Origin of the sequence: Acetobacter lovaniensis (assembly GCF_014207635.1) — a bacterium.
GTDB lineage: Bacteria > Pseudomonadota > Alphaproteobacteria > Acetobacterales > Acetobacteraceae > Acetobacter > Acetobacter lovaniensis.
Genome location: NZ_JACHIE010000007.1, coordinates 111,994 through 169,664, shown reverse-complemented (window position 1 = coordinate 169,664; position 57,671 = coordinate 111,994). Strand labels below are relative to the sequence as shown.

Sequence of the window (57,671 nt, the reverse complement as noted above, 5' to 3'; positions counted from 1 at the left end):
TGATGCCACCTTGCATGACACTCAGGCAGACCGCCATAAGGCCGCACAGAATGGCAAAGGGATTAAGCAGATAAGCCAGAAAGGACCCATCCTGAAAATACTGCCCGGTCCAGTTAAAGTGGTAGCCTACACCTTGCAGAATATTGCCAAAAGCTGCGCCATAGACAAACATGGGCAGAAAGCCGGAAATCAGAAAAACCCAATCCCAGCTTGCACGCCACAGGCGGGCTTCCACCTTGGAACGGTATTCAAAGGCCACGGGTCGCAGGATCATGCTGAACAGCAGCAGGATCATGACCACATAGAACACCGAAAAGGACGTGGCATACAGCGTGGGGAACGCCGCAAAAATGGCGCCGCCACCCAGAATGAACCAGACCTGATTACCATCCCAGTGCGGACCAATGATGTTGAGCGCGGTGCGGCGCTCCCCATCCGTGCGCCCCACAAAGCGCAGCAGGGTGCCTACCCCCATGTCCATGCCCACCATCAGGCCAAGCCCGATCAGCAGCACACATAAAAGGCCAGCCCATATAAGCTTGAGAACAACGTAAACATCCATGATGCAGGACCTTCCTTAATGCGCCACAACGGACAGGTGTGCGGGATCTGCATCTTCATGCGGACCATGCGCCTCTGGCCCCAGCCGGGCGAACTTGAACATCAGGTAAAGCTCAACCGCGATAAATATGCTGTAAAGCACAGTAAATCCGGCCAGCGAGAACAGCATGTAGGACACGCTATGTGTGGACGCGGACATAAAGGTTGGCAGACGGTCAAACACGGTCCAGGGCTGCCGACCGGCCTCAGCCGTAATCCAGCCGAACTCGGTTGCCAGAACTGGCAGGGGAATGGACCACATGCACAGTTTGAGGAACAGCGGGTTACGCTCAAGCTGGTTTTTCAGGCTCAGGTAAGACGCCATGGCAAACAGCACGAAAAAGAACACGCCCAGGAACACCATCAGGCGGAATGACCAGAAGGTTACAAAAACATTGGGCAGAATATCGGGCTTTGTCTGCTCAATAACGCTCTGGAGCTGTTCGGGCGCAATGGCGGTTACGTCCTGACCCGGTGCATGACGGGAAGCAAGCAGACCATACCCCATGTCATCCTGATGGGCGCGGAACTCCTCCAGATCAGCCGCCTGGTGGTTTTCTTCATACCGACGCAGAGCACTTACGGCTGTAATACCAGACGCAATGCGCGGAGCAGCAGCATCTTCCAGTTCGATCATGCCTGTAATGGGCATGCTGAAGCTGTGTGTGATCAGGGGTGTGAGCACAAAAGGCACACCGATCTCAAACGAACTTTCCTGCTTTGCATCATTGGGCAGGGCCGCGATGATCCAGGGCTCATAGGGAGGCTTGCTGGTATGCCACAGCCCTTCCATAGCCGCGATCTTGGTGGGCTGGTGTTCGTAATCCAGACGCCCCAGCACATCCCCCAGCGTAATGACGGCAACGGTGGAAAAAATACCGAACAGAGCCGCCATACGGAAAGACCGCGCTGCAAAATCCCGGTGCTGCTTGCGCAACAGGTAGAACGCACTGATCCCCATGACAAACAGGGATGCCGCCACATAACCCGCAACCGACGTATGCACGAACTTGGCCTGTGCGTCGGGGTTGAAGACAACACCAACAAAGCTGTCAAATGTCATCCGCAGGGTTTCGGGGTCGAAATGCGCGCCGTTGGGCATGTTCATGCTGGCATTGGCGACCAGAATCCACAATGCGGACAGGTTGGAACCCAGCGCCACCAGATAGGTAACGGCCAGATGCCCAGGCTTGCTCAGCCGGTCCCAGCCAAAAAACATCAGCCCGATAAACGTGGATTCCATAAAGAAGGCCATCAGCCCTTCAATGGCCAGCGGCGTTCCGAACATGTCGCCAAAAAAGCGGGAATACATGGACCAGTTGGTGCCGAACTCAAACTCCATGGTCAGGCCGGTTGCCACGCCCAGAGCAAAGTTGATGCCAAACAGCTTACCCCAGAACAGGGTCATATCCTTGTACACCTGCTTGCCGGTTACGACGTACACCGTCTCCATGGCAGCCAGCATAAAGGTCAGTCCCAATGTCAGAGGGACAAACATGAAGTGATAAAGGGCCGTTAACGCAAACTGAAAACGCGAAAGGTCAACGACCGTAGGATTAATTAAGTCCATTTTTTTAACCTTATTACTGAATAAAAGCGTTTTTCACTTTCAGCTCTTCATGTCGCTCCCTCCTCCGGGGCGAAAACACGCGTCCTCCACCCTGATAACCCTGTGCATGAACGGAAGCACCGCCTGCCGGTGGGTCATGCATACAATGGTTGTGCGCTCACACCGCTGTACCAGCGCGGCCATGAGGGCCTGCTCCAGAGGAGCATCCAGCCCTTCGGTTGGCTCGTCCAGAACAAGCCATGGTGTGCCGCGTAACAGGGCCTGAGCCACCGCTACCCTGCGCGCTTGCCCACCGGAAAGGCGCAGGCCATCATTACCAACCCAGGTTTGCAAACCCTGTGGTAAAGACTGAATAAACTGTGTAAGTTGTGCTGTTTCCAGCACATCTGCAAGCTCCTGCTCCGTGGCATGTGGGGCGGCCAGCAGGAGGTTGTCCCTGAGTGTACCTGCAAACAGGTGGAAGTCCTGTGCGGCCACACTTACAAAAGCTGCCATATCTTCTGCACACAGTGTGCTCACATCCACCCCGCCAAAGCTGATACTGCCACTATCAGGCACGTAAAAGCCAAAGAGCAGGTTGATCAGGCTACTTTTGCCAATACCGGAAGGTCCGATCAGCCCCACATGCTCACCCTGACGGATGATCAGGTTAGCATTCTGCAAAACAGGGCTTACAGTTTTCGGGTATGCAAAACTCAGGTCACGCACCACCAGATCATATGGTGCGTGCGGGAGGTCTGCCCCCTGCACCACGGGGCGTGGCGCGCTGGGGGGGCAGGCAGCATCCAGCCGCATGGTGGCAAGCTTTGCCTGCGCTGCGGCCTGACGCGCCAGAGGCAAAGGGGCCGCCACATCAAAAGCAGCCAGAACCCCCAGCACCAGCATGGGAACTTCCGCAACACTCAGTTGCCCCGCCCGGCAGGCATTCACAGCCAGAACCAGAACCCCCAGCGCCGTAGCAAAGGTGATAAGGGTTATCAGCCCCCGCGCGGCACTTTCCAGCACATCCAGCTTCCAGCACGCCTTATCCATTCCGGCCTGCTGCACCTGCCACAGTCTGGCCCGGCCACTGGCGGCATCCAAAAGCAGGTATTCCCCCATATTCTGGAGTGTTTGCGCCAGTTCCGCCTGAATGTGGCTCTGCTGTTCGGCCTCTACCCGCACCAGCCGGTCCATTGCAGGGCCAGCCAGCAAGGGGACCAGAACACCGCCAAGCAACAGCCCTGCGGCCAGAAGCGCTGCCGCAGGGAGCGTAAAGCAGGCGAATACGCCTACAAACACAACACCACACAGCAACGCCCGCAAAAAGGGCAGTGCGACATCCGTGTAATATGCCGCCACTTTGTCCGTATCAGAGACAAAGCGCCCCAGCAGGTCACCGCCCTGCTGGTCCACCAACCCGGCAGGGGCAAGCGGGGCAAGGCGTGCGTAAACCCATGCGCGCAAATGCCCGCCCAGACGGAGAGCACCATCATGCGCCACAACCCGCTCCAGATAGCGGGCCAGAATGCGGACCATGGCAAAAAACCGCACACCGGTTGCTGGCAGCACAATATTGAAGGCCCGCGCCACGGCTTGCCCACCCAGCCCTGCAACCGCTGCCCCCGCCAGCAGCCAGCCTGACAGAAACAGCAGCCCAAAACTGGCCAGAGCCGCAGCACAGGCAAACCCTACACCCAGAGCCAGACGCCAGCGCAGCCCTACCGAAAGACGGAAAAAACCTTGCGCGCCACCGGCCAAAGAGTCTTGCGGCATGGTCATGCAACAGTCTCCTTCTGCACGGGAAGACTCTCTACCGTGCCGCCAGCCACATGCAGCAGCACATCTGCCCGGTCAGCCAGCGCCTGCCGGTGCGTTGCAACCACTACAATGCGCCCGGCTACACACCGGCGCAGGGCATTGGCCACATGCAATGCACTCACCACGTCCAGCCCTGCTGTGGGCTCGTCCAGCACCAGAACATCCGGGTTTTGCAGCAAGGCCCGCGCCAGAGCCAGACGGCGGACCTGACCACCGGACAGGCGGCTGCCCCGTTCGCCTATATGCGTCTCAAACCCATCGGGCAGGGCTTCTATAAATCCCAGCGCATCCGCCAGCTCTGCTGCCTGCCGCAACTGCTGCATATCCGCACCCGTCACACCCAGACGCAGGTTATCAGCCACAGTGCCAAAAATCATAAGCGGATGCTGCGGGACCCAGGCCATGCGCACACCATCAAGCGCCATGGGCCGTCCGGATGTATCATACGCTTCCAGACGTCCGGCAACAGGCTGCAAAAAACCTAACAGGGTATTGAGCAGCGTGGTTTTGCCCGCACCACTCGCCCCCGTTAAAACAGTCAGGCGGTTACGTGCAAAATGGCAGGTGACATGCTGCAAAACAGTTGTGCCATCGGGGGTATGCACCTCAAGCCCGGTGCATGCCAGAGCGCCAACACTCCCAACCGGCTGCGGTGTCTGCATACCGTAACGCCCTGCCTGCGCTGGCAGGGCAAACAGTTTACCCATATGCTCCATGGCCGCCCGGGCGTTCTGGCGCGCGTGGTAACTGGCAGAAAATGTCCGCAAAGGCATAAAATATTCTGGAGCCAGCAAGAGAACCAGAAAAGCAGACCGAAAATCCGCAGTACCAGCCAGCAGGCGTGTGCCAAAAACAACGGCGACCAGAGCAATGGACAGGCTGGAGAAAAACTCCAGTGAGGCCGATGTCAGGAACGCCACCTTCATGACAGACAAAGTGGTGCGTCCATGCGCCTCCGCCAGTCTGGTAATCCGGTCCAGACTGTCCTGCGTGCGGCCAAACAGACGCAGGGTTTTCAACCCTCGCAGCGCGTCCAGAAAACTCCCCCCGAGCAGGGACAGTTCCCGCCACCGCCGGTCCATGATGGTTTGCGCGCCATAGCCCACAAACACCATAAAAACCGGCACAAGCGGACCAGTGCAGGCAAGCACGACAAAGCTCCACCCATCCACCCCCGCCACCACCGCCAGAATAAGGAGTGGCAACACCACCATCATGGCGGCAGAAGGCACATACCGGGCAAAATAGGGGACCAGCGCGCGCGCGCCCTCTGTAAACGTGGTCACGATCTCCCCTGCGGGCACACCAGCGCACACCACGGGACCCGCCGCAAGCAGGTGCGTCAGCAGCCGCCCCCGAACATGGCCCGCCACCCGCAGACCCGCCTGCGTTCCCATAATATCAGACGCAAAACGTGCCCCCACCTGCCCCACAAGGCAGGCCAGGATCAGCCCGAACACAGAAATTTCCGTCCCCAGACCACGACCATGGAAGGCCAGATCATCCACAAGATGGGCCAGCAGGATAAACTGGCACACCAGCAGAACAGCCGACACACCGCCACACACAACAGAACCAAGCAACCAGCCACGCACCTGACGGGCCAGTCCCTTTGTCATATCTGCGCCGTCTGATCGGGCGGGTGTGGCGTCCATGGCTCAATACTTACATAATTTTATTAACAATTCCGTTAGTTACATTTATCTGTAACTTTAGTCAAGAGCGATGCGGAGTTGAGAATTTTCTCAACTGCAAGAAAGAGCTACTCTCTCCCCAACCCAGAAAGATATTTTGAACAATTCCCACGATAGCATTTAAATCTGGTTAATATCTTCCATACAGACAAATAAATATGGATATTCATTTATCTTAAATGCACGTTTTGTTTTTCTGTTGTAAACAGATCACTATTTTATCGGTTTTTATACGATTGTGTAGTCCATTCGCCTTCCAAAATTTTCACACAACCGCACAAAAACCAAAATAGTTACATTATTCTATAAATTATCATATGCCTAAAATAATGATCAGCCGCGTCAGATTTTGCCAAAAACACTGCGACTCATGGCACCTCAACCACAACACGGCCTTTTATTTTGCCATCCAGCAGGTCCGTGGCCGCAGCTACGGCGCCTGACAAAGGGATAACCCGAGTCATTTCCGCCAGCAGGTCCCTGTTCACCAAGAGCGCCAGACGATCCCACATGTCCTGCCGGACCTCCTTGGGACACATCACACTATCTATGCCCACCAGCGTTACGCCGCGCAGGATAAAGGGGGCAACAGTCGCAGGGAACGCCATTCCCCCCGCCAGACCGCAGGCCGTTACCACGCCCTGCGGCTTCATGGATGCGCAGACAGAAGCCAGAACCTGCCCGCCCACCACATCCACCGCCCCCGCCCAGCGGGCTTTTTCCAATGGGCGGGAGGGCATTTCAAAATGCGAACGCGCAAGCACCTCGGAAGCCCCAAGCCTTTGCAGGTAGGGTTGTTCTTCCAGACGGCCGGTTACCGCCACAACCTCATACCCCAGTCGGGCCAGAAGCATGACCGCCACACTGCCAACCCCACCCGTAGCACCAGTGACCAGAACCGGGCCGGAAGCGGGTTCCACACCTTCACGCACCAGTGCCTGTACGCACAGCATGGCCGTAAAACCCGCCGTGCCCAGCGCCAGAACCTGCCGGGCGTCCAAACCCTGCGGCAAAGGCAGCAACCATGCTCCGGGAACGCTGGCTTTTTGCGCAAGGCCGCCCCAGTGCTTTTCGCCCACACCCCAGCCATTCAGCATAACCTGCTGCCCGACTGTAAAATCGGGACTGGAAGAGCGCTCGACCACGCCAGCAAAATCAATCCCCGGCACCATTGGCCATGCCCGCACCACAGGACCACGCCCGGTAATGGCCAGCGCATCCTTGTAATTCAGGCCCGACCAGTGAACACGGACTGTCACCTCCTCGTCCGGCAAGGCATTTTCGGGCAGTTTCCGCAGGGTGGCCGTCTGACCTGCCTGTTCAAGATAAAGCGCATCAAACATCAATTTTTATCCGGCCGAAGAGAACAACATGGCACACTAACTCTTCACCAACGCACGCAAAGCCTCTGGGTCCCGTGCTGACAGAATTTTGAAGTCTTTCGCATGTCATGCGTGACATAAAAAATACAATCCGGAATCACGCTGGCCAGCGACACACTTTTTGTCCATACTGCGGCATTCTAACCGTATAGCGGACGTTCTCTTGCTTCTGTTTATAATGGGTCTGCTGACCCTTGTTCTGCTTATCGTGATCAGTATCCTGATCGCGCTTTCCGAAATCTCCTTTGCTGCCGCCCGGGAAGTCAGGCTCCGCAGCCGCGCAGAAGCAGGAGACCCACGTGCCCAGGCTTTTCTGGCACTCCGCCGCAACAGCGGACAGGTTATAACCGTTATCCAGATCTGCCTGAACGGCGTGGGGATTATGGGCGGTATTGTCAGTTCCGAAATGCTGTCTCCCCCGCTGGCTGATTTTTTCACCCAATGGAAGCTCTCCAACTGGTGGGCACAAAATCTGGCCTCCACCCTAAGCTTTATTTTTGTCACCGGCATGTTCGTACTGTTTGCCGACCTGTTGCCCAAACGGGTCGCCATGAACAACCCGGACAAGGTGGCCCTTGCCGTAGGCTGGTTCCCACGGCTGGCGCTACGGATTCTCTACCCGGTTGTCTGGGTTTTTTCCAAAATTTCCGATGTGGTGCTCAAAGCGCTCAAAATCCCGGCAGCCTCGGCGGTGGAACCCGTAACACCTGAGGACCTGCATGCCATTCTGGCTGCGGGCACCGCCTCTGGCGCCCTGCTCCAGCAGGAACACCAGATGATCGAGAACGTGCTGGGACTTCAGGACCGTTCCGTTACATCCGCCATGACACCACGGGACGAGATCATTTTTCTCGATATTCAGGACACACCAGAGCACAACCACGAAAAAGTGCGCATGGAACCCTATTCACGCTACCCGCTATGCAATGGCGGACTGGATAAGGTGATAGGCTCCATCCGTGCGGAAGACGTTCTGGCCTCGGTCGTGGACCCCTCCACCGCTCCATCGGGCCGCCCGCACTCCAACCCCATCGCCCGTATGCGACGGGACGTATCCTCCGTGCCCGAAACACTGAACCTGTGGGATACACTGGCCCAGTTTGACACATCTGGCGTAGGTTTTGCACTGGTGGTCAACGAATACGGGCTGGTTGTAGGACTGATCACCTTCAAGGACATCATGGGCGTGCTCATGGACGGACTGGCCAGCCCGTTTGAGGAACAGGCCATTGTCCAGCGTGACGCCAATTCCTGGCTGGTGGATGGCGCGGCCCCCATTGGGGAAGTCATGCGTGAGCTGGATATTGCAAACCTGCCCGACCATGAACAGTTTGATACAATCAGCGGCTTTATCATGCACCGCCTGCGCCGTATGGCCCGCAAGACCGACAGGGTCGATGCAGCGGGATTCCGGTTTGAAGTGGTGGACGTGGAAGGCTTCCGCATCAACCAGTTGCTGGTCACGCGGCTTAACACACCCCTCTAGGCTTGCACGTCAGATTAAGGTGAACAAGGGTTGCTCGGGGCTGGCGGCCCTGCTCCCCGCATTTTCTATTATTCCTATACTAGAAAAAAAATGACATACTTCTCTCACACTAACATCGTCCAATATAATCTGGAGTAAGTGAGATGAAGTTTATAGCACTTCCCATTGTTTTTTTGCCCGTTCTTTTACTGGCTGGCTGTGCGGAAACTCCAATGGGGCCAACCGCGCAGGTCCTCCCCGGTCCGGGCAAGGAGTATGGACAATTCCTGCAGGAACAGAATTTCTGCCGCTCTCAGGCTGCCGCCGCCGTGCAGGGGCAGGCCGAACGCCAGAATCATAAAGCCATTTACGGCGGTCTGGCCGCAACTGCTCTGGGTGCTGGACTTGGGGCCGCCGCAGGCGGTGGCGCCGGTGCGGGCATTGGGGCCGCCGCAGGGGCCATGGGTGGCGGTCTGGGCGGAAGTCTCTATTCCAACAGCCAGCAGGGCGGCATTCAAACGCAGTATAACAATGCCTATGTGGCCTGCATGATTGCCTACAAAAACGTCCTGCCCGCTCCCCAGCCCGCTTACGGCTACGTCCGCTAGAGCGCCTGGCCTCTGCAGGGGAACACACCCAGTATAGACCGTGCGTTGGTAAACCGCTTACCCCATACGCACGGTGTTACTGAAAGACCGTCCCTTAGCAGGCGGGTTAAAAAATACTTTCATACCTGCGCATAAAAAAAGGGCCATTCAAAAGAATGGCCCTTTTCCATACTGAATATCTGGCTCACGCCAGAGGCAGAAACTTTAGAACGCAGCCTGCACACGTGCAGCGAAGGAGTTGCCATCGCGCCCTGCATTGTTCCACGTCAAAGCGCTCATGCCACCATCCGTAGCCGTGCGGGAAACAATGAAGTGGTTGAAGTCAAGCATGAAACGGAAGTGACGGTTGGGGTACCAGTTGATACCACCGGACCAGACGGTTTGACGGCCACCACGAATATCAGCCGAAACATCGCTGAAATCGGTTACGCTGTAACGGCCCGTAATTTCGAGCGCGCCCCAGTAACCGTGTGAGGGATCAAATTCGTGTTCAACACCCGGTGCGCTGAATGCGCCTTCCTTGATGTTATATTCACGACCTTTTCCAAACAGTGTATAATTGGCAGAACCATAATAACCCTGAAGGTGAACGGTTTTCTGCGACATCGCTTCCGTCACACCCGTAATCGGCTGATTGCTGCGGTTGACGCCAATATTATAGTATTCGCCCTTGAGCACCATTTTCTTCCAGCGGAAGCCCAGTTCCGGACCGGCAGACCAGACAGATGATGCGTTGTTGATTGTCGCGCCAATCAGGTTGGTGCTGGTCAGGTTAACTTCAGGCGACTGGCTGGGGCCATAAGACTTGCTGCACGAAGCGGAACCCGATTTGCAGACTTCTGCCACCTTGAAAGCGCTAATGGCGGAAATACCAACATGCACATCAATATCTTTGGACATGTAGGGACGACCCGCAGCACGGAAAGTGCCGCCCGTCTGGCTGTTAACAATCCCGTTGTAACCATAATTATTGGTGTTGGCGCTTGCATTGCCGCTGCGCTGGCCAAAGCTCTGCCCCGTAAAGTAAGCAGCAATCCACCAGCGTTTTTCGTAATGCAGGCCACCAAAGCTGAAGCGCGCATCCCCCGCCGCAATCTTACGCACGGCATCGGTAATAGCGGGACGTTCCATCATTTCGAAGTCGTTCGAGCTTTCGGAATCTTCTTCCGTCACGCGCGGCTGGAAGTAACCCACTGTCAGGATCGTGTTGTGCAGCCCCGTGTAGTTCAGGTTTGCTTCATACAGGGTCTGGTCAGAAGTCGCACCGTCTGCACCGCCAGCACCAAAGTCTGGCGTTACGTTAGCAACCCAGTCTTTGTAACGGAAGGTGAAGGGGATACGGACACGGCGGGCGTTTTCGGTAAAGCTGTTGAAATCGCCATTTGTTTCCCCACTACGCGGACCAGCGCCAAGGAAGCCACCAAAGTCTTCATGGAATGCCAGACCAACCGAGAAGCCATACGCACCATCTTCAGATGAAACCGTAAAGCGACCTTTAGGGAAGCCGACAATCATGCCGCCAATGCGTACTTCTTCATCAGAAGCCGTGGCAGCCTTGAAGTCTTTCCAGGACATGGTGTCACCACGGTCAGACGGGGGAGTGCCCACGCCAGACAGGGGCGCAACCTTTTTCATGGGTTCCTGCTCGCCGAACTGCACGTTCGGGTCATAGCCCCCATCGGCAACATGCGTGGTGTGGCGGCCGTGACCAGCTGCCTGACCCATGCGGCCTTTGGTTGTGGTTGCATCGCTTTTAGCCAGCTGATGCTTGAGGATGACAATCTGCTGCTGCATATCCCGACGCATCTGGGACATTTCCGCACGCAGCAAACGGATTTCGGAATCCTCAGTGGAAGCCGCCTCGGCCACAGGAGCGATTCCAGCCAACATAAAAGACGTTAGAGCAACAGAGGAAAAAAGCGAGTTACAGCGCATTGTGGCCATTCCATGATAAGAACGATGAGGAGTGAATAACCCGCCACAACGTCTTTGTGCGTGATGCTTCGGTGATGGTTTCGTTACAGAATTATGAAAAAAAGCGGCCCGTTTCGGGGCCGCTTTCCAATAAGCTCAAATACGCCGTGAAAATTATAGACGGCTGATTATTTACCGCTTTTCCATGCGGACATAATGCTGTCCTTAACGGTCTTGGGCAGCGGGACGTAATCCAGCTTGGTCGCAATGCTATCACCGTTATTGAAGCTCCAGCCAAAGAACTTCTGCACGGCCTGATCACGCCCGGCGTTACGGGCAGGCACGGGAACCAGCACGTAAGTTGCAGACATGATCGGCCACGCTTCCTGGCCATCCGTGTCCAGCAGGTTCACGGCAAAGTGGGAAGCGTGGCTCCAATCTGCTGCCTGTGCTGCATGGGAGAAGCTGGTCATGCCCGCTGCAACGCTGGCCCCTGCATGGTTGCGCAGGCGAACAGTGGTCAGATGGTTACGGCTTGCATAGGCGTATTCCACATAACCAATGCCACCTTCGGTGTTCTGCACGGTTGCGGCAACGCCGTCATTCCCACGCGCACCCAGACCACCGGGCCAGCTGATGGATGTGCTGGCACCGTAGTTTTCCTTCCATGAGGAGGAAGAACCGGCAAGGTAGGACGTGAACACAAAGGTCGTGCCCGAACCATCCGCACGATGAACAGGTGCAATGGCCACTTCTGGCAGCTTGACACCGGGATTCAGCGCAACGATCTTGGGATCGTTCCAGGAGGTAATGGCGCCTGCATAAATTGCGGCCAGCACATCACCACTCAGCGTGATCGTATCAGGCTTGATCCCGCCGGGGATGTTCACAACCGGAACAATGCCACCCATGACCGTGGGGAACTGGAAGAGGTGGTTGGTTTCAAGCTTCTGGGCATCCATCGGTGCATCGGATGCGCCAAAATCAACCGTGCCAGCCACGATCTGGTTCTGGCCTGCGCTGGAACCCACGCTCTGGTAGTTAACGGTCACGCCAGTAGCGGACTTTGCAACTGCGCCCCATGCTTCATAAATCGGAGCGGCAAAGCTGGAACCTGCACCGGTCACGCTCTCGGCCCGAGATGCAGCTGGAAGTGCCGTAAGGAAGGTGGTCATGACGGCCAGACACATTCCAGACCTGACTGAAAAACGCATGTTGGTTTTTTCCCTGAGCCAATTGCAAAAGTTTACGGCTACAAAAACGTGCCGTGCCATGCCGGGTTAACGTAAATCAGAACAGAATGGTGTTATGCTTTCAGGACAATTGAATGACGGTTTTATGACACTGCGGGCCTAGCTAAGCAGCGGCAGCCATATCCGGCAGGCTGTTCCTTCACCCACCGTGCTTTCCACAACAAAACGCCCGTCATGACGGGCCAGAATCTGCTGCACAATGGCCAGACCCAGCCCGCTGCCCTGCACACTGGCGGCCGTTTTGGCCACGCGGTAGAACCGTTCGGTCAGGCGGTTAAGATGCCGCGCGGGAATACCCGGCCCCGTATCCGTAACGCTCAGCACCAGCCCCGGTTCGGCAGGCCAGCCAGAATTTCTGGCAGCCCGCGTGCAGGAAACCGTAATATCCAACGGATCTCCATTGCGTTTACCCCGATCAAACAGGCCGTATTTGAGCGCATTTTCCACAAGGTTCATCAGCACCTGCAAAAGCTGGGCCTCATCTCCCTGCACGCAGAGTTCCTGCGCGTCATCCACCTGCACCTGAAAACGGACAGGCTTACCCGCAATCAACCCCGCTGCCTCATCCGACAAACGTCTGAGCAGTTCGGCAATGCCTATTGTTTCTCTGGGTCTATGGTGTTCCTGCATCTGCACGCGTGACAGATAAAGCAGCCCGTCAAGCAGACGCTGCATGCGCCTGGCCTGCTCGGACATAATACCCAGAAACTCTTTTTGAATGACCGGATCATCCGCCGCAGGACCTTGCAAGGTTTCTATGAACCCCAGCAGGGAAGCCAGCGGCGTGCGCAGTTCATGGCTGGCAAAGGCCACAAAATCCGTATGCTGCCGCTCGGCCAGAACGGCCTCGGTCTCATCATGCAAGGCAACAAAGACCAGCGTTATTCTGGATGAAAACGCACCACCGCCCTTGCGATAACCTTCAGGCAGAAAGGCATCTGGCACGGTTTTTTTCTGCAACCATGCCCGCACAACGCGGTAATGGGGAATATCCAGCACGATCAGCGCTTCCGCCGGTTGCTGGTCTTCCTTTTTTTGCGCCAGAAGCCTGTCCACCGAGCTTTGAAAAGCCGGGTGGCGGATAATGCTGCCAAGGCTGTTTGTAAACTGCCGCCTGGCCTCGGCCGAAATCACAAAGGGCAGGCGTGTGTCATTCAGCACCAATGTTGCCGCAGGCAGGCAGGCCATAACCTCGTCCAGCGTTACTGCGGAAGCGGCATCGCGCCCGATCCGGGTTTTCTGCCGTTCCGTATTCCCCGACAAGGGTTCAAAGCGGCCAGAGCGGGCAATAGACAGCGACAGAGCCGCCAACGCACCGCCCCCTGCCATACCGCAGAGTGCCGCCAGCCAAGCATGCATGATCAGCCGCCCCTTTTTGCGGTTGTTGCTTAGTCCGGGTCCTGCACTTTATCCAGCGCATAGCCACGGGCCCGCACGGTACGGATCAGGTCCACCCCGCCCCCTTCGTTCAGGGTTTGCCGCAGGCGACGGATATGTACATCCACGGTGCGCAGCTCTACAAAAGAACTGCGCTCCCATGCGTGTTTAAGCAGTTCCTCACGCGAGAAAACCTGTGCCGGGTGCAGCATAAGGAACTCTAAAAGCCGGTATTCCGTTGGCCCCAGAGACAGCAGGCGACCATCACGCTCAACCTTGTGGCTCACCCGGTCCATGACCAGCGTATCAAACCGCAGGGTTTTATCCGCCGGGGGAGCCCGGCGCAGAATGGCTTTGACCCGGGCAAACAGCGCATCCATGCTAAAGGGCTTGACCAGATAATCATCCGCCCCTGTGTCGAGCCCACGAATAGTGTCTGCTTCCTCGCCACGGGCACTGAACATGATAATGGGCAAGGCCGCCGTTCTGGCCTGCTCGCGCAAGCGACGGCAAACTTCCAGCCCGGAAATACCCGGCAGCATCCAGTCCAGCAGGATCAGGTCCGGCCGACGTTGCCGAACATACTCCAGGGCCGCCTCTCCGTCCGCCGCGTGGCGAACCATGTAACCCTGTTTTTCCAGATTGTAGCTAACAAGCCGGGCGAGTGCCGGATCATCCTCAACAACCAGAAGATCTGCCTTATGCATACCAGAATGCCTTTTAAAAACCTGCACCTAGGATATGACGCGCAGATGACAAAAAACAACCGCCCGTCTGCCCCAAACCCCGCGCAGGCCGCATGATGCCCCGCCGCACCCCCATAAAAGCCGCCATTCACACGGGAAAAACCACTTTATGAATGTTTTATGACCCACCCCAAAAAGCAGCAGACCCCCAACAAAAAAGCCCCGGCGCAAAGGCCGGGGCTTTAAAGAGCCTGTCATAAAGCCGTCATAAATCAGTCTTCAAACGGGTCACGCACCAGAATGGTGTCATCCCGGTCCGGGCTGGTGGACAGCAGGGTTACAGGTGCCCCCACCAGTTCTTCCACACGGCGAACATACTTGATAGCCTGCGCGGGCAGGTCTGCCCAGCGGCGGGCACCCTGTGTGGTTTCTTTCCAGCCTTCAATCGTCTCATACACCGGGCGCACACGCTGCTGTGCGGCTGAACCGGACGGGAAGCGCTCTATCTTCTGGCCATCCAGCTCGTAACCGACGCAGATGTTGATCTCGTCCAGACCATCCAGCACGTCCAGCTTGGTCAGGGCCAGCCCGTTGATGCCACCAACCCGCACAGCGTGACGGACCAGAACCGCATCAAACCAGCCGCAGCGGCGCGGACGCCCCGTAACCGTGCCAAATTCATGCCCGCGCTCACCAAGGCGGCGGCCAATGCCATCATGCAGTTCGGTCGGGAACGGCCCCTCACCCACGCGGGTGCAGTATGCCTTGGCAATACCCAGCACAAACCCGGCAGCCGATGGCCCCATGCCAGCCCCCGTGCCCGCATTGGAGGCAACAGTGTTGGAGCTGGTCACAAACGGGTATGTCCCGTGGTCCACGTCCAGCATAACAGCCTGCGCACCTTCAAACAGGATACGACGGCCATTGCGGCGGGCATCGTCCAGAATGTCCCATGTTGCAGCCATGTATGGCAGCACCTTGGGAGCAACATCGCTCAGGAAGGCAAGCAGTTCTTCCTTGGAGAAAGTCTGCGCACCAAGGCCTGCCAGCAGGGTGTTATGGTGCAGGAGCAGTTCGTCCAGCTTCCAGTCCAGCGTTTCAGGCTCTGCCAGATCGCACAGGCGGATGGCACGGCGGGCCACCTTGTCTTCATACGCGGGGCCAATGCCACGGCCTGTGGTGCCGATCTTACGGTCGCCACGGGCGGCCTCACGCGCGCGGTCAAGTGCTCCATGCACGGGCAGGATCAGGGGCACGTTTTCAGCAATTTTCAGGGTTTCGGGCGTAACCTTCAGCCCCTGTTCGCCAATGCGGGCAATTTCGGCCAGCAGAGCCTGCGGGTCCACCACAACGCCATTGCCGATAATGCCCAGCTTACCGCTCACAACACCTGAAGGCAGGAGCGACAGTTTGTAAACCTGATTGCCAACCACCAGCGTATGGCCAGCATTGTGACCACCCTGAAAACGCACCACCACGTCGGCCCGGCTGGCGAGCCAGTCAACAATTTTGCCTTTGCCTTCATCGCCCCACTGGGCGCCGATCACGGTTACGTTGGACATAGACGGTCTGCTCCTGAAAAAAACTGCCTGCTGGTCAAAAAGAAAACAATCGCACCCAGGGGCAAGCCCTCAGGCCAGATCCACCCGCTGAGTGCCAGAAAGAATGATGCCACAGCCCAAATGCCGCGCCTCGGCCTCGGCCTGCGCACCGGATGCAAAGCCCCGCACCGTGGCGTATCCCTGCGAACGCAAAGCTGCCGCTTCCTGCCTGCTGGCATCTGCTGCCAGATACACGCGGGCACGGGCTGGTGTGGGAGGGATCATGCGGAACAGCACATCGGGGCGCAGGGTTAACCCACAGGCCGGTTCGTTATCATTGCAAAGATAACGCCCGCCACGCCCCAGTTCTTCCGAGCGGCCAACGGCAAACAGAGTTACGCATACGCCGGTATGGTACTTCCAGCCCCGAAACTCCACCGGATCCACGGTCATGCGCAGGGCCGGGCAGATTTCGCGCACAGCTGCGACCGTATCAATCAGCCGGTCCAGAACAATGCGGGCCTTGGGGGGCAGGGTCAGTTCTGCCAGTTGCGCCACAGTATGTTCGGCAGCCCCGGTAGCATCCAGCAGGGCAATAAGCGTGGCCGCCAATGCACCCCCATGCTGGGCCACGGCGGCGGCATCCTTGCGGTCAAGTGCGCGCATAAGTGCCGGGCGCTGGGCGGCGGGCACACCGGCCTCCTCCAGCAGGGCGGGAATAAAGGGCGGCATGGTCAGGTCGAAGGAGACATCCTTCACACCCAGACGCATGAGCGCTTCTGCCCCGATGGACATGACCTCGGCATCGGCTTCGGGGGAATCCGGGCCGATCAGCTCTATGCCGGTCTGCATGATCTGGCGGCTGCTTTCCTCCGCCGCCACAGGGGCCACCACAACACACGGCCCGGCGTAAGAAACACGGAGCGGGCGCGGCGACCCGGCAACGCGAGTCGCGGCCATACGGGCGATCTGGGGGGTAATGTCTGGGCGCAGGACCATCATGCGCCGCGTATCCGGGTCCATGACCCGGAAGCACTGCTCCGCCAGAGCCACCCCTGCACCGGCAAGGTAGGTCTCCTCAAACTCCATAAGAGGCGGGCGGACGCTGTCGTAGCCGTGGGAGGCAAACACATCCATAAGAGTGGCCACACCCCGCGCTTCCGTTCGGGCATCGGGGGTGAGCAGATCTACAAAGCCAGCAGGCAGCAGGGCCGGGCTAAAGGGCGGGTCGTCCGTCATGCCTCGAGCTATAGCACTCCCCGCTCCGCCCGTCATGCCCGCGGGCGTGTTCTTTTGCGCCTTTTGCCCACAAAACGGGCGGACTGGTCAGCTATCGGCCATACCGGGCAGTGTTTCCCACCCTGTTCCTATAAAGGTCAGCACCCGCCGCCCCATACCATCGGCCCGCAATACGAGCAGATTCTGGTCTTCCAGCCATGCCAGCAGGCGGCGTGCACGCCCGGTGGAAACCGTGCCATACACCTTGGCAATCTGGGCATCGGACGGGCATGGTGTGCGCTCAATGGCCGCGCGGGCCAGAAACAGAAAGACCGCCTGCAAATCTTCCGGCAGGGAGGATGCGCGGCTTTCTGCCTCCTGCCACTGCGTGGAGGAGGAGGTATCTTCGCTCACCCCGCTGCGTGCTGTGGCCAGCGCACGGTTGAAGCGCCGCAGGTCCAGCGCATTGCGCCCCAGCCCGGCAATACGGCAACGCACCAGAAAGTCCTGATACAGAACAGGCACGGGCCTGAAGGACGACTCCTCATCCTCCATCATGTCACGCAGGACGGCGGTCATGCGGGCTTCGCGCTCGGCCTGGGTTTCGGCCGTATCTTCCTCCTGCTCCTGTTCGGCCTGCACACTGGCCTGTGCCTCCCCGTGGGCAGCAAGCTGCGTCAGCAGGTCGGGGGCGGAAGGAGCAGGGGCCTTGCGCTGGCGGGCGGGCAGGTCATGCACCGGCACGGGGGCCAGAATAAGCTCGTGCACCGGCGCGGTTGGCGGCTCAAAGGGGGCAAGCACCGGCCCGGCCGAGCGGCTTTCGGTTTCCACCGAGCCAATACGGACCGAAAGCGGCCTGCGACTAAGGGCCGGACCAAGGGCGACAAACGTACCACGTGCGAGGTCCCGGAACGCTTCGGCCTGCCTGCGCTCCATACCCAGCAGGTCGGCAGCACGCGCCATGTCGATATCCAGAAACGTGCGGCCCATCAGAAAATTGGAGGCTTCCGCCGCCACGTTCTTGGCCAGCTTGGCCAGACGCTGCGTTGCAATAATCCCGGCAAGGCCACGTTTGCGCCCACGGCACATCAGGTTGGTCATGGCGCCAAGGGAGGCCCGGCGGGCCTCGTCCGATACTTCGCCCGCTGCGGCTGGTGCAAACAGTTGGGCCTCGTCCACCACCACCAGCACAGGGTACCAGTGCTGGCGCGGCACCTCGAACATACCACCCAGAAAAGCGGCCGCCCAGCGCATCTGCTGGTCTGCATCCAACCCTTCCAGATTCAGCACAACGGACGCGCGGTGCATGCGCATGCGCTCCCCTGCGGCGTGCAGGGCCATTTCTGAATGATCGGCACCATCTATGACCAGATGGCCGAATTTTTCAGCCAGACTGACAAAATCGCCTTCGGGATCAATAATAGCCTGCTGCACCATACGGGCAGACTGCTCCAGCAACCGCCGCAGAAGATGCGACTTGCCCGATCCGGAGTTCCCCTGAACCAGCAGACGCGTAGCCAGAAGTTCGCCAAGGTCCATCTGTGCCGGACCGCCTCCCGGCACCTCCCCCATTGTAATCATGCTGTTCATGACTGGAGGGGATACCGCCTTGCCCCACCCTTGCGCAACCATGCCTCTGCCCCCTTTGCCGCCGCACGGCCGGTAGCAAGGCAGGCATGGAGCAGGTAGCCCCCGGTCGGGGCCTCCCAGTCCAGCATTTCACCCGCAACAAACACACCGGGCAACGCCCTGAGCATAAAGGATTCGTCACACGCTGCCTGCGTAATCCCTCCGGCGGTGGAAATGGCGCGGGCCAGCGGCTCTGGCGCGTAAAAAGTAACGGGCACGGCCTTGATCAGGGCTGCCAAGACACGCGGGTCTGCTGGCAGCACGTCTCTCGCCTCCCGCAGCAGAGCCACGGCTGCGGGGGCCAGCTTTATGGCCTTGCGCAAGCGGTTGCTCAGGCTCTCCCGCATTCGGGTGGCGCGCAGCCTGTCCAGCAGGTCCTGCTCGCTCAGGTCCGGGCGCAGGTCACACAGCACGGTTGCCTGCCCCTGCGCGGTTATGGCCTGCCGCACGGCGCGGGAGAGCGCATAAAGCGCGCCCCCTTCCATGCCTGTGCGGGTCAACACAATTTCACCCCGCACACGCCTGCCTTCAAATGTCAGGGCTACAGGTTTTAAGGGGGTACCGGCAAAACGCTCGGCAAAAAAGGTGGACCATGGGGTACAGAACCCGCAATTGGCAGGCTCCAGAGGGGCCACCTCCACCCCGCGCTGTTGCAGCAGGGGCACCCAGCCACCGGAACTGCCCAGCCGTGGCCAGCTTGCCCCACCAAGGGCCAGCACTACGGCATCGGCCGCCAGTTCAGCCGTGTGGGGCGCTCCATCTCCTGCCTGTTGCAGGTTAAACACAAGCTGTTCATGTGCCCCCCACCCCTGCCAGTCCGCACGGGTCTGGAAGGTCACGCCAGCGGCGTTCAGGCGGGCAAGCCATGCCCGCAGCAGGGGGGATGCCTTCATCCCCACGGGAAAAACCCGACCAGAGGAACCAATAAAGCTCTCCTGCCCCAGCCCTGCCATCCAGTCCCGGATGTTCTGCATGGTCCACGCGTCCAGAGCGGGACGCAGCCAGGAGTTGGCGGGACCATAGCGCTCCAGCACCGTCTCATGCGCTTCGGAATGGGCAATGTTCAGCCCACCCCGCCCAGCCATCAGAAACTTGCGGCCAAGGCTTGGCATGCGCTCCATAACCTGCACGCCAAACCCGCGCTCGGCCAGATACTCGGCTGCGGCAAGCCCGGCCGGGCCACCGCCCACAACAACACTACGCGGCTTATTGGTCATGGGCAGTCACGGCCGCCTGTCATTCCGGCAACTGGCCCGCAGCACGGACTGCCTGTGCCAGACCACGGATCTGCTCCAGCACACGCGGCAGGGTCTGGGGTGTGGCGCGCCCCTGCTCATCCAGCGTTTGCGCCAGTGTGGCCAGCAGGGCCGAGGCCACAACGGCCCCATCGGCAATGCTGGCAGCCTGCGCGGCCTGCTCGGGCGTGCGAACGCCAAAGCCAATGGCTATGGGCAGGTCTGTGGCGGCACGTATGCGAGGGATGGCGCCAGCAAGGTCATGCGCACTGGCCGAGCGGGTACCCGTAATGCCCACAATGCTCACATAATACACAAAGCCCGATGCATGCCCCAGCACATACTCCAGACGGGCATCCGGCGTGGTGGGGGCGACCAGACGAATGATGTCCAGCCCCGCAGCCTGTGCGGGAGCGGCGATAACCGCGCCTTCCTCGGGAGGGAGATCAACCAGAATAAGCCCATCCACCCCTGCGGCGGCGGCATCCTTGCAGAAACGCTCGTAACCATAGGATTCAACCGGGTTGACATACCCCATCAGAATCACCGGGGTTGCATCATCCCCTTTACGGAATTCGGCCACCATATCCAGTACGCCAACCAGCGTGGCACCGGCCTTGAGCCCGCGCAGGGCGGCGGCCTGAATAACAGGACCATCGGCCGACGGGTCGGAAAAAGGCATGCCAACCTCGATCAGGTCGGCACCAGCCGCTGGCATGGCGCGGAACAGCTCCAGAGAGGTCTCCCGGTCCGGATCATATGCCTCCAGATAGGGAATGAGCGCACCACGGCCTTGGGCAGCAAGGGCTTTAAAACGGGCAGCAATACGGCTCACAGCGTGACTCCCAGATGTTCGGCAACAGTGAAGATATCCTTGTCCCCCCGGCCGGACAGGTTCACCACCAGCAATGTGTCTCTGGACAAGGTGGGGGCAATCTTGGCCGCATAGGCAACGGCATGCGCCGATTCGAGCGCGGGAATAATCCCTTCCAGCTTTGTGCAGAGCTGGAAGGCTTCCAGCGCCTCGGTATCGGTCGCACCCACATATTCCGCGCGCCCAATATCGTTCAGCCAGGAATGTTCGGGGCCGACACCGGGGTAGTCCAGCCCGGCGCTGATGGAATGGGCCTCGTCAATCTGGCCATCCGCGTTCTGTAGCAGGTAGGTGCGGTTGCCGTGCAGCACACCGGGGCGGCCACGCTCGATGGAGGCGGCGGTTTTGCCACTATCCAGCCCGTGGCCTGCGGCTTCCACGCCAATCAGGCGCACGGACACATCATCGAGGAACGGGTAAAAAATCCCCATGGCGTTGGAGCCACCCCCAATGGCGGCCACCACCACATCGGGCAGACGGCCTTCGGCGGCCTGCATCTGCGCTTTGGTTTCCTCCCCGATCACGCTCTGGAAATCACGCACCATGGCGGGGTACGGGTGCGGGCCAGCCACGGTGCCGATCAGCATGTAGGTGTCAGCCACATTGGCCACCCAGTCCCGCATGGCTTCGTTCATGGCGTCCTTGAGCGTACCGGCTCCAGCGGTTACGGGCACAACCTCCGCCCCCAGCAGGCGCATGCGGAACACGTTTGGCTTCTGCCGCTCCACATCGGTAGCCCCCATGTAGATCACGCATTTCATGCCAAACAGGGCGCATACGGTTGCAGTAGCCACGCCGTGCTGGCCTGCCCCGGTTTCTGCCACAATGCGGGTGCGGCCCATGCGGCGGGCAAGCAGGATCTGCCCCATGACGTTATTGAGCTTGTGCGAACCGGTGTGATTGAGTTCCTCACGCTTGAGGTAGATTTTTGCCCCCCCAAACGCTTCGGTCATACGGCGGGCGAACCATAGCGGGCTGGGCCGACCGATATAATCGGTCTGGTAATATGCCAGTTCCTTATGAAAAGCGGGGTCGGCCTTTGCGGCCTCGTACGCCTCATTCAGTTCCAGAATAAGCGGCATGAGCGTTTCGGCCACAAAGCGGCCACCGTACCGGCCACCAAAATGCCCGTGCTCGTCAGGCTGCTGCCTGAAGGAATTGCTCTGCGCCGCTGCGCCGCCGTGTTCGATCGGGTTCGCCATTACTCGTTCTGCCGCTCCTTTGACCCCATGGCGCGCCCTGCCGGGGCACCTCGTGTTCTACTCTTTTCAACTGGCAAAATGGCTTACCAGATGCGCCACCGCATTGCACGGTCCCGCGTGGTCATCTTGCCACAAACCCGACAAACGCGTCATACTTGAACATGCACGTGCTCCGGCGGGCAAGCGCCGGAACCGGACAATACAGCTATACAGGCCCACAGGGCACGAACTGGGAGAATCGCATGTTTCTGGCCCACAGGCCCGGTATGCCTGCTCGCGCCGTTGAAACGGAAGACGATGCCAGAAATGCTGTCTGGCTGGATCTCCTCAACCCCACTTCCCATGAACTGGCTCTGGCGGAAAAGCTCTGTGGCCAGCCCATTCCCTCACTGGAAGACCTGAGCGCGATCGAAAGTTCATCACGCATCAGCGTACGCAATGGCGCGGCTTTTCTGTCCTCCCCCCTGCTGCGCAAGAGCGGGTCGGATTTCCAGACCATGCCGGTGGGTTTTATCCTGACCGAAAAGCGGCTTTTTACCATCCGTTTCCAGTTCTATCTGGCGTTCGAGAGCGTAGCCCAGCTTGTAGCAGGGTGCGTGACCTCCGCCATGCCCCCACCACATGCCGCACCTGAACGCCCGAGCACACCCCCACCACCAACCGAGATCCCACCCCAGCACGACACCCAGCTCCACCCGAGCGAGATACTGGTCGCCCTGATCGAAGCCATTGTGGACCGGCTGGCCGATATTCTGGAAAGCATGGGTAACCTGCTGGACACGCTCTCGCACGATATTTTTCGTGCCCGCACACAGCAGCCCCCCATCCGTAACGTGGCCGTATGGCAGCGCAACCTGCTCCAGCGTGTTGGCGAGGCGGGCAATCTGTGCTCACGCATGCGGGACACGCTGCTGGGCATGGAGCGCATTGCCCTGTTTCTGGGCGAAAGCCGCAAAACCGCATCCACCATTCCGGTCACGGGGTTTGCCCTGTGTACCCCTCGCACCGCACCGCCCACCCCACTTGCCACGGCAGCGCCGGGGGAAGAGGGCAAGACAACGGCGGCCTATGCGTTATCGGGCATTCTGCGTGCGCGCATTACATCGGTCAGCCGTGACCTGTCCTCGCTCGATGCATATGTCTCCCAGTCGCAGGACAAGGTTGAATTCCTGCTTGATGCCACCCTTGGGTTCATCAACATCGAACAGAACGGGGTGATGAAGGTGCTGACCGTTGTCAGCTTCATTGGCGTCGCCCCCACCCTGATTGCTGGTATTTACGGTATGAACTTCAAAGACATGCCGGAACTGAGCTGGTCTTTTGGCTACTGGTACTCGCTCGGGCTCATGGCGGCCACCATTGTACTGCCCCTGCTGTGGTTCTGGAAAAAAGGCTGGCTGGGCGGCATCAAGTAGCCTTGATCTCCGGCGCGCCAGCCTCATTCCTGTGTTGACGATCAAGCCCGCCGCGCGTAGTATCCGGTTCCAGACGCTGGCTGACTTCACCTGCCCAGCGGTATTCCTTCCCGTCAGGTTCCTTCTGGCTCGGCCCTGCCTTATCAGGCATGCCTGCCTCCGGTCTCCCCGACCGGCTCTGCCGCAGCATGGAACGATCCGGACCTTCCCCTTTTGAACTTTTCTTGCCAGTCAGGGCATTTATTAGATGCATCTTGCGGAACTCAAGGCCAAGTCCCCAGCCGACCTTCTGGCCTGTGCTGAAGACCTGAATATCGAAAACGCGTCCTCCCTGCGCAAGCAGGACATGATGTTCGCCATCCTCAAAACGCTGGCGGATAATGATCAGGCCATTTATGGCGAGGGCACGCTTGAGATCATGCATGACGGGTTTGGATACCTGCGTGCGCCCGAATCCAACTACCTTCCCGGTCCGGATGATATCTACATCTCCCCCACACAGGTCCGCCGTTTTGGCCTGCGCACGGGTGACACGGTTGAAGGGCAGATTCGCGCCCCGCGTGATGGCGAACGCTACTTCTCCATGCTCAAGATCAACACGATCAATTTTGAGTCCCCCGATGCCGTTCGCCACCGGATCAATTTTGATAACCTGACCCCGCTCTACCCCGAGCGCCGCCTGCAGATGGAAGTGGAAAATCAGGCCACCGCTCCCGAACCCAAGGGCGATAAAAACAACAAAAAGGGCTCCCAGAAGGACTTCACCCCACGGGTGATCGATCTGGTATCCCCCATTGGCATGGGCCAGCGCGCCCTGATCGTGGCCCCGCCGCGCACGGGCAAAACGGTCATGCTCCAGAGCATTGCCTCCTCCATCAGCGCCAACCACCCCGAAGTGTTCCTGATCGTGCTGCTCATTGACGAACGGCCCGAGGAAGTGACCGACATGGCCCGCTCCGTGCGTGGCGAAGTCATTTCCTCCACCTTCGATGAACCGGCGCATCGCCATGTGCAGGTAACGGAAATGGTGCTGGAAAAAGCCAAGCGGCTGGTCGAGCACAAGCGCGATGTGGTGATCCTGCTGGACTCCATCACCCGTCTGGCACGCGCCTACAACACGGTTGTACCCTCATCGGGCAAGGTGCTGACCGGTGGTGTGGACGCCAATGCCCTGCAGCGGCCCAAGCGCTTTTTTGGTGCGGCCCGTAATATTGAGGAAGGTGGCTCCCTGACCATTATCGCCACTGCCCTGATTGATACCGGCAGCCGCATGGACGAAGTCATCTTTGAAGAGTTCAAGGGTACGGGTAACTCCGAACTCATCCTTGACCGCAAGCTGGCCGACAAGCGCACCTTCCCCGCCATTGACATCACCAAGAGCGGCACACGTAAGGAAGAACTGCTGGTTGACCGGGCCACCCTGTCCAAAATGTGGGTTCTACGCCGGATTCTGGCTCCCATGGGCACCATGGATGCCATGGACTTCCTGCTCGACAAGCTGAAATACAGCAAAACCAACAATGACTTCTTTGAAGCCATGAACAACTAGGCCAGCCGCAGGGTCAGGCCCTGCGGATCAGGCGGGCCGCATCTGCTGAGTGTCTGTTTTTTCAGGCCGAAGCAGATGCGGCCTCTTTTTTGCGGACTGTCAGCACCACACTCCCGTCCGACTGGGGAGCGTCTGCCAGAATGATATGCCCTAACGCCCGCACGGAGCGGCTGACATTACGGTGTGGTTCCTCCCCCATAAGCCGCACCGCCAGCAGGCCACCGGGGGGCAGACCATCCAGCGCCAGCCGGGTGCGCACAAAGGTCATGGGGCATTTTTCCCCTGTAATATCCAGCACCGCCGTGTTGGCAGCCTCGTCCTGTCCCGGGATCAGGGTCTCATTCATGCGGATTTTCCTCCTTCCGAGGGAAAAAAATGACACGCCAGCATCATACAGGCAGGCATACACACCATAAAAAAACTGTATGATCGTGTAAAATTGGACAAACACCTCTGACTTCGGCTACCTGAATGACGAACGCAGAGATGATAACATGAGACAGGGTTTGTGACCTTGAAGGTACAAGCGGCAGAATCACGGATTGAGCAGCTGTGTATCGAACACGGCCTGAAAATGACCGGACAACGGCGCGTTATCGCCCGTGTTCTTTCCGAAGCAGATGACCACCCGGATGTGGAGGAACTGTACCGCCGCGCGGCTGTGCTGGACTCCCGCATTTCGGTGGCCACCGTGTATCGCACGGTGCGGCTGCTGGAGGAAAAAGGCATTCTGGAACGCCGGGACTTTGGCGGTGGACGTGCTCGGTACGAAGCAACGGAACATGGTCGGCACCATTACCACCTGATCGACGTGGATAACGGGAAAGTGATCGAGTTTGAAGACCCCGAACATGAGGCTTTCATGAAGACGGTGGCAGACAGGCTTGGATTCGAGTTTGTCTCCATGCGGCTGGAACTGTTTGGTAAAAAACGCCAGCCCGCAGCCAGCGCTTCCCCGGGCAAAACAACGCCCCGCTCACGCCGCAAGGGAGAGCAGACATGAATTCCACACAAACCACTGGCGGGCTCTCCACGCTTGATCTTGACCGCTCGCGCTTTCCCGAACTGCATGGCGGTAGCCTGAGTGTCCGCATTGCTGAAACCGATGACGAACGCGATGCGGCACAGGCCCTGCGCTACCGCGTTTTTTATGAGGAAATGGGCGCTCACCCAAGCCCGGAAACCCTGCGCCTGAAGCGTGATATTGACGAGTTTGACAGCGTTGCCGACCATCTTCTGGTCATCGACAACGCCATCGCCTCGGACGCACGCGGTGTTGTGGGGACCTACCGCCTTGTGCAGGGGGATGCCGCCCAGAAGATCGGGCGTTTCTATTCCTCCAACGAATACGACATTACTCCGCTCAAGGAGTTCCCCGGTCGCCTGCTGGAAGTCGGGCGCTCCTGCGTGGACAAGAACTACCGTGGCCGGGCGGCCATGCAGCTTTTGTGGCGCGGCATTGCCTCCTACATCTTTCTGCACCGCATAGACCTGCTCTTTGGTTGCGCCAGCCTGCCCTGCACGGACCCGGACCAGATTGCAGATGAACTGACCTATCTGTACCATAATCATCTGGCTCCCCCTGCCCTGCGCGTCCGTGCGCTGGAAAACCGCCGGGTAGAAATGCTGCGTTCAGACCCGCACACGCTGAATGTGCGCCGCTGCCTTGTGGGGCTACCGCCCCTTATCAAAGGGTATCTGCGCCTTGGCGGTTATGTTGGGGATGGCGCCGTCATTGACCCGCAGTTCAACACCACCGATGTTGCCATTCTGGTCAAAAGCGAACTGCTGGCAGACAAATATTACCGTCATTACGAACGCCGCCTGCGCGATGCGCTGGACTAGGTCGTATATGGCAGATTGCCCGTCATCCTGATCTTTCACGGATTCATCAGGCAGGCAGGCAGCCTGCCTGTGCCATGAGCACTCCCATGCCTTTAAAAAACGTGTTTTCCCGCTTTTGTCCAAAACGGGAAACTCTTTGTTTTGTTATCTTTATGCTGGGGCTTGGTGGCATATCCACACTGGCGCTGCCCCCGCTCCATATTCTGCCAGTGCTTCTCCTGAGCTTTGGTCTGCTTGGGCAAAAACTCAACACAACCCGGAACTGGCGGCACGCGGCGTGGACGGGTGCCCTGTTCGGATTTGGCTTTTATGCCGCCGGTCTGTACTGGCTGGTCAATGCCGTGCTGATCCGGGCAGATGAATTCTGGTGGTTTGTTCCATTCCCCTCCCTTGGCTGCGCGCTCATTCTGGCCCCCACAGTGGCGGTTCCGGCTGCATTATGCACCCTGCTCCCCCCCGGCCTGCGCCGCCTGAGCGCCTTTGCTGCCCTGTGGACCCTGTTTGATATGGGCCGCACCTTCATTTTCAGCGGTTTTACATGGAACGCTTTGGGGAGTTGCCTTGCCATACCCGGCCCTGTGGGCACCCTGCTGATCCAGCCAGCCGCATGGGTGGGAGAGGACGGCCTGACCCTGGCTCTGGTTCTGCTTGCCCTGCTCTGCGGGGCATCCCTGCTGGAGCAGACACCACTCACCCGCTGGGCGAACCGGCTGTCTGGCCCCCATCATGCCCCCGCCCCTCTGCCACCGGCCGTACGCAGACGTGTTTTTGCGGCCTCCATCGCTGGCATGCTACTGTGGTGCACCGCAGGCGCTGTACGGCTTTACACTGTTCACCCGACCAGCGCACCCGGTCCCATTGCCGTCATTGTGCAGGGGAATGTGCCTGAATCCGAAAAGATCGGCCGACAAAGCCCGCGTGATGTTTTTACGCGCTACCTGCATCTGACCGCTCAGGGTGTGCAGGACGCGCAGGCCCTGCAGGTGGCCCTGCGCAAGCCGGATGAGCGGTTCCGCCCCATTGTATTTCTCTGGCCTGAAACCGCTTTTCCCGGCTACGACCTGATGCAGGACAGCCCCCGTGCGCGACAGGCCATTATGGAATGGGCGGTCGGGGCCGATGCAGGCATTATTGGCGCGCTCCGCATGGATAATGGAGGGCATTATCGCAACTCCGTTATGGCGCTGGCCCCAGATGGCAGCATACAGGCCGTCTATGATAAGGCCCGGCTTGTGCCGTTTGGTGAATATCAGCCTCCTTTCATCCCTCTCCAGATTATTCCACAAGGCGGTATGGCCGCAGGGCCCGGCCCGCAGACATGGCACCTGCCCGATATTCCCGCAGTTGGGCCCCTTATATGCTACGAGGTTATTTTTTCGGGCGACGTGGTTAACGCCCACGATCGCCCCCGGTGGCTGGCGAACGTGACGAACGATGCATGGTTCGGGAACAGCGCAGGTCCACGCCAGCACCTTTCCTCCGTGCGATTGCGGGCTGTGGAGGAAGGGCTTCCTGTGGCCCGTGCCGCCAATACCGGTATTTCCACCGCTTATGATGGAATGGGCCATATGCTGGACCATCTGGAATGGGGCAAAACAGGGGTGCTGGTCGTAGCACTCCCTGCCTCACTTCCGCCAACCCTGTTTGGCAGGATGGGACAATCCATTCCACTGTCGCTCTGTGTTATGGTGCTAGTATTGGCCTGCCTGCCCCGTTGCAATCGCCAGCAAGCGACTACTCCCTCCAACATTACAACACAGTTTTGAAAAGGCAGGCCCTGTTATGGCGGCATTATTTCATGTTTTTCTCGAACGTTTCCAATTTTCCTTTATGAAACGTTAAGACTACATGTTATCCGTCATCTTGTTCCAGCCTTTATAGCCGCGGGAAAAAATCCAGTCGTGAGCAAAACCGAGCCTTTGACGGATCCAGCCTCCACGATATCCAGCCATGCCGAAACAATAGATGCCCATGTTGGCAAACGCATTCGGCTACGCAGGACATTACTGGGGTTATCACAGGAAAAGCTGGGCGAGGCACTTGGGGTTACTTTCCAGCAGATTCAGAAATATGAACGGGGCACCAACAGGGTAGGGGCTTCCCGACTATACGATATTGCAACAGCGCTGGACGTGCCGATCAGCTTCTTTTTTGATGATATGGCCAGCCCGCCAATACCCGGCATGCCCCCCACAGGACTTGCCGAAACACGCAAACCCTTTGGCTCGCCCTTACCCGCACCTGCGCCACCTACCCCCACCACACAGGCCATGGCGGAAGAACAGGACCTGCTGGCCAGAAAAGAGACACTCGATCTGGTGCGCGCCTATTACCAGATTCCGGACAAAACCCTGCGGCAGAAAATGCTGGACCTTATCCAGTCCATGGCCCGGCCCAATACTTCGGGCTGACAGCACAGATTACCAGCGGCCTGCACATACATGTACGCAGAAAAGAGTGACACCTGCGCGCCACCCTTTTCTGATTCCTATAGTGAGAAAAACCGGGGATCAGAAGCTCTGATCGTCACCACCACCCCAGTCCCCGCCAGCATCTCCGCCCCAATCGCCACCACCGGCATCAAAGCCCTGATCGGCCTGTACGCCAGCACCCGCAAAGGGGTCGGCGCCTGTATCACCGTAATTGTTCACAATGGTTTCGTTCGTGGTGGCACCCGCCGCGCCACCGTCCCCCGTGCCGCCATCATGATGGCCGCTAAACAGGCTGGTCAGCGCATTGGCCGCCAGCATGCCACCGGCAACACCCGTAGCTGTTGTCAGCGCACTCCCCAGAAAACCTGACCCGCCCGAGAATGCGGAAGGCTGCATGCCATAAGGCATGGGCTGCGGCTGATACTGCGGCGACATGGCCGGACGCCCACCCCAGCCCGGAGGCGGCGCGGACTGTGGCTGTGCGGACTGCGGCTGGGCAGATTGCCCCCCACCAAACAGGCCACCCAAAAATCCGCCAGATTTCTGCTGCCCGGCGTTGCTCTGCTGCTGTGCGGCCTGCAAGGCCTGCTCCGCCTGCTGAAGCTGGAACTGAAGCTGCTGAATCCGATTCTGTGCCTGCACCAATGCAGCTTCCTGCACCACGGCCATCTGGGTCACGCGGTAGCGGGCTTCCGGGTATTTCTGGAATTCCTGCGCAATAAACTGGTCTGCCTGTGGGTCAATCGCAGGCAGGTTGGGCTGGCTTGCCGGTACGCTGCCAAAACCGCTCTGGGCCGCCCCGCCAACACGGGCCATGAATTTTTCAATAAGGTCGCGTTCTTCGTTTGTCATTCCATACCTTCCCGCCCTGACGGGCCAATTACAGCACCAGAGCTTTGTGCCAGAACACTCTGGCCAAGATGTGGCGCGCCCACAAGCCTGTTACAAGAGAGACCCCCACAAAGGAAAGCCTGCCATAAGGCCTGCCTTCTCTTCCGGTCTGGCGCATGGGGCTGTATGGTGTGGCCACGCGTGCCCTGCGCACATTCAACCTGACCGTCATATTGCGGAGTTTCATCCATACCATGGACCCGGCGTCTCCCCGCCCCACAGAGCGGCCCCTCTCCTTTCAGGACCTTATCCTGACCCTGCACCAGTTCTGGTCAAGACAGGGGTGCGCCATTCTCCAGCCCTATGATCAGGAAATAGGCGCAGGCACACTCTCCCCCCACACAACCCTGCGGGCTCTGGGGAACAAACCCTGGAAGGCCGCCTACGTGCAGCCCTGCCGTCGCCCGTCCGATGGCCGGTACGGGGAAAACCCCAACCGTCTCCAGCATTACTACCAGTATCAGGTCCTGCTTAAACCCACCCCCGAAGAAAGCCAGAAACTGCTGCTGGACAGCTACCGTGCCATCGGCATTGACCCCGACAGGCACGATATCCGCTTTGTGGAAGACGACTGGGAAAACCCGACCATTGGCGCATGGGGTCTGGGCTGGGAAGTGTGGTGCGATGGCATGGAAGTCACGCAGTTCACCTACTTCCAGCAGGTTGGCGGTATTCCCGTAACCCTGCCCTCTACGGAGCTGACATACGGGCTGGAACGTCTGGCCATGTATGTGCAGGGCGTGGAAAACGTGTACGACCTCGACTACAACGGCACGGGCCTGACCTATGGCGATGTGTTCCTGCGGGCCGAGCAGGATTACTCACGCCATAATTTTGAACTGGCCAACACGGAACGTCTTTTCCAGCACTTTAGCGATGCGGAAAAGGAAAGTGTTGCACTGGCCGAGGCAGGCGTTGCCCAGCCCGCCTATGACCAGTGCCTTAAGGCCAGCCATCTGTTCAACCTGCTTGATGCGCGCGGCGTCATCAGCGTAAGCGAACGCGCGGCCTATATTGGCCGGGTGCGCACACTGGCAAAACTGTGTTGCGAAACCTGGCTGGCAGGCGAGGACAAATAAGACCATGCCCGAATTGCTGATTGAACTTTTTTCAGAAGAAATCCCCGCCCGCATGCAGCAGCAGGCAGGCGAAAACCTGCTCCGCCTGCTGGGCGAGGCTCTGGCCCCGCTCAACCCTGTGGATGCCAGAAGCTATACTGGCCCCCGCCGGATTGCCGCCTCCCTTAATCTGGACGCCATGGTGCCCGGCCGCACCGTTTCCGAACGGGGCCCGCGTGAGAACGCTCCAGAAAAAGCACTGGAAGGCTTTACCCGCAAACATGGCGTGAGCAAGGACGCCCTGACCCTGCAAAACGGGTTCTGGGTGCTCGAGCGCGAGGAAGCCCCTATTGGGGCTGCTGCGCATATTGCCACCATGATGCCCGACCTGCTGCGCCGCTTCCCCTGGCCCAAATCCATGCGCTGGGGTGCTGGCAGCACCATGACATGGGTCCGCCCCCTGCGGCGGATTGTCTGCCTGCTGGACGGCCAGATCGTACCATTTTCCATGGCTACGGCAGACGATAACGGCCACAACCTGAGCACTTCCAACCAGACCGAGGGGCATCGCTTCCTCAACCCCGGCGTTATGGACGTAACCAGTGCAGCGCAATGGCAGCAGGGCCTGCATGAACGCCATGTGATGGTGCATGCCGCCGAACGCCGTGAGGCCATTACCACGGGGCTGAATGCCCTGGCACAGACCGAAGGGCTGAGCATTGTGCCCGATGCCGGGCTGGTGGATGAGGTCGCGGGGCTGGTCGAATGGCCTGTTCCCTTCCTGGGGCAGATCGACCCCATCTTCATGGACCTCCCCCCCGAGGTCATGCAGGTGTCCATGCGTGTCAACCAGCGCTATTTTGCCCTGCGCAACAGTGATGGTTCGGCGGCGCCGCGCTTTGCCTTTGTCGCCAACATCATTCCCACAGATGATGGCTCTCTGGTTGTCAGCGGGAATGAGCGCGTGCTGCGCGCCCGCTTTGCCGATGCCCGGCACTTCTGGAACCTCGACCGCAAGCAAAGCCTTGCCTCCCGCGTGGAAGAGCTGGACACCATCACCTTCCACGCCAAGCTGGGCTCACAGGGGGAACGTACCCGCCGTATGGTACGCCTTGCAGCCATTCTGGCTGACATGGTTGGCGCCCCTGCCGCATTGTGTGAACGCGCTGCCGAGTTGAGCAAAACCGACCTGACAACCGGTATGGTTGGGGAGTTCCCCGAGCTTCAGGGTGTCATGGGTGGGTATTATGCCCGCCATGATGGCGAACAGCCCGAAGTGGCGCAGGCCATCAGCGAGCACTACACACCGCGTGGGCCGGGAGACGAGGTGCCGGTAGCCCCGGTTTCCGTCGTGCTGGGGCTGGCGGACCGGTTTGACATGCTGACGGCCTTTTTTGCCGCTGGCGAAAAACCATCCGGCTCGGGCGATCCGTTTGGCCTGCGCCGCGCAGCCCTTGGCATTATCCGCCTGATCCGTGAAAACGGGTTGCGGCTGGATCTGGTCAAACTGTTCACGCTGGCGGCAGAAGCCCTGCCCGAACCCCTGCGCAATGCACCGGATCTGGCCCTGCTGCCCCAGTTTATTGCCGAGCGCCTGCGCGTGCAGGTCCGCACCGAAGGGGCACGGCATGATTGCCTTGCCGCGATTTCGGTCGATAATGAAGACACGGACATCGTGCGTCTGCTCGCCCGCGCACAGGCATTGCAGACCATGCTGGAAACCGAGGACGGCCAGAACCTGCTGGCCGCTACCCGCCGTGCCGCCAATATCCTGCGGATTGAGGACAAAAAAGACGGCCCGCATGAAGGCATGCCCGACCCCGCCCTGTTTGAGCAGGACGAGGAACGCGCCCTTTATGCAACGCTACAAACGGTCGAACCCGCTGTGGAACAGGCTTTTACTGCCGAGCATTTTGCCGATGCCATGCGGGCCGCAGCCAGCCTACGCCAGCCCCTTGACCGTTTTTTTGAAGATGTCACCGTCAACGCGCCAGATGCCGCACTCCGCCTGAACAGGCTTAAACTCCTGTCCCGCCTTGTGCGTATGATGCGTCTGATTGCCGACTTCAGCCAGATCGAAGGCTAAAAAAACACCCCATCTTCCATGCCGGAAGGTGGGGGCATACACAGACAGGTATTCCGCCTTTTGCAGGGCCTGCGCGACCGGATCGTGCAGGCCCTGCATGTTTTTATGGCCCCGAGCGCGAACGACCACCAAAAAACAGGCTGATGATCAGCAACACCACAAAAATAAACAGCAGAACCTTGGCAATTTCCGAGAACCCCGAGGCCGCGCCATTAAATCCGAACAGGGATGCCAGCAGAGCAAAAATAAGAAAAACAATAATCCACCGTATCAACGCCATTCTGGCCTCCCATCATCCCTGTTCATGCCCTGCATGCGCCATGCTTCCGTGGGTGTTTAACGCAAAATGGCGACCACAGTTCTGTGGTCGCCATTCCGGCAGGACACTTTGTATCCGAAAGCCTAGTGCTCATCCGCCCCGGGAATAAGATCATAACCCGGAGACCCCGGAGCAGGGCCGGGCGGGGGGACATTGCCCACGGCAACGCCGATCAGCTTATCCGCCTCTGGTCCAATTTCACGCGCATCAATGGCAATACCCAGATCACCACTGCTGCCCCCCCCCACGGCAAAGAGCGTCTGCCCGGCCTTAAGCAGGTCAGAAACCCGTGCGGCTTCGCGCGGAGACAGATAAATAACCGAATGATCCTTGAGCACGGCACCCGTCAGGTGGCCGCCTGCATCGTAAAGCGGCATCCAGACCTCGCCATGCAGCACAAGGTCGGGCCCGGTGATCATTTCGGGGGAATGCAACGGCATTTCAATAAAGCTGTCCTGCACCGTGCGCCCACGCGGACTGGTTACGCTAAAGGCGCGGATAATTGGCAGGACCTGCCCTTTGATGCCGCGGATATCCACCTTGTCCCCGACCTTGATCAGGCCAGCAAAGGTATGGGCCTGTTCGGATGAGACAAAAACCTGTGTGCCATCATCAAGCACAAAACCGACAATGCCCCCGTGGGGCGCTGGCAGAAACTGCACCACGCTCCCCGTAAACACCGGCAGCGCGGACAGGTCATACACGCCTGTCGCCTGTTTTTCCGTCACGGTCTGCCTGGAGGCAAAGGTCGTGCCGGATGACGCCTCCTTATGTGCAGGGGCTGCCACCGCGACAGAAGACGCCAGAATCAAACCAGACAAACTAAGCAAAGAGCGCATGAAACAACCACTAAGGACAGGCACGCCCTGCCCCCACCGGGGCAGAACGCGGCAATGCGTGAGACTCGTCTGCATACTCTGCCATGAAGGGCCATTCCCGCAAGAGCGGGAAAAGCGTGTCAGTGGCGGAAATGACGCATACCGGTGAACACCATGGCAATGCCTGCGGCATCGGCTGCGGCAATCACCTCCTCATCACGGATGGACCCGCCGGGCTGTATAACGGCTGTCGCACCCGCGGCCACAATGGTTTCCAGCCCATCCGCAAAGGGGAAGAACGCATCGGAGGCAGCAACGGAGCCCTGCGTCAGAGGGGTGGACTGGCCTGCGGCCTTGGCGGCTTCCCCGCTTTTGCTGGCAGCAATACGGGCGGAGTCCACGCGGCTCATCTGCCCTGCACCAATACCCACCGTGGCGCAATCCTTGGCGTATACAATGGCGTTGGACTTGACATGCTTTGCCACCCGGAAGGCAAAGATCAGGTCCTGCATTTCCTGTTCCGTGGGAACGCGCTTGGTGACAACCTTCAGCGCTTCGGGGGCAATCCGTCCGTTATCGCGCGTCTGGGCCAGAAAGCCCCCGGCAACCGAGCGCACAACCGTACCGGCAGCGGTAGGGTCAGGCAGGCCACCAGTCAGCAGCAGGCGCAGGTTCTTTTTGCGCGCCAGCAGGGCCTTTGCATCGTCCGCTGCATCGGGGGCCACAATGACTTCGGTAAAGATGGTGGAAATTTTTTCCGCCGTGACCGCATCCAGCGGACGGTTCAGAGCGACAATACCCCCAAAGGCAGAAACCGGGTCACACCGCAGGGCCTGATCCCACGCCGAGGTCAGCGTGTCTGCAACGGCAACACCGCAGGGATTGGCGTGTTTGACAATAACCACAGCCGGAGCATCAAACTCGGCAACAGCCTCAAACGCAGCATCGGTATCATTGATGTTGTTGTAAGACAGCGCCTTGCCCTGCACCTGTACGGCCGTGGCCACACCGGGGCGGGTGCTGCCATCGCGGTAAAAAGCAGCCTGCTGGTGGGGGTTTTCACCATAGCGCAGGATTTCAGCCCGCTGGCCAGCCAGCGCAAACCGTTCGGGGAACGCATCCTGCGCCTGTGCGGCAAACCATGCCGCAATAGCCGCATCATACGCAGCTGTGCGGGCATAGGCTGCACCAGCATAAAAGCGGCGCATGTCCAGCGTGGTGCCACCATCGCCCAGCGCATCAATCAGCCCTTCGTACTGGGCCGGATCGGTCAGCACCACCACATGCGCGTGGTTTTTGGCGGCTGCACGGATCAGGGCCGGGCCACCAATATCAATATTTTCAATGCAGGTTTCGGCATCGGCTCCAGACGCAACCGTTTTTTCAAACGGGTAAAGGTTCACGGCAACCAGATCAATCGGACCAATGCCATGTTCTTTCATCTGCTCGACATGCGCGGGCAGGTCACGGCGGCCAAGGATACCCCCATGGATTTTGGGTACCAGCGTTTTAACGCGGCCATCCAGAATTTCGGGGAAACCCGTATAATCCGACACTTCCGTAACAGGCACGCCAGCATCACGCAGGGCTTTGGCGGAACCGCCCGTGGACAGGATTTCCGCCCCCTGCGCCACAAGGGCCCGGGCCAGATCAAGCAGACCGGCTTTGTCGGATACGGAAATAAGGGCGCGACGGATAGGAAGCGTCGTCTGGCTCATGGGTGGACCTTTCGCACGGCAAAAAACGTAATGCGGCTGATTAGCCAACATGCCGCGCAGAGGCAACCAGCCGGAATAAAGAAGATGGACACCGCCTAGCGGCGGGTAAACGTCCAGTACAAGGGCTGACGGCCTGCGGCGATGGCCTTGGCCTCATACCGGGTGGGGAACCAGCCATCGGGGCGGACGGTCGCCGGGGATGGTGCCTCAAAATACGACTGTGCGGACATGACCTCCTGCACCCAGGCCTGATAGGTCGGGTCGTCACTGGCAACGCGCCAGACGGCACCGGGTTTGAGCACACGGGCACAGAGTTCCACATTCTGCGGATGCACAAACCGGCGTTTGGCATGCCGGGCCTTGGGCCACGGGTCGGGGAACATCAGGAACAGCCGGTCCAGACTGGCATCGGGGAGGGCCCGCAGCACCAGACGCGCATCATCATCCCACAGGCGGAGCATATCCGGCAGCGGGGCGGTGGCCTCCTGCTCAACAGGCACAAGCTTGTTCAGCAGCGAACACAGACCGTTATGAAAAACTTCGGAGGCTATATAGCCAACTTCGGGGTGTGCTTTGGTCTGGGCCAGCACATGCTCGCCCCCACCAAAGCCGACCTCGAACCAGATCTGTTGTGGTGCATGACCAAAAACAGAAGCTGGGTCCGCTGCCTTATCCAGCGGAAACCGCAGGCGTGGCAGCGTTTCGTCCAGCAGGCGTTCCTGACGGGGGCGGAGCGGATGCCCACGCTGGCGGCCATACAGCCTTTCCGGCGGGGGTTTTACATCCACTGCTTCGGGCTGGCCAGCAATGGCCTGACCTTTTGCCTCCGTCATGAACTCGCTACCTTTATATCAGCGCTTCAGGGCGCTGCGCAGGGCGTCCACCAGATCGGTGCGTTCCCATGTAAAGGTATCCAGTTTGTCATCCGGCGTACGGCCAAAGTGACCATAAGCAGATGTGGTCGCATAAATCGGACGGTTCAGGCGCAGGTGCTTGCGAATGCCGCGCGGCGTCAGGTCCATGACTTCACGCAGGACTTCACCCAGACGGGCTTCATCCACATCCTTGCCGCTTTCATCCAGGTCCACGTAAACGGACAGCGGGTGAGACACGCCAATAGCGTAGGAAAGCTGGATGGTGCAGCGGTCTGCCAGACCAGCAGCCACAACGTTCTTGGCAAGGTAACGGCAGGCATAGGCCGCAGAACGGTCAACCTTGGTCGGGTCTTTACCGGAGAATGCGCCACCACCATGGGGGGCTGCACCGCCGTAGGTGTCCACAATGATCTTGCGACCCGTCAGGCCGCAGTCCCCATCGGGGCCACCGATAACGAACACGCCGGTCGGGTTGGCGTAGAATTCGCTTTCAGGCGGCATCCAGCCTTCGGGCAGCACGCTGCGGGTTACGTCCAGCAGACGGTCGCGCAGAACCTTCTGGTCCGCACCTTCATCATGCTGTGTGGAAATCACAACAGAAGTAGCACCAACCGGACGACCGTTGACGTAACGCAGGGTCACCTGGCTTTTGGCATCGGGCTGGAGGCCTGCAACGCGGTCATCACCAGCGCGACGCAGGTCGCGGATGGTGTGCAGGATGCGGTGCGCATAATACAGCGGCGCAGGCATGAGGGTGTCTGTCTCGTTAGAGGCATAACCGAACATGATGCCCTGATCGCCTGCACCTTCGTCCTTGTCCGATGTGCTGTCCACACCAACGGCAATGTCAGCGGACTGAGCATGCAGGTAGTTGGAAGCTTCGGCATGGCGCCAAGAGAAGCCGGTCTGGTCGTAGCCAATATCCTTAACAGCTTCACGCGCCAGATGAATCAGCTGCTCGGAGGTTACGGACTCGGGACCGCGCACTTCACCAGCCAGAACGATACGGTTGGTCGTTACCAGCGTTTCACACGCCACGCGCGCTTCGGGGTCTGCCGCCAGATACGCGTCCAGAACGGTATCGCTGATCCGGTCAGCAACTTTATCGGGATGACCTTCGGAAACTGATTCCGAAGTAAACAGAAAATCGCCGTCTTTACGCATGATGGTGCCGTTCGCCCCACGCCAGTGAAAAAAGAAAACAGGTAACCATCCCCAAAAAAGGGGACGGCATCCTATGGCGGCATAGAAAGTAATGGTCAAGAGCCATACGCCACCGGCGCAAAAGACAAGCCCCAGTTTTCAGCCCTGCGCCAGACGCGGGGCACGTCCCACGCTGCCCGGTTTACCCCTTACAGCGGGGGCAAGCCCAGCACGTCTTCCATGCCGTAAAGCCCTGCTTCCCGCCCTTTTGCCCACAATGCGGCGCGTACTGCACCCGTGGCAAAAATACGCCGGTCAAAGGCCCGGTGCGACAGGGTAATCTGCTCATCCGCGGATGTGAAAAGAACGTCATGTTCCCCCACAATCTGCCCACCGCGCAGGGCGGCAAAGCCGATGGCACCCGGCTTGCGGGGGCCAGTCAGGCCATCACGCCCACTTTCGCGCACATCTTCCAGCGCCACACCACGGCCAAGAGCCACGGCCTGACCAATGGCAAGTGCTGTGCCAGAAGGCGCATCCACCTTCTGCCTGTGATGCATTTCCACAATTTCCGCATCATAGGACTCTGCTGGCAAGGCCTGCCCCATCATCTGGGCAAGGCGACGCACCAGCGTGACACCGGGTGAAAAGTTGGCGGCATGGACAATGGTCATATAACCTGCGGCTTCCCGCAGCATCTGGTTCTGCTGTGCGGACAGGCCCGTTGTGCCCAGCACCCACGCCACCCCCGTACCAACCAGAGACTTCGCACTCGACGCAACCGTATCGGCATGCGTGAAGTCGATCACCGCCTCGCATTCTTCCGCCAGCGCGGACATGGTTGTAAACAGCGGAATACCCACAGGCAGGCCCGCGGCCTGCTCGGGCGAACGGGTAGTGCCACCAGCTACGGTCGCACCGGCTGCCAGTACTTCCTCAACCAGCAAGCGCCCTACGCGGCCTGTAATCCCTGCAATACCAATGCGCATGTGTGTTATTCCGATCCTTCAAAAAAATCACGCACGCGGCGGAAGAAGCCTGTGTGCTCGGGGCTATGCTTGATGTCCTCGCCCGCTTCTTTCTCAAATTCTTCAAGCAGTTCACGCTGGCGCTTGGTCAGCACCTGCGGTGTTTCCACCGTAACCTGAATATACATATCTCCCCGCGCACTGGACCGCAGGACCGAGAAGCCCTTGCCCCGCAGGCGGAAATGCGCGCCGGTCTGTGTGCCTGCCGGGATTTTAACAATGGTGCGGCTGCCATCAATAACCGGCACTTCTATTTCGGTCCCCAGAGCGGCCTGCGCCATGCGCAGGGGCACACGGCAATATACGTTGGCGCCATCACGCTGGAAAATGGAGTGTTCGGAAACGGAGACATGCACATACAGGTCACCTGATGGCACACCATTGCCACCGGCCTCTCCCTCACCTGTCAGGCGGATGCGGGTTCCGTCCTCAACACCTGCTGGGATCTGCACCTTTATGGTGCGTTCCTGCTCCACGGTCCCTTCCCCACGGCAGGCCTTGCAGGGGTCCTTGACCACTCGGCCCGCACCATGGCAGGTCGGGCAGGCCCGTTCCACCACAAAAAATCCCTGCTGGGCACGCACTTTACCCGCCCCGTGGCAACTCGGGCAGGTTTCCACCCCGGCGGCACCACTGTTGGAGCCAGTGCCATGGCAGGAGTCACAGGCAACACGGGTAATAACCCGCACATCCTTTTCAACGCCTGCAAATGCTTCTTCGAGCGTGATTTCAACATGGGTCTGGATGTCGTTCCCACTCCGGGCCTGCCCACCACGGCGGCCCATCATGTCCCCGAACATCTGCTCAAAAATATCGCCCAGACCACCGCCGCCAAATCCGTTAAAATCGAACCCGCCGGGGCCTGCCCCACCCCCTTCAAACGCTGCATGGCCGAAGCGGTCGTAGGCGGCGCGCTTCTGCTCATCCTTGAGCACATCGTAAGCCTGATTGATTTCCTTGAACTTGGCTTCCGCCGCATCATCCCCCGGGTTCCGGTCAGGATGAAACTGCATGGCCATCCTGCGGTAGGATTTTTTAATTTCCTCGGCAGAGGCCGTGCGGGTTACCTCAAGAATTTCGTAGTAATCAAGCTGAGTAGCCATGAAAGTCCTCTTGGGGCTGCCTCTTGCATGAGCACAGCATCTGTCCAGAATGTAAAACGTAAAACGGCGTCCGCCTTATAAAAAGCACGGACGCCGGAAAAATAATACACCAAGGCCATGCCTGTCACATGGCCTTGGGGCTGCATGCGTCCGATCAGGACTTCTTGTTTTCGTTCACGTCTTCAAAGTCGGCGTCAACGATGTCTTTTTCGTCTGCCTTGGCACCTGCGGCACCGGCTTCAGCACCCTCAGCTTCCTGACCAGCCTTGTAGGCGGCTTCACCCACCTTCATGGCGGCCTGTGTCAGCCGTTCCGTTGCACTCTTGAGGGCTTCAACATCCGTGCCTTCCAGAGCGGACTTAACGGCGGCAATGGCACCTTCGGCTTCGGTCTTGTCTGCGGCAGGAACCTTGTCACCCACTTCGGACAGGGACTTTTCGACCTGATGCACAAGGGATTCCGCACTGTTACGGGCTTCTACCTGCTCACGCTTGGCCTTGTCGGCTGCTGCGTTGGCTTCCGCGTCCTTGACCATCTTTTCGATGTCGCTGTCAGACAGACCACCAGAAGCCTGGATCTTGATCTGCTGTTCCTTACCCGTGGCCTTATCCTTGGCGGAAACGGACACAATGCCGTTGGCGTCAATGTCAAAGGTCACTTCAATCTGGGGCACGCCACGCGGTGCCGCGGGAATACCGGTCAGGTCGAAGTTGCCAAGCAGCTTGTTGTCAGCCGCCATTTCACGTTCGCCCTGATAGACCTTGATGGTCACAGCGCCCTGATTGTCTTCCGCCGTGGAGAACACCTGGCTCTTTTTGGTCGGGATGGTCGTGTTGCGGTCGATCAGGCGGGTGAACACACCACCCAGCGTTTCAATCCCCAGAGACAGCGGGGTTACGTCGAGCAGCAGAACGTCCTTGACGTCACCCTTGAGCACGGCACCCTGAATGGCAGCACCAATGGCAACCACTTCATCGGGGTTCACGTTGCGGGCAGGGTCCTTACCAAAGAATTCCTTAACCGTTTCGATCACCTTGGGCATGCGGGTCATACCGCCGACCAGAATGACTTCATCAATCCCCGAAGCAGACAGACCGGCATCCTTCAGCGCGGCTTTGCAAGGCTCAAGCGTACGGCTGATCAGGTCATCCACAAGGCTTTCCAGCTTGGCGCGGGTCAGCTTGACCACAAGATGCTTGGGGCCAGAGGCATCGGCCGTGATGAACGGCAGGTTGATTTCGGTTTCCTTGGAGGAGGACAGCTCGATCTTGGCTTTTTCCGCTGCTTCCTTCAGGCGCTGCAGAGCCAGCTTGTCGGAACGCAGGTCAATGCCCTGTTCGCGCTTGAACTCGTCTGCCAGGAACCCGATGATACGGTTATCAAAGTCTTCCCCACCCAGGAACGTATCCCCGTTGGTGGATTTCACTTCGATCACGCCATCAGAAATTTCCAGCACGGAAACGTCAAACGTGCCGCCACCAAGGTCATACACAGCCACGGTGCCGCCGCTCTTCTTTTCCAGCCCGTAAGCCAGAGCTGCTGCGGTGGGTTCGTTGATGATGCGCAGCACTTCCAGACCGGCAATACGGCCTGCGTCCTTGGTTGCCTGACGCTGGGCATCGTTAAAGTACGCGGGAACCGTAATAACGGCCTGCGACACTTTTTCGCCCAGATATGCTTCCGCCGTTTCCTTCATCTTGCCCAGAATGAAGGCAGAAATCTGGGACGGGGCGTAGTTTGTGCCGCGGGCTTCAACCCATGCATCCCCATTGTCGCCTTTGACAATGGTGTAAGGGACCATGCCCTTGTCCTTCTGGACGGTCGCATCATCAAAGCGGCGGCCAATCAGGCGCTTTACGGCATACAGGGTATTGGTGGGGTTGGTCACAGCCTGACGCTTGGCGGCCTGCCCGACCAGCATTTCACCCCCTTCGGTGAAAGCGACCATGGACGGCGTCGTGCGTGCGCCTTCGCTGTTTTCGATGACTTTTGTTTCGTTACCTTCGCGCACGGCCACGCAGGAGTTGGTGGTGCCGAGGTCGATACCAATGACTTTACTCAATTTCGTGCTCCTTCTAGCGACTTCATCCGACCCGAAGCATCAGACAAAGCCCTGTTCCATCGCAACCGACCGAGCCCGGACCAAAGTCGGGGCGCAATCAGAATGACCAACCTGATGTATGGTGCGTTTTTCCCTTTTTCAAGAAGGAAAAACCACTCTGCGGGAAGGTTTTTTATCTTCCCTCCCACGTCGTGTTACTGTGCGTCGCCAGCCTTGGCCACAACCACCATGGCGGGCTTGAGCAGACGGCCGTGCAACGTCCATGTTGGCGTCCATGCCTGCATGACCGTACCGGGTGTGTGCTCGGTGCTGGGCTGTTCGGCCATGGCCTGATGCAGATTGGCGTCAAACGCCTTGCCCGCAGGGTTGTCGTTCCTGATCCCGTGCCGTTCCAGAATGGACAGGAAGGAACGTTCCGTACTTTCAATCCCCTCGCGCATCTTGGTCACAACCGTGTCCTCACCCTCGGTCCGGGCAGGCAGGCTGTCCAGCGCGCGGCGCAGGTTTTCGGCGGCTTCCACCACATCACGCGCGAATTTCTGCACCGCGTACTGGCGGGCATCTTCCACGTCGCGCTTGGCGCGGGCCATCAGGTTCTGGTTTTCGGCTTCAGCACGCAGCCATTTTTCCTTGAACTCCGTAACCGAGCGTTCAAGGTCCTGCACGTGTGCATCGGCGGCATTTTCGGCAACGCCCGCCTGCTGGGGGGCTGCCTGTTCGGCCGGAGCCGGATCTACCGGGGTCTCGACCTGTGTGGGTTCTGTATCTTGGGTCATGTAGCAAGAAGTAGGCAACACCGCTCCAGCCGACAAGACCCGTTGACCCCCTGCAATGCAGGATTTTATGCACGGCAGCCATTGACCGGAAAAAAGCGTGCATCACGCCATTCCCCCTCTTGGCATTGGAAGCCTGCGGCGCCTAAGCTAAACAGCTTGCGCTGATGGCAAGGGATAAAGGAACACACAAACGATGACAGAGCGCACCAAGCAGACAATTGCGCTGGTTGATGATGATCGCAATATTCTGACATCGGTTCAGATGACCCTGGAAGCCGAGGGTTTTAACGTCCGGACCTATACGGATGGCGAATCGGCATTGCAGGGGCTGACGGCCTACCCGGTCGATCTGGCTATTCTGGACATTAAAATGCCCCGCATGGACGGCATGGAACTTTTGCAGCGCCTGCGCACGCGCTCCAACCTGCCCGTTATTTTCCTGTCCTCCAAGAATGAGGAAGTGGACCAGCTTATGGGCCTGCGGCTGGGGGCTGATGACTATATTACCAAGCCCTTCTCCCAGCGCCTGCTGCTGGAGCGCATTCGCGCCCTGCTGCGCCGCAACGAGGTCAGCCGGGCGGAAGCCAATGGCGCGCCCACAGGCGGGGGCGCACTCACACGCGGCAATCTCTCGCTTGATGAACTGCGCCACAAATGCACATGGAAAGGGGAGGATGTCCCCCTGACCGTAACCGAGTTCCTGCTGGTCAAGACCCTTGCGCAGCGCCCCGGTCTGGTCAAATCCCGCGACCAGTTGATTGATGCGGCCTACGGAGACACCGTGTATGTGGATGACCGCACCATTGATAGCCACATCAAGCGGGTCCGCAAAAAATTCCGGCAGGTGGATGATGATTTCAACCAGATCGAAACCCTGTACGGCATTGGCTACCGCTACAAGGAAGACTGACCCAAGGGCATGAGCAACCGCCCCCCCCTGCTGACGCATCTGTATGCGCAGGCCCGCAGCCTGCGCATACCCGGCCAGCGTCCGCATAATGGCGGGGTGGAAGCCACGGCGGCCTATCAGGCGTCCCGCACCCGGCTGATTTCTCCCCTCATGCGCCGTGTGCTGCTGGTCAATATCCTGCCACTGGCCTTGCTGGGGCTTACGGTGCTGTTCCTTAACCAGTTCCGCAACAGCCTGCTGACGACCGAGGTCACCGCCCTGCGCGAGCAGGCCCGCATTTACGCCGGAGCGCTGGGGCAGAGTGCTGTACGCGCCATCCACCCCCACGCCGCCCAGCTACAGGACCGTGGGTATGAACTGGAAGCGGCACTGGCCCGCCCCCTCCTTCAGCGCCTGACTGAACCAAGCCCCAACGCGCATGCCCGCCTGTTTGGCCCCGATGGGCGGCTGGTCGCGGACAATCTGATCGATGTAGCCGACACGCTGGACACGCCACCGGAGCCACACCACTTCCACTCCCATACCATTCCCTTCCCCCCCGCGTTCCAGCCCGGCATTTACGAGCGGTTTTTAACGTGGCTGTGGTCTGGCCATAATCCGAGCATTGTCACCCTCAATACCGATGAGGAAGATATTCCCGACCGCCCGGACCGCCCACAGCGCCTTGACGGCACGGACCACCCACCGCCTGAAGCCCCGCCCTATATCCGCCGCACATCCCGCGGCAGGCTGATTATTACGGTGGCTGAACCCGTCATGCGCGATGGCTGGACAGTTGGCGTGATCCAGCTGACCCGTGTGGCCTCGCAGGTCGATCGCTCGTTATTTGCCATCCGCTCGACCATTCTCTCGCTCTTCTTTCTGGCTCTGGTGCTGACGGTCCTGCTGTCGTGGTATCTGTCGCTCACCATTGCGCGGCCCTTGCTGCGACTGGCGGCCTCGGCACAGGTCATGCGGGACACCACGGGGCGCACAGGCACGGTGCCCGCGCGCCTGCTGGCCCGACGGGACGAAATTGGTGATGTCGCCCGCGCCCTGCAGGCCAGCGCACAGGCGTTGTGGAAGCGCATGGATGCCATTGAACGCTTTGCGGCTGATGTCAGCCACGAGATCAAAAATCCGCTGACCTCCATCCGCTCCGCGATCGAAACCCTGCTGCGCATAGAGGACCTCAACCAGCAGCGCCGCCTGCTGACCATTATCAATGATGACGTGCGCAGGCTGGACCGGCTGATTACCGATATTTCCGACGCCAGCCGACTGGATGCGGAAATGTCGCGCGCCAAGGCCCGCCCCGTAGCAGTTGGCCCGCTGCTGGCTGTTCTGACGGAAATTCATCAGGCCACCCGTCAGGACGGGCAGCCGGTCATGGTGACTGATGTGCACGATGACACCCCCGAACACCCGTTGACCGCTCTGGCGGTAGAAGACCGTCTGGTGCAGGTGCTGCGTAACCTGATCGGCAATGCCATATCGTTTTCTCCACCCAATGGGCAGATTACCCTGCATGCCGCGGCCAATGGTAAAATGGTCCGTATTTCCGTCTCGGATCAGGGGCCGGGGATTCCTCAGGCCAAGCTGGATTCCATTTTTGACCGCTTTTATTCAGAACGCCCCAAAAGCGAGAACTTTGGCCAGCATTCGGGCCTTGGCCTGTCCATCAGCCGCCAGATCATAGAGGCATTGCACGGCAGCATTGCGGTGGAAAACCTGCATGACCGCAAGGGGGGCATAAGCGGGGCCCGGTTCATTATTGAACTTCCCCGCGTGCTCAGCCTGCCGCCACGCTAGACAAGGACAGGTCCTGCAAGGTCAGAACCCGGCCGCCACCCCCATGTCTTCCTCTTCCGGCAGGCTGATAATCAGATCAACCATGATCTTGGGTGCCGAAGAGGGGGCATCCTTAAGCCACATCATGGTCATACCCGGTGATGTGGCGGGAAAAAACTGGCGGAAAACCGGAAAACTGGCAGGAAATTCATCCGCATCCGCAATATGGCAGACAATGCGGCTGACATCGCGCAATGTCAGGTCATGCGGCTCCAGCAAACTTATTGCCTCTTCAAAGGCAGCCCGGCACTGGTCGGCAAGGTCTACCCCCCGGAACTGGGGGGCATGCAGCCCGGCAAGCTCAAAGCCCCCAGCCGTTTGCACGACCTGCGGACGACTGGCGACGGAACGTGGAGGCCGTGTCAGGGTTTTATCTTTCATCACGGAATGATGATGTAAGGCAGCGGAACAGGAACCGCAATTTTCCCTTTCGTAACAAATGCACGACCTTGCGCCTGTTGGCCTCATTCCTTAGCATCCGGTATAGCTGGTCTGAGCAGAATGCCTTCTCTTTCCGCATGAAACTGCTTTAAACTCGAGCGGCATCCGAATTGCGCGCCGGAGGCCACCAACAGCCCGTTAGGGGCGCGCCTCTGTTCGGACAATAAAAAGGAAGAGTCGGCCATGCACATGGCGGATGATACGTCTGTTCCGCGCCGCATTCTGCTGGTGTCTGGTCTGTCCGGGGCGGGCAAGTCTTCCATCCTGCGGATTCTGGAAGACCTTGACCACGAGGTGATCGACAACCCGCCACTTGGCATGCTGGATGACATTGTAGCCCGCGCAGAACGGCCCGTGGCCATAGGGGTCGATTCCCGCACAAGAGGGTTTGATGCCTCCGCCGTGCTGGCGGCTCTTGCCCGCCTGCGGGTTAATCCCCACCTGCGCGTGGAACTGATTTACGCCACAGCGGACGAAAGTGTGCTCCTCCGCCGCTATACCGCCACCCGGCGGCGGCACCCCCTTGCCCCCCATAGCAGCATAAAGGAAGGCATAGAGGCCGAAGTAGCCCTGACTGCCCCCCTGCGCGCCGCAGCCGATCTGGTGATCGACACCACCGATATGCCCCCACCGGACCTGCGGCAGTTTGTGGAAAGCCGGTTTAGCCCGTGGGTTGGAGGCGCGAGCGAAGGGCTGACTGTAACCCTTATGTCCTTCGCCTACCCTGCGGGCCTGCCACGGGAGGCGGATATCGTGTTTGACGCACGCTTCCTGCGTAACCCGCACTACGTAGCCGAACTGGCCCCAAAAACCGGGCTGGATGAGGATGTCGCGGCCTACGTAACCCACGACCCGGATTACCTGCCTTTTCTGAACCAGATCCACGCCATGCTCCAGCTTGTGCTGCCGCGCTTTGTGCAGGAAGGCAAAAAATACGCCACCATCGCCATTGGCTGCTCCGGCGGTCGGCACCGCTCGGTTACACTGGTGGAGGCACTGGCCAAGCGCCTGTCCGCTCCTGATGGCATGGGTCATTACAAGGGCTCTGGCCAATGGCCGATCATGCTCATGCACCGCGAACTGGCGCGGCAGGGCATAAGTGCCTGGCGCTGGGCCAGAAAACCGACCGAAACCACACGGGTCGAACAGTACTGAGTAACCCGCCTGTAACCATGCCTTAATCTGGCATGGCTTTTAGCCCATACCCATGCGCTCAGGCATGGCCCGCCTGCCCGCTCAGACGGGCGGGATCAATATTGATGGACGCCAGAGCCCGCCGCCATTTGACGGTATGATCCATACCAAAAATCAGCTCGCGCGTGGCAGGCACGACCAGCCATGCATCATGCTGGAAAATTTCCTGCTCAAGCTGCCCCGCAGACCAGCCCGCGTACCCCATAGCCAGCAGGGCGTCCTGCGGGCCGTCCCCCTTAGCTATGTCCTGCAACACATCCATACTGGAGGTGAGTGTAACATTTTCGGTAATGCGCAGGCTGTCCTGACCACTCCACTCCGCAGAATGCAGGACAAGGCCGTGCCCTTCCTCCACCGGGCCACCAGCACACAGGCCAATCCGCCGTACCGGGGGCACAGGAGTAATATGCAACTGCTCCAGCAGGTCATCAAAATCGGGACGGGGCAGGCGCTTGTTGATCACAAGCCCCATGGCCCCTCCATCTGGCGTATGGCTGCACATGTAAATAAGGGATTGCCCAAACAGGGTACCCCCAAGCATGGGCGTTGCCACCAGCAGCATACCTGCCAGTGAAAGGCCGTTATCCATAACAGCGGGGGCGAGTTGGGGAGTGTTTGCGAATGCCATCTCCCAAGATATGAGAAACACTTCCTTTTTTGGCAAGATTGCCAGCACAACTGTTGTCTGTAATTCTATGCATCCGACACATATTGCTCAATTTTCAGGACACATGTCCATGAACACCCTCTCCCGTTTTCTGAATGCACTCGACAGTTACAAGATATCGGACGGCAGCCAGTTCCGGCTTGCCGACCACAACCCCGATGATGATGGGCATCTGGGACTGGACAAGGACATGGGCAAAAACCTGCTCAGGCAGGTCAAGGGTCTGTTGCAGGACCTTCAGGAACTTCTGTACGCCAACCAGACCCACTCACTCCTGATCATTCTGCAGGGGATGGATGCCGCGGGCAAGGATGGCACGATCAAGCACGTCATGTCCGGCGTAAACCCGCAAGGCGTTGCCGTGACCTCATTCAAGCAGCCCGGCCCGACCGATCTGCTGCATGGTTTTCTGTGGCGCATCCATGCCGCGGCACCGCAGGCCGGACGCATCGTCATTTTCAACCGCAGCCAGTATGAGGATGTTCTGGTCAGCCGTGTCCACCCTGACCTGCTTAAAAACGGGCATGTTCCCGGAGCACTCAACACTCCCGAATTCTGGGAAGGCCGCTATAGCGATATCCGCCACCTTGAACACTACCTGAGCAGACAGGGCACAGTCGTACTCAAATTTTTCCTGAACATCTCGCGCGAGGAGCAGCGCGAACGCCTGCTGGCCAGACTGGACATTCCTGAAAAACGCTGGAAGTTCTCACCTTCGGACCTGCATGAGCGGGAATACTGGGATGACTACGCAACCGCTTACCAGGACGCCATTGCCCAGACTGCGCGCCCACATGCCCCCTGGATTATCGTGCCGGCCAATCATAAATGGTATGCGCGCCTTGTCGTGATTGGCACCATTATCCGGGCCTTGCACAATCTGCGGCAGGTCACGCCTCAGCCCAGCCCCGACGTGATGCATCAGCTTGATGACTATCGCACACGCCTGTTGCAGGAAAAACCCTGAGACACTCCCCCATCGGGACCATAGACCCCAATGGGGGAACTCGCTGGAAAATGAGCGAACCCGTATAAACTCTTATGTTTTACAGGGTTGTTTCCAACACCCCGTACCAGCCCAGACCTTTGTAGGTTTCGTACCCCGGAGTATGGGCATAGGCAATCAGCGTGTCCCCGTTCACGTAGTAGCCACGTTCCGCCTGTGGTGTGAATTTGCAATACTCGTCAGATGCGCCATTACCGTCAGATGATGCAATAATACGCTTCTGGGCATCCACCAGCATAACACGCGTCTGCTCCCGTTCCGTATTGGACAGACGCACGCCCTTGACTATGGCTTCGGCCTGCGGTGCCCAGTCAAACGCAATGCCCAGAACACCCAGCACCTGCCCGCGCGCTTCACCCCCTGCGCGAATGGCGGTGCTGTAAATGGCAGCCTGTTCATTATTAAGCGCCTGCACGCGGCTGACATCCGCTACAGCATATTCCTCCCCACTTTGCGTGCGCATGGCCTTTGTGAACCATGCCTCGCCCGACATATCACTCCCTTCCAGAGCGCGGTGTGTCTGCGGGCGGCCACAAGCCACGACCTTGCCGGAAAGATCCACAATAAAAAGATCAAGATAAACAGTGTAGGATTTTAAAATTGTTGCCAGACGCCCCGCGGCATACTGGTAGGCTTGGGGAGTGCGCTTCTCCAGCGCCTCCACAACGGCACTATCGGTTGCCCACCACCTTACGTCGCACGAACGCTCGTACAGATTGCGGTCGATCAGGTCCACAACATTCAGCGCCAGATCGGTCAGGCGTTCCCCCCTGCCACGCAACAGCAGATCGTTCCCTGCTTTTAACAGACGCTCGGTACTGTTGTCCGTTGCAACGCGCAATTCGGAGGCAATACCAACAATGCGGGTGGAGATACGACCCATTTCATCTGCCAGCAGGCCAAAAGCCGCACCCGCCTGCCCAACCCGCGCCGCTTCGATGCGTGTGTTGATGGCAAGGAACTTGGCTTCGTTCATGACTGAGGCAATCAGATGAATTTTCTCCCGCGTCATCTGAGAGACTTCGTAAGCAAGTTTCAGGATATCATCTTGCATGCGGGATATGTCTTTCAATCCGGAATCGAAACAATATGACGTAATGGGACACATAACCATTTTCGCCATAACAACAGCAGAACATGCTGTGTCTTTCTGTTCTGCCTAAATTATCAGAACCTGTAAACTCCTGATTATGAAGCTATTCCACCTCCATCACGCGCATTTGACACGGTGTAACCGTCCGGTCATGAACACAAACAGACAAACCCTTTGACCGCTCACAAGGATTCCCATGCTCCATTTAACACGCCGCATGCCCTTGCTGGCCTTATGCGCCGGATTGGCCCTCCCCACCCTGAACACCCCGGCACAGGCCCGGCACAGACATGCAGATACAGACCAGCCCACCTCCGTATCTGCCTCATGCGATAATCAGGATTTTCTGAACAAGCAGCAGGCGTTTGAAAACGGTGGCCCCAAAACCGATGCCGCAGTGCATATTTGCGGAACTGTTCTGACTCTTTCCAGAATAGCCAGACAGACCCGCAGCGGCCGACATGGCTATTTTTACATAACGGTCGCACCCAATATTTCCATCCGCATTGTGACCAACCTGGACGAAATGCATACCCCCGCCTGGCCGTGGGTCGCCAAGGGCGACAAGGTCGAAGTGGTAGGACGGTATTATTATGATTCAGCCCGCCAGCAGGGCGTGGACTGGACACACCGTGGCACTGGCCGCTCCTGGGGCATTCCGGGCTACGTTATTGTCAACGGCACAAAATACGACTGAACAAAAAATGGCTGGCCAGAAAAACTGGCCAGCCAAATATGTTTTTCAAAATCCGCGCAAAAACTAGTCTGCGGCTTCCTCTTCCTTTTCGCTCCCGCGTTCATCCTCGCCAGAGCTGGAGGCAGCGTTGGCATTGCTCTCCACAATATCAAACGCCAGTTCACCATTCTTGAGGCCGATCTTAACGGCCCCCCCTTTGGCCAGACGCCCGAACAGCAGTTCCTCAGCCAGAGGTTTTTTGATGGATTCCTGAATAACCCGACCCAGCGGACGGGCACCATACAGGCGGTCATACCCTTTTTCCGCCAGCCACTCCTTGGCTGCCGAAGACAGTTCAATGGTCACATGCCGGTCAGCCAGCTGTGCTTCAAGCTGCAGCACGAACTTTTCAACAACCTGCCCGACAATTTCCTGCGTCAGATGAGCAAAGGGAATAACCGCATCCAGCCGGTTGCGGAACTCGGGGGTGAACAGGCGCTTGATGGCCTCTTCATCCTCGCCTTCACGCACCTTGCGGCCAAAGCCTACGGCTTCCTTGCTCATGTCGGACGCACCGGCATTGGTGGTCATGATCAGGATAACATTCCTGAAATCGACCGTTTTGCCGTTATGGTCCGTCAGGCGGCCGTTATCCATAACCTGTAGCAGCACATTGTACAGGTCGGGATGGGCTTTTTCGATCTCATCCAGCAGCAGCACGGCATGAGGATGCTGGTCGATGGAATCGGTCAGCAGACCGCCCTGATCAAACCCGACATACCCCGGAGGCGCACCCAGCAGGCGGGAGATGGAATGCCGCTCCATGTATTCGGACATATCAAAGCGGATCAGCTCAATACCCAGCGCGTTGGCAAGCTGGCGGGCCACTTCCGTTTTACCAACCCCTGTGGGACCGGAGAACAGATAGTTGCCAATCGGCTTTTCCGGATCACGCAGGCCAGCACGCGCCAGTTTGATGGCGGCGGAAAGTGCGTCAATCGCCTGATCCTGCCCGAACACCATACCCTTGAGGTCACGCTCCAGAGAACGCAGCACTTCCTTGTCATCAGCAGAAATGCTTTTGGGCGGAATGCGGGCAATGCGGGCGATAATGTCTTCCACATCCTTCAGGTTGACCGTCTTGCGGCGGCGGCCTTCAGGCTGGAGCATGCGCGAAGCCCCGACCTCATCAATCACGTCAATCGCCTTGTCGGGCAATTTACGGTCATGAATATAGCGGGCGGACAGTTCCACAGCCCCACGAATAGCTTCTTCCGTGTAGCGGACCTTGTGGTGCTTTTCGTAGCTGCCCTTCAGGCCGCGCAGGATCTTGACCGCATCATCAATGCTGGGTTCGGGCACATCAATCTTCTGGAACCGCCTGACAAGCGCGCGATCTTTTTCAAAGTGCTGGCGGAACTCCTTGTAGGTGGTCGAACCAATGCACCGCAGCGTGCCAGCCGCCAGAGCGGGTTTGAGCAGGTTGGACGCATCCATGGCCCCGCCCGATGTTGCACCCGCACCGATAACGGTATGGATTTCATCAATAAACAGAATGGCGTGCGGGTCCTGATCCAGCTCCGTTACAACGGCTTTGAGGCGTTCCTCAAAATCGCCGCGGTAGCGGGTGCCAGCCAGCAATGCGCCCATATCCAGCGAATAGATGGTGGATTTAAGCAGCACTTCAGGCACGCTGCCTTCCACAATCCGGCGGGCAAGCCCTTCCGCAATGGCGGTTTTGCCTACACCGGGATCGCCGACATACAGCGGGTTGTTTTTGGTACGGCGGCACAGAATCTGGATCGTGCGTTCAATTTCGGTATCCCGCCCGATCAGCGGGTCAACCTTACCAGCCAGCGCCTTGTCGTTCAGATTGACGCAGTAGGTGGACAGCGCATCCTGGCTTTTCTGTGCCTTGGTTTCGGCCCGTTCGGGTTCTTCCCCTTTTTCCGCACCGGTATTGCTGCCTGCAACCGGGCGCCGGGTGGCGCGGTCGGGGGCTTTGGCAATCCCGTGGGAGAGAAAGTTCACGGCGTCCAGACGTGTCATGTCCTGCAGTTGCAGGAAGTACACGGCGTGGCTTTCACGCTCGGCAAACAGGGCGACCAGTACGTTAGCGCCTGTCACCTCATCGCGCCCGGTGGACTGCACATGAATGGCTGCGCGCTGGATAACGCGCTGGAATGCGGCTGTTGGTTTGGGTTCGGTCGGGCGCTCAGACGCCAGACCGGCAAGGTCCTTGTCGAGAAAGCCTGTCAGGTCTGTCCGCAACCGGTCCAGATCAACCCCACAGGCGCGGAACACCGTTACGGCATCCGCATCATCAACCAGGGCAAGAAGCAGATGCTCTAGCGTGGCATATTCATGATGCCGTTCTCCGGCCAGAATAAGCGCCCGATGCAGCGTCTGCTCAAGATTGCGTGACAACATGACGAGACGCTCCTTTCCCCGGACTTTCCGACCACGGTAAAACAACCACGGGACCATGATCGGGTGCCCTGCAATCATATTTGGCTGCTTCGGCAGGAAATGCGAGTCATAACCACGCAAAAAACACATGTTCACGCATTTTTCGTTAGCATCTCTGATAAAAATGCTGGTTTTCCGCGCTTTTTACCAAGCCCGACCAAGCGCAGAAATATGCGTGCCCTGCCTGCAAAGCCGCATCTGCAGGCCAGAAACGCGACCGACACCCCATCGGCCACGGGCTCGCGCAGACGCACACGCCGCAGAGTGCTGCTGGCAGCCGAACCGTGTTCAGGAAAACGGCAGAGGTGCTGGTATCAGTCTTTTTCTATGGTGCACTGCAAGGGGTGCTGGTTCTGGCGTGCCAGATCCATGACCTGAGACACCTTGGTCTCCGCCACCTCATACGTAAACACACCACAGACGCCCACACCCTTGCGGTGGACGTTGAGCATGATGTCTGTCGCTTCTTCACGATTCTTCTGGAAAAAGCGCTCAAGGACGTACACCACAAACTCCATGGGGGTGTAGTCATCGTTGAGCATGAGCACTTTGTACATGGCGGGTTTGCGGGTTTTGGGCTTGGCCCGCACAACCACGCCGATTTCCGCATCATCCCGGTCCGAATCCATGCCTCCATCACGCCGCGACGGCCCGTTGCCTGTATGCAGAACAGGAAGATGAAACGAGGCCATGGCAACCAAACTCCCGAGGCAGGGTGAAAAACGAGTGGTGTTCCTTACCACCATATTGGCAAAGCCAAAGTACAATAAAAGAGAGCGGAATGACAGAATAGCTGGTGTGCGTGCCCAATATGGAACCAGCGCGCCATATTTATGCCACACATGAACACCACATGGCAGGGTGGATGCCGGAGCTGCTTATTTGGATTCCGTGCGCCAGAGTTCCAGTTTTTTGCCGCCATGCTCTTGCGATTCCTGACAGTAGGCGGAATAGTGCTCCATACGGCACAGGTGGGGGTAGCAGTGGCAGACAAACCGGCGTTACGGCAGATGACAGAACAGAGCAGACTAACATCTGGCAATGCAAAACCCCTGCGCCTGCGCAAATGGGCAGGCCTTTTTGCAGGTGTAACTCTGGCGGCGTTCACCACGGCCAGTCAGGCCCGCGCCCAGTATGCCGGGCAGATCAGCTCCATTGTCATGGACGCCAAAACCGGTGCTGTCCTCTCCCAGACCGATCCGGACCTGCGGCGCTACCCGGCCAGCCTGACAAAACTGATGACGCTGTACATGACCTTCAACGCACTGCGCGCAGGGACCATATCCCTTACCCAGTCCGTGCCGGTCTCCATTCATGCGTCCACCATGGAACCTTCCAAGCTCGGGCTGGTTCCCGGCACTCACCTGACTGTTGAACAGGCCGTGCTGGCACTGGTCACCAAATCCGCCAACGATGCCGCCTGTGCTCTGGGCGAGTTGATCGGGGGTGGGAGCGAACCCCAGTTTGCCGCCATGATGACCCAGCAGGCCCACGCCTTGGGCATGTCCAGAACCCAGTTCCGCAACGCCTCAGGCCTGCCGGACCCGGACCAGATGACAACCGCGCGGGACCTGGCCACTCTTGGTCGCCGCCTGATTGCCGATTTTCCGGAATATTATCACTATTTCGCCACCCCGGCATTCCGTTTCCATGGCCGCTACATTCCCAACCATAACCCCATGCTTAAAGTCTATGCCGGGGCAGATGGCATGAAGACGGGATACACGCAGGAGGCCGGACGCAACCTTGTTACCTCCGCCCTGCGTGACAATGTGCGGCTGGTTGGCGTTGTTCTGGGTGCGTCCAGCAACACCCAGCGCTCGCTGGTTATGGCCAACCAGCTTGATCACGGTTTTGACGCCGAAGGCGTGGCCCCCGTCGCCCGCCCGCTTGTTGTAGCGCAGGCCAGCAGCAGCCAGCGCCACCGCAGCCACCGTGGTACGCTGATCATGGCGGATGCCAGCCACAGGCACACACCACTTGAAGTGGCGGAAGCCCCCACGACACACCGCCGTCATGCAGCGATTACCAATGTCAGCCACGGCCGTCATACTACGGTTATTGGTGCCAAGGTTCACACCATTGCCACCCCCGCCATCTCCCGCAGCATGGTCCGCCACACGACCGCCCACAACCGGACCTGAATATTTTCTGACCATTTAGGCCGCCCGTTGTAACCAAAGCGGGTTGCCTTTGTGGTCTGCACTCTTCATCTTGCTGCTTTACTAAAAAGTATCAACAACGATGAGGAAGTGCAGAATGGCGGGCAGAGGCGGTATCGTTCTCCATACCGAAGAAGACTTCAAATACCTGCGTGCGGCTGGCCAGTTGGCCGCGGCTACGCTGGACATGATCACGCCTTACGTCAAACCCGGCGTAACCACGGGCGAGCTGGACCGCATTATTCACGCCTACACGCTTGAACATGGCGCCACCCCCGGCCCGCTGAACTACCGAGGCTACCCCAAGTCGTGCTGTATTTCGGTCAATCATGTTGTGTGCCACGGCATTCCGGGTGACCGGCCGCTGGTTGAGGGCGATATCGTCAATATCGACGTCACCCCCAAGCTGAACGGCTGGTTTGGAGATACCAGTCGCATGTACGCCGTGGGCAAGGTGTCCATCAAGGCCGCCAAGCTGATCACCACCACTTACGAATGCCTGATGCGCGGTGTTGAGGTTGTACGTCCCGGCGCCACTCTGGGTGACATTGGCTACGCCATTCAGAGCCATGCCGAAAAACACCGTTACTCCATTGTGGAAGATTTTTGCGGACACGGGATCGGGCAGGTTTTCCATGCCGAACCCAACGTCCTGCATTACGGTCGCCCCGGCGAGGGCATGAAACTGAAGGCCGGTATGGTGTTTACCATTGAGCCCATGCTCAACATTGGCAAACCCGAAGTCAAAATTCTTGAAGACGGGTGGACCGCCGTCACGCGTGACCGCTCTCTGTCCGCGCAGTTTGAACATATGCTGGCTGTCACCCAGACAGGGTATGAGATTTTTACCCTCTCTCCCGCCGGGTATGACTGCCCCCCCTACCCGATGAAAGGATAAGCTCATGCTGGCCGCCCCAACCACGCTGTTCTCCCGTGTTGCGCGTTATGTGGGACGGGTGGCCTGTTGCCTGAGCACAGGCCTTATAGTCCTACCCGCCCACGCGGCACCAGTGGCTGACCCGCTGGCCTATGGCACCGCACTGTCGGCTGCTGCGTCCGTTGCCACCCCTGTGGCCGGGCAGCATGGCATGGTGGTTTCCGCCCAGAAACTGGCCTCGGAAGTGGGGGCGCGCATTCTGGCCAAAGGCGGCAATGCGGCCGATGCCGCCGTAGCCATGGGATATACGCTGGCTGTTGTGTACCCAGCTGCGGGCAATCTGGGGGGTGGCGGATTTATGATGCTGCGCCCACCCGGCAAATCTGCGATTTTTTTCGATTTTCGGGAAAAGGCTCCTCTGGCCGCCACGCCGGATATGTTTTTGGACAGCAAGGGCAATGTTATTCCCGACTTGTCCCTTCTGGGCTGGAAGGCTGTAGCCGTACCCGGCACTGTGGCCGGGCTGGATGCCGTGCATGAACGCTGGGGCCACCTGCCCCGAAAAGTGGTCATGGCCCCTGCCATTCAACTCGCCCGCGATGGCTTTGTGCTGGAGGAAGGGGATGTGGAACTCCTGAACACCTCCACCGCGGCGCTGGCGCAGGACCCCTATGCCCGCAGGATTTTCCTACGCCCCGATGGCTCCCCCTTCCAGCCCGGTGACAGGCTGGTGCAGAAAAATCTGGCGCACTCGCTCGAACTGATCGCACAGAACGGGGCGGCCGCATTCTACAAAGGACCCATTGCCGCCAGTATTCTGGAGCAGTCCAAAGCCCATGGCGGCATTTTGCAGGCCACGGATTTTGAGCGCTACCAGCCCCGCACACTGGCCCCCATAAGCTGCACCTACCGTGGATTGCTGGTGGAAACAGCCCCGCCCCCCAGTGCAGGTGGCATAGCCCTGTGCGAAATGCTGGAAATTCTGGCCGGGTATGACATGCACGCCCTTGGCCTGCACTCAGCCCCCGCTCTCCAGCGTGAGATCGAGGCCATGCGCCATGCCTATTCCGACCGGCGGGATCTGGGCGACCCGGCTTTTATCCATAACCCGGTCAGCAGCCTGCTGGACCCGGCCTATATTGCCAGCATACGCGCGCATATTCCCCCCGACAGGGCCATT

The 57,671-nt window shown here is 58.9% G+C and carries 50 protein-coding genes (2 of these 50 only partly in view); 18 read left to right on the top strand and 32 right to left on the bottom strand.

The features are described 5' to 3' along the window. The 5 genes from cydB to acuI form a co-directional block, all read right to left on the bottom strand. A protein-coding gene (gene cydB / locus HNR55_RS09735) for a cytochrome d ubiquinol oxidase subunit II (protein ID WP_166114349.1) crosses the window boundary here: on the bottom strand, positions 1-562 show its 5' portion. Its footprint begins 575 nt before the window's first position; only the first 562 of its 1,137 coding nucleotides appear in the window; its start codon is at positions 560-562; the stop codon falls past the left edge of the window. 15 nt (positions 563-577) lie between these two features. Next, positions 578-2,170, bottom strand: coding sequence for a cytochrome ubiquinol oxidase subunit I (locus tag HNR55_RS09730; protein ID WP_166114352.1), 1,593 nt, complete (start codon positions 2,168-2,170; stop codon positions 578-580). A gap of 39 nt (positions 2,171-2,209) precedes the next feature. Further along, entirely contained in the window at positions 2,210-3,931 is a 1,722-nt protein-coding gene (cydC, locus tag HNR55_RS09725; protein ID WP_306309580.1) for a thiol reductant ABC exporter subunit CydC, read from the bottom strand. Next, a complete protein-coding gene (gene cydD / locus HNR55_RS09720; protein ID WP_242005528.1) occupies positions 3,928-5,625 on the bottom strand; it encodes a thiol reductant ABC exporter subunit CydD in 1,698 nt (565 codons plus the stop codon). Before cydD ends, cydC begins: the two co-directional genes overlap by 4 nt. Before the next feature lie 407 nt (positions 5,626-6,032). Then, positions 6,033-7,007, bottom strand: coding sequence for an acrylyl-CoA reductase (NADPH) (gene acuI / locus HNR55_RS09715; RefSeq protein ID WP_166114355.1), 975 nt, complete (start codon positions 7,005-7,007; stop codon positions 6,033-6,035). 202 nt (positions 7,008-7,209) lie between these two features. Between acuI and HNR55_RS09710 the strand changes: the two genes are divergently transcribed. Together HNR55_RS09710 and HNR55_RS09705 are read left to right on the top strand one after the other, a co-directional pair. Then, a complete protein-coding gene (locus HNR55_RS09710; RefSeq protein WP_184382665.1) occupies positions 7,210-8,532 on the top strand; it encodes a hemolysin family protein in 1,323 nt (440 codons plus the stop codon). 143 nt (positions 8,533-8,675) lie between these two features. Beyond that, positions 8,676-9,119, top strand: a complete 444-nt coding sequence (locus tag HNR55_RS09705) for a glycine zipper family protein (RefSeq protein ID WP_166114358.1) — start codon at positions 8,676-8,678, stop codon at positions 9,117-9,119. 204 nt (positions 9,120-9,323) lie between these two features. Here HNR55_RS09705 and HNR55_RS09700 read toward each other — a convergent pair whose 3' ends face one another. The 10 genes from HNR55_RS09700 to trpB form a co-directional block, all read right to left on the bottom strand. After that, positions 9,324-11,063, bottom strand: a complete 1,740-nt coding sequence (locus HNR55_RS09700) for an OprO/OprP family phosphate-selective porin (protein ID WP_166114361.1) — start codon at positions 11,061-11,063, stop codon at positions 9,324-9,326. A gap of 158 nt (positions 11,064-11,221) precedes the next feature. Beyond that, positions 11,222-12,247: a phosphate ABC transporter substrate-binding protein PstS gene (gene pstS / locus HNR55_RS09695; RefSeq protein WP_166114364.1), complete on the bottom strand. Its 1,026-nt coding sequence runs from the start codon at positions 12,245-12,247 to the stop codon at positions 11,222-11,224. A gap of 138 nt (positions 12,248-12,385) precedes the next feature. Continuing rightward, the gene (locus HNR55_RS09690; RefSeq protein ID WP_166114366.1) at positions 12,386-13,645 is read right to left on the bottom strand and encodes a sensor histidine kinase; all 1,260 of its coding nucleotides are present in this window, start codon (positions 13,643-13,645) and stop codon (positions 12,386-12,388) included. 29 nt (positions 13,646-13,674) lie between these two features. Then, positions 13,675-14,370, bottom strand: a complete 696-nt coding sequence (gene phoB, locus HNR55_RS09685) for a phosphate regulon transcriptional regulator PhoB (protein ID WP_166114369.1) — start codon at positions 14,368-14,370, stop codon at positions 13,675-13,677. Positions 14,371-14,621: 251 nt separating this feature from the next. Continuing rightward, entirely contained in the window at positions 14,622-15,911 is a 1,290-nt protein-coding gene (locus HNR55_RS09680; protein ID WP_166114372.1) for an adenylosuccinate synthase, read from the bottom strand. A gap of 69 nt (positions 15,912-15,980) precedes the next feature. After that, positions 15,981-17,165, bottom strand: a complete 1,185-nt coding sequence (locus HNR55_RS09675; protein ID WP_166114375.1) for an ATP phosphoribosyltransferase regulatory subunit — start codon at positions 17,163-17,165, stop codon at positions 15,981-15,983. A gap of 51 nt (positions 17,166-17,216) precedes the next feature. Beyond that, a complete protein-coding gene (locus HNR55_RS09670) occupies positions 17,217-18,698 on the bottom strand; it encodes an ATP-binding protein (RefSeq protein WP_166114750.1) in 1,482 nt (493 codons plus the stop codon). After that, positions 18,695-19,954 carry a TIGR03862 family flavoprotein gene (locus HNR55_RS09665; RefSeq protein WP_166114378.1) on the bottom strand — a complete coding sequence of 420 codons (1,260 nt, stop codon included), beginning with the start codon at positions 19,952-19,954 and terminating at the stop codon, positions 18,695-18,697. The genes HNR55_RS09670 and HNR55_RS09665 overlap by 4 nt, the downstream gene beginning before the upstream one ends. 19 nt (positions 19,955-19,973) lie before the next feature. Beyond that, positions 19,974-20,807, bottom strand: a complete 834-nt coding sequence (gene trpA / locus HNR55_RS09660) for a tryptophan synthase subunit alpha (RefSeq protein ID WP_166114380.1) — start codon at positions 20,805-20,807, stop codon at positions 19,974-19,976. Continuing rightward, positions 20,804-22,048 carry a tryptophan synthase subunit beta gene (trpB, locus tag HNR55_RS09655; RefSeq protein WP_166114383.1) on the bottom strand — a complete coding sequence of 415 codons (1,245 nt, stop codon included), beginning with the start codon at positions 22,046-22,048 and terminating at the stop codon, positions 20,804-20,806. The genes trpA and trpB overlap by 4 nt, the downstream gene beginning before the upstream one ends. Positions 22,049-22,314: 266 nt before the next feature. On the opposite strand from trpB, the gene HNR55_RS09650 reads away from it, so the two are divergent. Then, positions 22,315-23,463 (top strand): CorA family divalent cation transporter, encoded by a 1,149-nt coding sequence (locus tag HNR55_RS09650; RefSeq protein ID WP_166114753.1) that lies wholly within the window; start codon positions 22,315-22,317, stop codon positions 23,461-23,463. On the opposite strand, the gene HNR55_RS09645 is transcribed toward HNR55_RS09650, so the two are convergent. After that, positions 23,456-23,614 carry a hypothetical protein gene (locus HNR55_RS09645; protein WP_166114386.1) on the bottom strand — a complete coding sequence of 53 codons (159 nt, stop codon included), beginning with the start codon at positions 23,612-23,614 and terminating at the stop codon, positions 23,456-23,458. The two genes, HNR55_RS09650 and HNR55_RS09645, sit on opposite strands and share 8 nt — an antisense overlap. Before the next feature lie 96 nt (positions 23,615-23,710). Here HNR55_RS09645 and rho point away from each other — a divergent pair, with 96 nt between their 5' ends. Next, the gene (gene rho, locus HNR55_RS09640; protein WP_166114389.1) at positions 23,711-25,012 is read left to right on the top strand and encodes a transcription termination factor Rho; all 1,302 of its coding nucleotides are present in this window, start codon (positions 23,711-23,713) and stop codon (positions 25,010-25,012) included. 61 nt (positions 25,013-25,073) lie between these two features. On the opposite strand, the gene HNR55_RS09635 is transcribed toward rho, so the two are convergent. Continuing rightward, positions 25,074-25,358, bottom strand: a complete 285-nt coding sequence (locus HNR55_RS09635; RefSeq protein WP_166114392.1) for a sulfurtransferase TusA family protein — start codon at positions 25,356-25,358, stop codon at positions 25,074-25,076. A 162-nt stretch (positions 25,359-25,520) separates the two neighbouring features. On the opposite strand from HNR55_RS09635, the gene HNR55_RS09630 reads away from it, so the two are divergent. The 4 genes from HNR55_RS09630 to HNR55_RS09615 all read left to right on the top strand — a co-directional run bounded on the left by HNR55_RS09630 (position 25,521) and on the right by HNR55_RS09615 (position 29,268). Next, entirely contained in the window at positions 25,521-26,015 is a 495-nt protein-coding gene (locus HNR55_RS09630; protein ID WP_166114395.1) for a Fur family transcriptional regulator, read from the top strand. Next, the gene (locus HNR55_RS09625; protein ID WP_166114398.1) at positions 26,012-26,857 is read left to right on the top strand and encodes a GNAT family N-acetyltransferase; all 846 of its coding nucleotides are present in this window, start codon (positions 26,012-26,014) and stop codon (positions 26,855-26,857) included. The genes HNR55_RS09630 and HNR55_RS09625 overlap by 4 nt, the downstream gene beginning before the upstream one ends. An 86-nt stretch (positions 26,858-26,943) precedes the next feature. Continuing rightward, entirely contained in the window at positions 26,944-28,623 is a 1,680-nt protein-coding gene (gene lnt / locus HNR55_RS09620; RefSeq protein ID WP_242005530.1) for an apolipoprotein N-acyltransferase, read from the top strand. A gap of 135 nt (positions 28,624-28,758) precedes the next feature. Next, on the top strand, positions 28,759-29,268 hold the full coding sequence (locus HNR55_RS09615) for a helix-turn-helix domain-containing protein (protein WP_253545483.1): 510 nt from the start codon (positions 28,759-28,761) through the stop codon (positions 29,266-29,268). Between the two features lie 99 nt (positions 29,269-29,367). On the opposite strand, the gene HNR55_RS09610 is transcribed toward HNR55_RS09615, so the two are convergent. Then, positions 29,368-30,141 (bottom strand): DUF2076 domain-containing protein, encoded by a 774-nt coding sequence (locus tag HNR55_RS09610; RefSeq protein WP_166114404.1) that lies wholly within the window; start codon positions 30,139-30,141, stop codon positions 29,368-29,370. 233 nt (positions 30,142-30,374) lie between these two features. On the opposite strand from HNR55_RS09610, the gene HNR55_RS09605 reads away from it, so the two are divergent. Both HNR55_RS09605 and glyS read left to right on the top strand, forming a co-directional pair. After that, positions 30,375-31,259 (top strand): glycine--tRNA ligase subunit alpha, encoded by an 885-nt coding sequence (locus HNR55_RS09605; RefSeq protein WP_166114759.1) that lies wholly within the window; start codon positions 30,375-30,377, stop codon positions 31,257-31,259. A gap of 4 nt (positions 31,260-31,263) precedes the next feature. After that, entirely contained in the window at positions 31,264-33,324 is a 2,061-nt protein-coding gene (glyS, locus tag HNR55_RS09600; RefSeq protein ID WP_166114407.1) for a glycine--tRNA ligase subunit beta, read from the top strand. A 103-nt stretch (positions 33,325-33,427) separates the two neighbouring features. Here glyS and HNR55_RS09595 read toward each other — a convergent pair whose 3' ends face one another. The 9 genes from HNR55_RS09595 to HNR55_RS09555 form a co-directional block, all read right to left on the bottom strand. After that, on the bottom strand, positions 33,428-33,604 hold the full coding sequence (locus tag HNR55_RS09595) for a DUF1328 domain-containing protein (protein WP_166114410.1): 177 nt from the start codon (positions 33,602-33,604) through the stop codon (positions 33,428-33,430). Positions 33,605-33,726: 122 nt separating this feature from the next. Continuing rightward, positions 33,727-34,482 (bottom strand): hypothetical protein, encoded by a 756-nt coding sequence (locus HNR55_RS09590; protein WP_166114413.1) that lies wholly within the window; start codon positions 34,480-34,482, stop codon positions 33,727-33,729. Positions 34,483-34,601: 119 nt separating this feature from the next. After that, entirely contained in the window at positions 34,602-36,179 is a 1,578-nt protein-coding gene (purH, locus tag HNR55_RS09585) for a bifunctional phosphoribosylaminoimidazolecarboxamide formyltransferase/IMP cyclohydrolase (RefSeq protein WP_166114416.1), read from the bottom strand. A gap of 95 nt (positions 36,180-36,274) precedes the next feature. Beyond that, the gene (gene trmB / locus HNR55_RS09580) at positions 36,275-37,012 is read right to left on the bottom strand and encodes a tRNA (guanine(46)-N(7))-methyltransferase TrmB (protein WP_166114418.1); all 738 of its coding nucleotides are present in this window, start codon (positions 37,010-37,012) and stop codon (positions 36,275-36,277) included. An 18-nt stretch (positions 37,013-37,030) separates the two neighbouring features. Next, positions 37,031-38,218 carry a methionine adenosyltransferase gene (gene metK / locus HNR55_RS09575; protein WP_166114421.1) on the bottom strand — a complete coding sequence of 396 codons (1,188 nt, stop codon included), beginning with the start codon at positions 38,216-38,218 and terminating at the stop codon, positions 37,031-37,033. A 188-nt stretch (positions 38,219-38,406) separates the two neighbouring features. Beyond that, positions 38,407-39,186, bottom strand: a complete 780-nt coding sequence (dapB, locus tag HNR55_RS09570; RefSeq protein WP_166114424.1) for a 4-hydroxy-tetrahydrodipicolinate reductase — start codon at positions 39,184-39,186, stop codon at positions 38,407-38,409. 5 nt (positions 39,187-39,191) lie between these two features. Continuing rightward, positions 39,192-40,328: a molecular chaperone DnaJ gene (dnaJ, locus tag HNR55_RS09565; RefSeq protein ID WP_166114427.1), complete on the bottom strand. Its 1,137-nt coding sequence runs from the start codon at positions 40,326-40,328 to the stop codon at positions 39,192-39,194. Between the two features lie 154 nt (positions 40,329-40,482). Further along, the gene (dnaK, locus tag HNR55_RS09560) at positions 40,483-42,390 is read right to left on the bottom strand and encodes a molecular chaperone DnaK (protein ID WP_166114430.1); all 1,908 of its coding nucleotides are present in this window, start codon (positions 42,388-42,390) and stop codon (positions 40,483-40,485) included. 194 nt (positions 42,391-42,584) lie between these two features. Next, entirely contained in the window at positions 42,585-43,166 is a 582-nt protein-coding gene (locus HNR55_RS09555) for a nucleotide exchange factor GrpE (protein WP_166114433.1), read from the bottom strand. A gap of 193 nt (positions 43,167-43,359) precedes the next feature. Here HNR55_RS09555 and HNR55_RS09550 point away from each other — a divergent pair, with 193 nt between their 5' ends. Both HNR55_RS09550 and HNR55_RS09545 read left to right on the top strand, forming a co-directional pair. After that, positions 43,360-44,076 carry a response regulator transcription factor gene (locus tag HNR55_RS09550; protein ID WP_086646319.1) on the top strand — a complete coding sequence of 239 codons (717 nt, stop codon included), beginning with the start codon at positions 43,360-43,362 and terminating at the stop codon, positions 44,074-44,076. A gap of 9 nt (positions 44,077-44,085) precedes the next feature. Further along, a complete protein-coding gene (locus tag HNR55_RS09545; protein ID WP_166114436.1) occupies positions 44,086-45,867 on the top strand; it encodes a stimulus-sensing domain-containing protein in 1,782 nt (593 codons plus the stop codon). A gap of 21 nt (positions 45,868-45,888) precedes the next feature. Here the strand turns inward: HNR55_RS09545 and HNR55_RS09540 are convergent, their stop codons facing one another. Beyond that, on the bottom strand, positions 45,889-46,287 hold the full coding sequence (locus tag HNR55_RS09540; protein WP_373318114.1) for a RidA family protein: 399 nt from the start codon (positions 46,285-46,287) through the stop codon (positions 45,889-45,891). Between the two features lie 243 nt (positions 46,288-46,530). Between HNR55_RS09540 and rapZ the strand changes: the two genes are divergently transcribed. Next, complete coding sequence (gene rapZ, locus HNR55_RS09535) at positions 46,531-47,502, top strand: RNase adapter RapZ (protein WP_166114442.1); 972 nt, start codon at positions 46,531-46,533, stop codon at positions 47,500-47,502. A 58-nt stretch (positions 47,503-47,560) separates the two neighbouring features. Here rapZ and HNR55_RS09530 read toward each other — a convergent pair whose 3' ends face one another. Further along, positions 47,561-48,169: a YqgE/AlgH family protein gene (locus HNR55_RS09530; RefSeq protein ID WP_184382662.1), complete on the bottom strand. Its 609-nt coding sequence runs from the start codon at positions 48,167-48,169 to the stop codon at positions 47,561-47,563. A 109-nt stretch (positions 48,170-48,278) separates the two neighbouring features. Between HNR55_RS09530 and HNR55_RS09525 the strand changes: the two genes are divergently transcribed. Next, entirely contained in the window at positions 48,279-49,175 is an 897-nt protein-coding gene (locus HNR55_RS09525) for a polyphosphate kinase 2 family protein (RefSeq protein ID WP_166114445.1), read from the top strand. Positions 49,176-49,254: 79 nt separating this feature from the next. On the opposite strand, the gene HNR55_RS09520 is transcribed toward HNR55_RS09525, so the two are convergent. Beyond that, positions 49,255-50,268, bottom strand: a complete 1,014-nt coding sequence (locus tag HNR55_RS09520) for a cache domain-containing protein (RefSeq protein WP_166114448.1) — start codon at positions 50,266-50,268, stop codon at positions 49,255-49,257. A gap of 235 nt (positions 50,269-50,503) precedes the next feature. On the opposite strand from HNR55_RS09520, the gene HNR55_RS09515 reads away from it, so the two are divergent. Continuing rightward, entirely contained in the window at positions 50,504-51,004 is a 501-nt protein-coding gene (locus HNR55_RS09515; protein ID WP_166114451.1) for a DUF3465 domain-containing protein, read from the top strand. A 63-nt stretch (positions 51,005-51,067) separates the two neighbouring features. Here HNR55_RS09515 and clpA read toward each other — a convergent pair whose 3' ends face one another. Both clpA and clpS read right to left on the bottom strand, forming a co-directional pair. Further along, positions 51,068-53,413, bottom strand: a complete 2,346-nt coding sequence (gene clpA, locus HNR55_RS09510; protein ID WP_086646327.1) for an ATP-dependent Clp protease ATP-binding subunit ClpA — start codon at positions 53,411-53,413, stop codon at positions 51,068-51,070. Between the two features lie 353 nt (positions 53,414-53,766). Next, positions 53,767-54,144 (bottom strand): ATP-dependent Clp protease adapter ClpS, encoded by a 378-nt coding sequence (clpS, locus tag HNR55_RS09505; RefSeq protein WP_166114454.1) that lies wholly within the window; start codon positions 54,142-54,144, stop codon positions 53,767-53,769. A 318-nt stretch (positions 54,145-54,462) separates the two neighbouring features. Here clpS and HNR55_RS09500 point away from each other — a divergent pair, with 318 nt between their 5' ends. From HNR55_RS09500 to ggt, 3 genes are all read left to right on the top strand, one after another. Beyond that, positions 54,463-55,596, top strand: a complete 1,134-nt coding sequence (locus tag HNR55_RS09500; protein ID WP_166114457.1) for a D-alanyl-D-alanine carboxypeptidase family protein — start codon at positions 54,463-54,465, stop codon at positions 55,594-55,596. A gap of 115 nt (positions 55,597-55,711) precedes the next feature. Next, positions 55,712-56,512, top strand: coding sequence for a type I methionyl aminopeptidase (map, locus tag HNR55_RS09495; RefSeq protein ID WP_166114460.1), 801 nt, complete (start codon positions 55,712-55,714; stop codon positions 56,510-56,512). A gap of 4 nt (positions 56,513-56,516) precedes the next feature. After that, positions 56,517-57,671, top strand: the 5' portion of a protein-coding gene (gene ggt / locus HNR55_RS09490) for a gamma-glutamyltransferase (protein WP_166114463.1). Its footprint extends 645 nt past the window's final position; only the first 1,155 of its 1,800 coding nucleotides appear in the window; the start codon lies at positions 56,517-56,519; its stop codon lies off the right edge, out of view.

What these genes read in the sequence shown, in the direction of transcription:
- HNR55_RS09730 (WP_166114352.1), bottom strand. Translation starts at nt 2,170, where the DNA reads ATGGACTTAATTAATCCTACGGTCGTTGACCTTTCGCGTTTTCAGTTT.
- cydC (WP_306309580.1), bottom strand. Translation starts at nt 3,931, where the DNA reads ATGACCATGCCGCAAGACTCTTTGGCCGGTGGCGCGCAAGGTTTTTTC.
- cydD (WP_242005528.1), bottom strand. Translation starts at nt 5,625, where the DNA reads ATGGACGCCACACCCGCCCGATCAGACGGCGCAGATATGACAAAGGGA.
- acuI (WP_166114355.1), bottom strand. Translation starts at nt 7,007, where the DNA reads ATGTTTGATGCGCTTTATCTTGAACAGGCAGGTCAGACGGCCACCCTG.
- HNR55_RS09705 (WP_166114358.1), top strand. Translation starts at nt 8,676, where the DNA reads ATGAAGTTTATAGCACTTCCCATTGTTTTTTTGCCCGTTCTTTTACTG.
- HNR55_RS09700 (WP_166114361.1), bottom strand. Translation starts at nt 11,063, where the DNA reads ATGGCCACAATGCGCTGTAACTCGCTTTTTTCCTCTGTTGCTCTAACG.
- pstS (WP_166114364.1), bottom strand. Translation starts at nt 12,247, where the DNA reads ATGCGTTTTTCAGTCAGGTCTGGAATGTGTCTGGCCGTCATGACCACC.
- HNR55_RS09690 (WP_166114366.1), bottom strand. Translation starts at nt 13,645, where the DNA reads ATGCATGCTTGGCTGGCGGCACTCTGCGGTATGGCAGGGGGCGGTGCG.
- phoB (WP_166114369.1), bottom strand. Translation starts at nt 14,370, where the DNA reads ATGCATAAGGCAGATCTTCTGGTTGTTGAGGATGATCCGGCACTCGCC.
- HNR55_RS09680 (WP_166114372.1), bottom strand. Translation starts at nt 15,911, where the DNA reads ATGTCCAACGTAACCGTGATCGGCGCCCAGTGGGGCGATGAAGGCAAA.
- HNR55_RS09675 (WP_166114375.1), bottom strand. Translation starts at nt 17,165, where the DNA reads ATGACGGGCGGAGCGGGGAGTGCTATAGCTCGAGGCATGACGGACGAC.
- HNR55_RS09670 (WP_166114750.1), bottom strand. Translation starts at nt 18,698, where the DNA reads ATGAACAGCATGATTACAATGGGGGAGGTGCCGGGAGGCGGTCCGGCA.
- HNR55_RS09665 (WP_166114378.1), bottom strand. Translation starts at nt 19,954, where the DNA reads ATGACCAATAAGCCGCGTAGTGTTGTTGTGGGCGGTGGCCCGGCCGGG.
- trpB (WP_166114383.1), bottom strand. Translation starts at nt 22,048, where the DNA reads ATGGCGAACCCGATCGAACACGGCGGCGCAGCGGCGCAGAGCAATTCC.
- HNR55_RS09650 (WP_166114753.1), top strand. Translation starts at nt 22,315, where the DNA reads ATGCCTGCTCGCGCCGTTGAAACGGAAGACGATGCCAGAAATGCTGTC.
- HNR55_RS09645 (WP_166114386.1), bottom strand. Translation starts at nt 23,614, where the DNA reads ATGCCTGATAAGGCAGGGCCGAGCCAGAAGGAACCTGACGGGAAGGAA.
- rho (WP_166114389.1), top strand. Translation starts at nt 23,711, where the DNA reads ATGCATCTTGCGGAACTCAAGGCCAAGTCCCCAGCCGACCTTCTGGCC.
- HNR55_RS09635 (WP_166114392.1), bottom strand. Translation starts at nt 25,358, where the DNA reads ATGAATGAGACCCTGATCCCGGGACAGGACGAGGCTGCCAACACGGCG.
- HNR55_RS09625 (WP_166114398.1), top strand. Translation starts at nt 26,012, where the DNA reads ATGAATTCCACACAAACCACTGGCGGGCTCTCCACGCTTGATCTTGAC.
- lnt (WP_242005530.1), top strand. Translation starts at nt 26,944, where the DNA reads ATGCCTTTAAAAAACGTGTTTTCCCGCTTTTGTCCAAAACGGGAAACT.
- HNR55_RS09610 (WP_166114404.1), bottom strand. Translation starts at nt 30,141, where the DNA reads ATGACAAACGAAGAACGCGACCTTATTGAAAAATTCATGGCCCGTGTT.
- HNR55_RS09605 (WP_166114759.1), top strand. Translation starts at nt 30,375, where the DNA reads ATGGACCCGGCGTCTCCCCGCCCCACAGAGCGGCCCCTCTCCTTTCAG.
- glyS (WP_166114407.1), top strand. Translation starts at nt 31,264, where the DNA reads ATGCCCGAATTGCTGATTGAACTTTTTTCAGAAGAAATCCCCGCCCGC.
- HNR55_RS09595 (WP_166114410.1), bottom strand. Translation starts at nt 33,604, where the DNA reads ATGGCGTTGATACGGTGGATTATTGTTTTTCTTATTTTTGCTCTGCTG.
- HNR55_RS09590 (WP_166114413.1), bottom strand. Translation starts at nt 34,482, where the DNA reads ATGCGCTCTTTGCTTAGTTTGTCTGGTTTGATTCTGGCGTCTTCTGTC.
- purH (WP_166114416.1), bottom strand. Translation starts at nt 36,179, where the DNA reads ATGAGCCAGACGACGCTTCCTATCCGTCGCGCCCTTATTTCCGTATCC.
- trmB (WP_166114418.1), bottom strand. Translation starts at nt 37,012, where the DNA reads ATGACGGAGGCAAAAGGTCAGGCCATTGCTGGCCAGCCCGAAGCAGTG.
- metK (WP_166114421.1), bottom strand. Translation starts at nt 38,218, where the DNA reads ATGCGTAAAGACGGCGATTTTCTGTTTACTTCGGAATCAGTTTCCGAA.
- dapB (WP_166114424.1), bottom strand. Translation starts at nt 39,186, where the DNA reads ATGCGCATTGGTATTGCAGGGATTACAGGCCGCGTAGGGCGCTTGCTG.
- dnaJ (WP_166114427.1), bottom strand. Translation starts at nt 40,328, where the DNA reads ATGGCTACTCAGCTTGATTACTACGAAATTCTTGAGGTAACCCGCACG.
- HNR55_RS09555 (WP_166114433.1), bottom strand. Translation starts at nt 43,166, where the DNA reads ATGACCCAAGATACAGAACCCACACAGGTCGAGACCCCGGTAGATCCG.
- HNR55_RS09550 (WP_086646319.1), top strand. Translation starts at nt 43,360, where the DNA reads ATGACAGAGCGCACCAAGCAGACAATTGCGCTGGTTGATGATGATCGC.
- HNR55_RS09545 (WP_166114436.1), top strand. Translation starts at nt 44,086, where the DNA reads ATGAGCAACCGCCCCCCCCTGCTGACGCATCTGTATGCGCAGGCCCGC.
- HNR55_RS09540 (WP_373318114.1), bottom strand. Translation starts at nt 46,287, where the DNA reads ATGAAAGATAAAACCCTGACACGGCCTCCACGTTCCGTCGCCAGTCGT.
- rapZ (WP_166114442.1), top strand. Translation starts at nt 46,531, where the DNA reads ATGCACATGGCGGATGATACGTCTGTTCCGCGCCGCATTCTGCTGGTG.
- HNR55_RS09530 (WP_184382662.1), bottom strand. Translation starts at nt 48,169, where the DNA reads ATGGCATTCGCAAACACTCCCCAACTCGCCCCCGCTGTTATGGATAAC.
- HNR55_RS09525 (WP_166114445.1), top strand. Translation starts at nt 48,279, where the DNA reads ATGAACACCCTCTCCCGTTTTCTGAATGCACTCGACAGTTACAAGATA.
- HNR55_RS09520 (WP_166114448.1), bottom strand. Translation starts at nt 50,268, where the DNA reads ATGCAAGATGATATCCTGAAACTTGCTTACGAAGTCTCTCAGATGACG.
- HNR55_RS09515 (WP_166114451.1), top strand. Translation starts at nt 50,504, where the DNA reads ATGCTCCATTTAACACGCCGCATGCCCTTGCTGGCCTTATGCGCCGGA.
- clpA (WP_086646327.1), bottom strand. Translation starts at nt 53,413, where the DNA reads ATGTTGTCACGCAATCTTGAGCAGACGCTGCATCGGGCGCTTATTCTG.
- clpS (WP_166114454.1), bottom strand. Translation starts at nt 54,144, where the DNA reads ATGGCCTCGTTTCATCTTCCTGTTCTGCATACAGGCAACGGGCCGTCG.
- HNR55_RS09500 (WP_166114457.1), top strand. Translation starts at nt 54,463, where the DNA reads ATGACAGAACAGAGCAGACTAACATCTGGCAATGCAAAACCCCTGCGC.
- map (WP_166114460.1), top strand. Translation starts at nt 55,712, where the DNA reads ATGGCGGGCAGAGGCGGTATCGTTCTCCATACCGAAGAAGACTTCAAA.